Source organism: Streptomyces sp. NPDC021096 (assembly GCF_040641275.1).
GTDB lineage: Bacteria > Actinomycetota > Actinomycetes > Streptomycetales > Streptomycetaceae > Streptomyces.
Genome location: NZ_JBFADG010000002.1, coordinates 555,574 through 613,244 on the forward strand (window position 1 = coordinate 555,574; position 57,671 = coordinate 613,244).

Here is a 57,671-nt window from a genome sequence, read left to right on the forward strand (position 1 = left end):
CCTCGCCCTCGCCCTGGCCCTATCCCTCGTCGTCGACCGCGCCGGGTGCCAGGGCGGGGGAGGGGAAGGCGTGACGTGCCTCGCCGCCGGACCACCACACACCGATGGCGAGGACCGCAGCCGCCTCCAGCAGCGCCGCGCGGGACAGTCCGCCGCACGGCAGGGGGGAGCAGCCCATCGACGTGATCAACTCTGCCGCGAGGGCGGCCGCGACGGGGGTACCGGCACAGAAGGGCACCGCCAGGGGCGCGCCCTCGAAGGCGGGCCGCGGCAGGGTCCAGATGCTCTCGTGTCAGATGCCGAAGACCTTGGCGACACCGGCGTCCGGCGCGGCGGCCGCGATGCGCGCGGCGACGGAGTCCGTGCCGCCGGCGGTGGTCAGGGAGGGCCCGTCCGGGCCGGGCTCCATGGGCACCGTGCAGTCCAGCACCGTCCGTCCGGTCAGAACAGGGGCGAGCTCCTGGGCCAACTGCGGCGCGCTGTCCGCCGGTACGGCCATCAGGACCGCCTCACCGTAAGCAGCCGCCTCGGCCAGGCCGCCGTGCCCGGCGGCTTCGATCCTTGCTGCAACCGTCGCTGCGGCCGTCACGTTCCGCCCGCCCACCAGAACCTTGTGCCCGGCCCGTACCCAGGCACCGCCCAGGGCTGTGGCCATCGAGCCCGTGCCGAGAATGCCGATGCGCATGATGCTGCTCCCCTCTGCTCTTGTCCCGTGGGATGTCATGCCCGGACGTTAGGCGGGCTGATGCACACCGCGCGGTGTGCATCAGCCGGGCAGGATGGGCGCATGGGAGAGCGTGAGGAACTGGCGGGGGACAGGTTCGCGGCGGACTGCCGGGCCCGGGTCGCCTTCGAGGTGCTGGCGAACCGATGGGACAGCGTGGTGGTCTTCATCCTCGGGGAGGGTGGCCCGAAGCGCCCGCGCGACCTGCTGGACCGGATCGGTGGGATCAGCCCCAAAGTGCTCAACGACGCGCTGCGGCGGCTGGAGTACAACGGCCTGGTGGAGCGCCGCCGTTACGCCGAGGCGCCCCCGCGCGTCGACTACGCCCTCACCGAGGCCGGCACGGCCCTGCTGGTCCCCATCCGCGCGATGGGCACCTGGGCCGCCCGCTACGCGGACACCGTCCTGGCCTCCCAGGATCGCTTCGACACCCGCTGATACCGGAGGGCAGGCGCCCCCTATCGGGTCGCCGGAGGGTGCTGGTCCTCTTCGGCTGCGCAGTCCCGGCGCCGGGCGCGTGGCAGGACACGGCTGAGGGCCACTCGCCTCTGCCGACCGCGCCGACGCGTGCGATCAGCGGCAGCGGCGGGTGTAGTACTGCCAGGTCAGGGCTGCCAGCAGCGGGCCCCACAGAATGAACAGGCCGCTGGTCACGGCAGCCAGCAGTGCCCACCATCCGTTCGCGAAGTGCGGTGCGGGCACGCCCGCGAGGCCGAATGTGCCGAGGACCCAGTCGGCGAGCAGGGCGAGTGCACCCAAGGATGCGAGTGCCGCCGGGACGAGCACCACGGCCGGACGGATCGGGCGGCCGCCGATCAGAGGGATCCGGTCCGGCACCACTTCGCCCCAGCCGCGCACCAGGGCGAAGCAGGACAGCGCGGCGAGCTCCGACAGAATGCTGAGCCCGAAGATGTACGGAACGCTCAGCCAGAGGGAGTCCGGGAAGGGGCCGTCGTCCCGCAGCCCCATCGGGAAGTGGAAGGCGAACGGCAGCCGCCACAGGCACACGGGCAGCATCAGCAGCGGGATCGCGCGGGCGACCATCTCGGCCCAGCGGGGCACCGGGCGGGCGGTGGCCCGCATGCCCGCGACAGCCTCGGCCTCGGCCCGGCCGTACGGTCCCGCCCCGGCCTGTGGCTCCGTCTGCGTCTGCGTGTGCGTGTGCGTCTTCGTCTCGCTCATGGAACTAGCTTCCGCGTCCAGTTGTCCCGGATCGTCAGTCCGGGGTATGCACCGGCTCCCCCGTGCGGGGGAGCTGGGCCCGCTCCGAGGCCTGGTGCCGCCGCCGTGGGAAGTGGCTCAGTCGGCCTGGCTGTTTGCGCGCTTGGGCCCTGGCCGCCAGGATCGCCCTCGGTAGGGCGTCATGTGGCCCGGCAGCGTTGCGTTCAGCCGACGGTCGGGGCGGCGGTTCTGGTCAGGCGCAGGGCGGCGATGGCGAGCAGGGCTGAGGCGGTCATGCCGGTGAACATGGGGACGGCGGTGTGCTCGCCGCCGATGCCGACCAGGGGAGCGGCCACCGCGCTCAGGAGGCTCTGGGCGGTGCCGAGGACGGCGGAGCCGGTGCCGGCGGCCTCGGGAACGCGTTCCAGGGCGAGCGCGGCCGTGTTGATGCTGACCATGCTGATGCCGACGAAGGCGGCGTAGAGCAGGACCAGGACCGCGACGATGTTCAGCCGGCCGGTCAGGGACAGTGTGCACAGGGCGGCGGAGGAGGCCGTCATCAGGCCCAGGCCGGTACGCAGCAGGGATGTGGGCTTGAAGCGGCCGACGAGCTTGGTGACGGCGATACCGGCCAGGACGCTGACGATGCCGACGGAGGCGAAGGCGGCCGAGGTCTGGCCGACGCTGAGGCCGAGGAGGTTCTGGAAGAGGAAGGAGGCGCCGCCCAGGTAGCAGAAGAGCACGGCCAGGGACATGCCGAAGCAGAACGTGTAGCCGACGTAGGCGCGGTTGCCCAGGACGTCGCGCACGGCGCGTGCGGTGGCCGCGATGCCACCGCGGTGGCGCCGCTCGGGCGGCAGGCTCTCGGGTATGGCGAAGGCCGCGGCCACCAAGGCCAGGAGCGAGGCGGCCGACAGGACCCAGAAGACGCCGCGCCAGTCGCCGGCCTCGATGACGGCGCCGCCCACGACGGGCGCGATGACCGGGGCGATGCCCATGAGGGTCATCAGGACGCCGAGCAGTTTGGCGGCCTTGTCTCCCTTGGCGACGTCGGAAATGACGGCACGCCCGATGACCACGCCGGCGGCACCGCTGAAGCCCTGCAGGAAGCGCAGGACGACCAGCCAGGCCAGGGAGGGCGCGAGCGCGCAGAAGGCGGTGGCGATGACACAGGCGATGCCGCCGGTCAGGATGGGGGTGCGGCGTCCGAAGCGGTCGGAGAGCGGACCCAGGATCAACTGTCCCAGGCCCATGCCGACCAGGAAGGCCGTGAGTGTGAGCTGGACGCCCGAGGCGTCGGTGTGCAGGTCGCCCGTCATCTGCGGGAAGGCGGGCAGGTACATGTCCGTGGCCAGCGGCATCACGAACGCGAGCAGCACCAGGGCCGCCGTCATCAAAGGCATCGAAGAACTCCGTGGGAAACAGGCGTACGGGCGGCAGCCGCTTCGTCCGTCCCGCCCGTGGGCGGAGACGGAGACGGATCCGGACGCCTCGGAGCAGGATCTGCTGTCCCGGCTCGAAGCTTCTTGCTGTCGCCGGTGACGACCGTAGGGGGCTTCTTCTGCCGCCGCGTCGGCCTTGGGACTGGAGGAACACCCTCCGTTTGACCTAGGGAAAATAGTGCAGAGCAGCCCAGCGGTCAGCGGACCGGAACGCGCTTACCGCCGGGGAAACGATCGGCGCAAAGGCGCGGGGGAGTCGATGGTTGCCTCGCGTAAGAGGTCGCGCAGATAGGCGTGCCCTCATGGGTGGCGGGGTCGGCCGCTACCGTACGTTGTTCCCGTCACCGACTTGCCGAGGGCCGCGGCGGAAAAGTATGTGCGTTCGGGTGGACTGGGACGTAATGATGTGGGTATGTCGCGTCCTTTTGAAGAGCTTGTCGTTGAGGCTGAGTCAGTGTCCGTGGAGGGTTGGGATTTCTCCTGGCTGGATGGTCGGGCGACCGAGGAACGCCCGTCATGGGGCTATCAGCAGGCGATGAGTCGGCGGCTGGCGGTGGTGTCGGCGGCGCTCGATATTCAGACCGGTGGTGGTGAGGTCCTGGCCGGGGCGGAGAAGCTGCCTCCCACGATGGCCGCGACGGAGTCCTGGCCACCGAACGTGGCCAAGGCGACCAGGCTGCTGCACCCGCGCGGGGTGGTGGTCGTCGCCGACCCGGACGAGCCGCCGCTACCGTTCGCCGACGAGGCGTTCGACCTGGTGACCAGCCGGCATCCCGCGACGGTGTGGTGGTCGGAGATCGCACGCGTGCTGCGACCGGGTGGAACGTACTTCGCCCAGCACGTCGGGCCCGCCAGCGTGTGGGAGCTGGTGGAGTACTTCCTGGGGCCGCAGCCCGAGGCACGCAGGAAGCGGCACCCCGACGACGAGAGCGCGGCGGCGAAGGCCGCCGGTCTGGAGATCGTCAACGTGCGCACGGAACGGCTGGGGATGGAGTTCTTCGACGTCGGCGCCGTGATCTACTTCCTCCGCAAGGTGATCTGGACGGTGCCCGGCTTCACCGTCGAGCAGTACCGCGGCCGCCTGCGCGAGCTGCACGAGAAGATCGAGGCCGAGGGACCGTTCATCGCCCACTCCTCCAGGACCCTCATCGAGGCGCGCAAGCCCGAGCGCGCGTAAGAGCTCGCGGAGACAGGTGTGCCCTCATGGGCGGCGGTTCGGCCGGTTGTCCCAGCGGTGGGTGGTCCATGCCCGGCGCTCCGAGTCGTAGCCCCGGCGTCCAGGCGCACAGTGTCGACCCAGACGTCGATCTCGGCCTTTTCCATGCCGGCTTTGCCGGTCTGCAGGAGGTACCGGTCGCGGTAGTCCTTCGTCATGGCCGGGACCTCGTAGTTCTTCAGGTCGGCGAGGACGACCGTGCCCCGGTAGTGGTCGGTGGCCCGTCCACCCACCGTTTCGCCGCCGACACGCCTCAGGTCCTTGGAGGCGGCCAGCAGGGCGCCGACCCACTTCTTCATGAAGCCCCCGACGCGCCGGCCGGCGTTCTCCTTGGGCGGCGTCGACGGCGAGGCCGCCGGTTTCGTCGCTCCGGAGCCGGGCTCCTCAGCAGATCCGAACTTATTGCCGAATGCTCGTCCCGTCACACGCAGGCCAAACGAAAAGCGGGCCGGCCCACCCCGGTGGCTTCGAGACCGTCATCGGCGCGAGCAACACGCTGAACGAGACGGCCGACCGCATCCTGCGCGACTCCGGCCTGGCCTGCCTTCGCACGATCGAGCACTGAACAGCCGGACGGCACCGATGTGCCTGGTCGGACGCGGGCGCGCTCATGGATCGCCAAGCTCCCCCTGCTCGAGGGCTGGCACATCAACTTCCTGGGTCTCTACCTGTTCAACATCAAGGCCTGCGGCCTCGGCCGGGGCCTGCGCCCTTCCGGGGGACCCGGATGCCGCCTAGGGCTGGCGGCCGGCGCACCGGCTGACGTGCGCACACCGCACGTGGCGCATCGCTGTGCACGCCGCTGGACCCGATGCCCCACGCTCCGAGAGTGCCCGTATCGCGGGTTCCGGAGTTCTCGCGAGGGTCCCTGCGCATGCACCAGGTGTGGGGTCGTTGTCGGGGAGCCGGATATCGGCTGTGATCTTGAAGCCGCGGCGCAAGGGCGAACCCCCGCGTATGCGGACGTGCAGCCGACGGCTTCGCCGATGTCACGGGTGCCGTCGAGGGTGCGCCCTCAGGACCGCCACGACCTGCGGGCCGGTCCTCCCGGTTCCATCTGTCGCTGAGAGCTTCACGGTCATGCCTCCCCAGCCGTCCGTGCCGCAGCGACCATGGCCTCGTACACCTCCAGCGCCGGCCGGGGCTCGCGGCCCAGGAGCGTGCGCAGGGCGTTGTCCTTGATCCCGCTGCCGTCCAGGAAGCCCCCGGCGATCACCGAGTACGTGCCCACCAGCATCGGCACCTGGTAGGGCAGCGCCTGGCCGGCCTCGGTGATCGCCTCGCGGGCCGTGCCGAGCGAGGAGGGTTCGTACGAGCCGCCGATCGCGGCAGCCAGCTCGGCGCCGCCCAGGGCCCGCTCGCCGACGAGCTCGTACACCCGTCCCGCGTGCTGCTCCGGCTCGGCCGCCACCCGGGCCGCCACCGCCGCGAGGTCTGCGCGGGCCACCGCGGCCAGGCGGCACTCGCCCAGCGGCGCCGCGATCGTCCCGTCGGGGCCCGGAGCCGCGATACCGGCGAGGAACTCGGCGTAGAGCCCGTTGCGCAGAATCGTCCACGCCAGCGGGCTGCGCCCGAGGCGGCGTTCGGTCCAGCGGTGGGCGAGCGCGTAGGCCAGGTGGTCGCCGTCGCCGCTGAGGCTGGTGTAGACGATGTGCCGCACGCCCGCTCTCTCGGCCGCCGATATCGCCGCGTCGTGGCGGGCGATGACGACGTCGTCCTCGCCGTACCCGGCGGAGATGAGCAGCAGGGTGTCCACCCCGGTGAAGTCGAGCGAGGACGGGTCGTCGAAGTCGACGCGGCGCTCCGCGGTGGAGCGGGGGGTGCGGGTGCCGAGGACGACGTCGTCCCGCCCGGCCAGTTCGCCGGCGACGAGCTGTCCGAGCGCGCCGCCTGCACCGGTTACCAGAATCATTGAGATCTCCCTCCTGAGCTGTGTGTTTCCATCATGGGGAGTGAGTTTCGATCGCATAAGGAGGCACTTTGATGTCAGTAGGGCACACCGCGGTAACCACCCCGGTGCCGGACGAGCCCGTGATCGTCTGCGAGACGCCGCAGGACGAGTGCGGTGTGAGGGACGTGCTCGACCGGCTCGGCGACAAGTGGTCCGTTTACGTGGTGGTCGAGCTCGCCTCCGGCATACGGCGGTTCAAGGAGCTGCAGCGCGCCATCCCGGGCAATATCTCGCAGCGTATGCTCACGCTCACCGTCCGGCGTCTGGAGCGCGACGGGGTGGTGAAGCGGACCGTGTATCCCACCGTGCCGCCCCAGGTCGAGTACGAGCTGACGGAAATGGGTCACAGTCTCACCCACCTCGTCAAGGCCCTCGCGGACTGGTCGATCGCCCACCGGCCGTTCATCGCCGCCTCACGGGCGGCCTGGGACGCCGCTCACTCGGAGCCGACTGCCGGCGAATGAACGGCCCGCCCCGGGCTCGCTGCGGCGCAGGATGCTCCGCACCACCGCCACGGTGTCTGGCGGGGCGCCGGAGACGATCGTCGTCGGAGGGCTGGCGGGGGGTTGGGCGGTCGGGGTGTACATGGCTGTCGGCAGAGCAACAGCGTGCGGGGTCATGCCAGGGAGCGTGGGGGTGAAGGTGCGGCATGCCACGCGTCAGTGCGCCGGCTGCCGGGCGTTCGTTTGATCACGATACGGATAGATACCTCCCGGATCTCTGATGTGCGCCCTGGCCGTCCGGGATCCCGTCACCGGGCGCCCGCCGTGGTGGCGCTCTTCCACTGGGGAGGCTCAGCCATGAACCGTTTCCACCGTGCCTTAGGCACGCTCGCAGCGACCATCCTGCTCAGCGGGGCAGCCACCGTGCTCGCCTCGCCTGCCCATGCCGACAGCGCCGACGACAGTCCGCAGGTGATGGTCAGCGCGCAGCAGTGCGTCGACAGCGGCGGCCGCATCCGGCAGATCTTCTGGATTCCCCCGATGTACATGTGCGTCGGCGGCCCGCACAACGGAGAGGCCGTCACCAGCTGGTGACCGTCGGCCCGCCACCAGCCGACACTGCGCGCCCCCGTGCCTTCTTCACGAGGCTGTTGCCGAACCGGTCCGGCACCGCCGGAGGCGGCCGCTGGGACAACGCCGGGCCTTGGGTGAGGACCGGATCCAGGAAGCGACGCGGTCGGTATGCCCGCGGTCCCCGCGGGGTGCCGTAGGTGCTGTGTGCCTGGCCGATGCCGGGCTTACGGTCCTGGTCGATGCCGTGCTGCTCCTGGCCGTGCCCGCGTCTGTGCCCGCGTCTGTGGTTTCTGTCGGGGCGTCGGAGGCGATCGTCTCCGACGCTCTGCCGGCGGGTGCTGTGCCCGTCCCGCAGGCCGTGGGCCTGGCCGGAGCCGACGCCACTGCCCGGGAAGCGGACGGCTCGTGGGCGGTCAGCGCGGGGGCGGCCCGATGTTCATCCCGCTGATGCAGGCTTTGAACGTGCCCCGGTGCCGGACATGCCGCCCACACCCAGCCCACAGGCAACGGAGAGGGCTCCGTCAATCACAGCCGCCGCGTAGCGCCGCCCCAGGCTCGCCGGCCGGACGCCGTACGCCGCCGTGCTCACGTGCTCCCCCTCACCTGAACGATCAGTCGCCCAACGACCGTATCGCACGACAAGTTGCCGACTCTCGCCACGGTGTCCTGTTCGGCCGGGGCCCGGCCGGGTCGAAACCTGCCCGGTAGTACACGGCCAGGCCCCAGTCGCTGTCGGTGGTGCGGGTGCCGTGGGTGCCGTGGGTGCCGTGGGTGCCTTGGATGCGCGAGTCGCCGAGGGCGACGGCGCGTACGGCGGGCAGGGCCGTGAGCTGGTCAGCGACATGGTCGAGGAAGTCGTCGTCACGATGTCCGCGACCGCGCCGTTCGCGCTCGCCCGAGGGCCGTCGGACGGGCGATGGTGCCCGCGAGGCGGAGCGGTGTCGCCGGAATCCGGGCGGGTCGGTTAGGGGAGGGCGATAGGTCGTTGATCGACATATGTAGATCAACGACCTATGGTGTCCTCATGGCTGACCGACCAATGCAGGAGCCCACTCTGTTGCTCCTGACCGCGTTGAGTGATGAACCGCGCCACGGCTACGCGATCGTGCAAGAGGTGCTGGCGATCTCCGGGGGACGGGTGCGATTGCGGACGGGGACGCTGTACGCGGCTCTCGACCGGCTGGTGCAGGAGGAACTGATCGAGGTGTACTGCGAGGAGGTCGTCGACGGGCGGCTGCGGCGGAGTTACACGCTCACCGGCGGCGGGCGGGTGCGGCTCGCAGCGGAGGCCGACCGGTTGCGGGCGGTGGCGAGCGAGGCGCAGCGGCGGCTCGGGCTCGCAGGCGGCTTCGGGACCGCCGGCCCGTCCGTGCCGAAGGGGGTCACCGCATGAGCCGGCCGCCCCTGGCGCTGATGCTCTACCCGCGCGCGTACCGCCGGGCGTACGGCGACGAGATCGCCGCCCACTTCGCCGAGTCCACCGCGGGCGCCTCCCGGGCCTGGCGGTGGTGTGAGGGAGCGGACTTGGCCGGGCACGCGGTGCGCATGCGGCTGCGGCTGACCTCGGCCGGCCCCGCCGGCCGGGTGCTGGCCGCTGCCGCGCCGTACGCGGCGGTGGGCTCGGCCGTGTACGCGGCGCTGTCCTTCGCGCAGTTGGTGATGAGGGTGGTGGTCCATGTCCTGCCGGACGGTCCGGACGGTTTCTCCCTCGGGATGCTGGTGACGGCGGACTTGGTGCTGGCCGCGGCCGGCGGGGCGACCCTGGCAGGGCGCTGGCGCGCCGCGCGTGTGCTGGCCCTGCTCGGCATGGTCGCTCTGGCCGTGCAACAGGTGTTCGGGGACATGTACGTCCTCGACGGGACGGGCAGGATGCTGTCGGCCGTCCTCGCCCTCGTCATGGTGCTGGGCTGTCCGCCCGACACTCCGCCGGTCGGGCGGACGGTGCGCAGAGGCGCGGCGGTGTACGCCGCGGCTGCCTTCCTGCCGCTGTTCGGGCTGCTGGTCACGGGATCGGCGCTGCTGTTCCTCAGTCTCCACTGGTCGGTACTGCCTGTGCTGGCCCTGGCCGCCGCCCTCGTGATCACGGGCCCCCGCGCCGAGTGGCCCGGCTCCCACGCGGCGGGGACGGCTCTCGCGGCGCTGCCCTGGCTCACCTACAACTTCCAGGTCCTCCACTGGGAGTTGGATGCCGTGGGCCTGTGCCTCGCCGTGCTGGCCGGGGGAGCCTTCCTCGCCTGGGCGCGGGGGTGGCTCGGCCGCCAGAAGGCGGCCGCCCGCGGCCGGTGAAGCCGCTATCGCCCTCTGTATGGGTACGCGATGATCTGCCCATGGGGAGTCGTGGGAAGAGGTGCAAGCGCTGCGGGCAAGCCAGCCGTTCGTGGCGGCGTACCTGCAAGTCGTGTCGGGCGCGGATCGATCGGGGTGATCTGGCGGGTGATCGGTGAAGTGCGGAAGCACCATCAGGGAGAGAGCGGGGATGCCGGTGGTCTCCGTCGCGAACCGTCCAGGCCGGGGCGCAGCCTGCGGGTGTAGACGAACTCCGGCATCGGCACCCACTGCGGCCTGTACCGACGACGAACGTCAGGGTGCGCATGCGGTCATTCCCCTCCGACGACGGACCTGTGCTGATCGCGAACAGCTTCCCCCGACGCCGCCACCGTACGCGCGCCCTGGGCCGTGCTCGGGGGTTCGGGGCACTTTGGTGCATGCGGCCGTCCTGTCCGCCAATCTGGCGTTCGAGTGAAAGTCGTCGCGTAACCGGTTTCGGGCCGCGCTCTCGCGGGTGAATCGTGCGGACAGTGACAAAAGAGACTCTCCGCTCCTGCTGTCCTAGTCGTATCCCGTGATGGAGCGGGGGCGCATCCGCGGTAGGAGGGGCTATGCGGCTCACACGATGCTCGTCAGGGGAAAGTGCGTCTACAGGACGAAGAGCTGCACGGCAGCTGGCGGCGCTCGCCGCAGCAGTGGTGTTCGGCCTTGCCGGGGTCGGCGGCGCCATCGCCGCCGACCGGGTGCAGGGGGCGGTGCTGTTCTGCTTCGGCGATATCACCGTGAACGTCAACGAGTTGTCCGGGGGAGTCTCCGGCAGCGGCAGCCTCACATGCGACGAGCCCGGCGGCCCCCGGCACAGTGCCACTATCCGTATGTCGGGCTCTGTGCTCAGCACCAGCGGGCTGATCACCGAGACTGTCACCAGTGACACCATCACCTACGACGACGGCCAGGTGTCGGACCTAGGCGTGAACAGGCGGCTGGAGAAGCTCTCCAGCAGCACCCACGGCAACGCTCGCGGCGCCGGTAGCGGAAGGGTCAGCAACGGCCGCTTCGTCAACGCGGTCGAGAACGAGCAGGCGAGCGGCACATTCGCCACTGGAATCGCTGGCACAACGACCTACCGATTCGGCGACTTCAGCCTGGGCCTGTCCCGGTGAGCACTCCCGCACGTCCCCCGTCCATGACGTCACCTCCCAGCGAGAACTCAGTGGCGAGCCCGGGCCTCCGCAGACGAACATGGAACGCATGAGCGATCAACCCGCGCGATGGACCCAGGCGACCGTCTACCCCGACATGTGGGCCGATCCGGACGACGACCCCCGCAACAGCGAAGGTCCTAGCCCGGACGGCGAGCTTGCGACACTGCAGGACTTCCTGACGAACTACCGGATGACCCTGCGGATGAAGTGCGAGGGCCTGGACGCGGAGCAACTGGCCCGTCGGTCGGTTCCGCCGTCGACGATGTCGCTGCTCGGCCTGGTTCGGCACCTCGCCGAGGTGGAACGGGACTGGCGCAACTGGATCAGTGACGGTGACCCGCTGCCGAAGCTGTACGGCGAGCGTGACGCGGACTTCGACGGAGCCGTCGGCGACCAGGCCGTGGTGGACGCCGCGTACCTCGATCTGGAGCGCGAGCAGGCCGCGACCGACGCCGCGCTGGCCGAGCACCCGGACCTGGGGGAGCGCGTGGGGAAGGACGGGATCGCGGTGCGGGAGCTGATGGTGCACAGGATCGAGGAGTATGCCCGTCACTGCGGGCAGGCCGACCTGTTGCGCGAGTGCATCGACGGAAGGGTGGGCCAGTAACGAGGGCCGGGGTTCACGCCCGCCCCCACCAGCGCGTCACCTGAAGTGAAGCTGCGGTCCAGCCGGGCGTTGGGGTGCGGCGGTGTTTGTATGTCTATAGGGCGCCGGCGGCATGCGCCTTCTCTGCGCTTGGTACAGGGCTCAACTATGAGCGGAAGGTGATGGTCCTGTTCCGGACTGCCTTCCGCTGTGCCGATCCAACACCTGCGGCCTGTCCGTGGTGTTGCCCGGCATGAGTGTGCGCGTGTCCCAGGTCCCGTCGCATGAGCAGCGGTAGCCCCCTTCTGCGGCTGTGACCGTTCGGGCGCCCGCGTATCACGAGCAAGGGGATGAGTGCCGTGATCACTGCCCCAGGCGGCCAGGCTGCCGACCGGGGATGTGTCCGGCCCGCCCGGTCGGGCCGGTGCTGTCCTGCCGCGCTCGGCGACCTCGACCCCGTGACCGTCCGCGCACCCACCACCGTGCCCGGGACGGTGCCCTCCGGGCTGCCTGCGGCGGTGAGGGCCCGATGAGCACCCGACCCGTGCCCACGCCCCGCCCGTCTTCCAAGCCCCGTACCGGATCCGGGAACCGGGCACCCGCCGGGGGCACCGCCCCTCTTGCCGGCGAGGGGATCTCTCCCGGGTGCTTCCCTCTCCTGTCCGCGCTCGCAGCGCCGGAGGACCTGCGTGGTCTCGCACAGGAGGAACTGTCGGCGCTGGCGGGGGAGATCCGGGCGTTCCTGATCGGCAAGGTCTGCGCGACGGGCGGGCACCTGGGTCCGAACCTCGGCGTGGTGGAACTGTCCATCGCACTCCACCGGGTGTTCGACTCCCCACGCGACACGGTGCTGTTCGACATCGGCCACCAGGGATACGTCCACAAGCTCCTCACCGACCGTGCCAGGGGTTTCGACCGGCTGCGGCAAGCGGGCGGTCCGTCCGGATACCTCTCCCGCGAGGAGTCGCCGCACGACGTCATCGAGAACTCCCACGCCTCGACAGTCCTGTCCTACGCCGACGGCCTGGCCAAAGCCCGTCATCTGTCCGGCGAAGCCGACCGGAACGTGGTCGCCGTCATCGGCGACGGGGCCCTGACGGGCGGAATGTCCTGGGAAGCGCTCAACAACCTCGGCGGCAGCCCGGACCGGCCGTTGGTGATCGTGCTGAACGACAACACACGCTCCTACGCTCCCACCGTCGGCGCCCTCGCCGACCACCTCCAGCACCTGCGCTCCACCACCCCCGACAGGGACCAGGGCAGCCCGGGGCTCCACAGCCCGCACGCTGCGGGTGGCAGCGTGCCACCGGGGCCGATGACGGCGGCCCGCAACCTCTTCCGCCTGCTGGGCTTCGCCTACCTCGGCCCCGTCGACGGCCATCACCTGCCGTCCCTGGAAGAGGCCCTGACCAGGGCGCGGGATCTGCACCGCCCGGTGGTCGTCCACGCGGTCACCGTCAAAGGGCGCGGCTACGCCCCGGCCGAGGCGGACACAGAGGACTGCATGCACGCGGTCGGTGTCCTGGACCCTGCCACCGGACAGCCGGCCCGGGCGGGCGGCGGACGGTCGTGGACGAGCGTGTTCGCCGGTGAACTGTGCGAGCTGGGGGAGCGGCACGAGCAGATCGTGGCGATCACTGCGGCGATGCCGGGCCCCACGGGCCTCGCCCGCTTCGCCGAACGCTTCCCGCGCCGGTTCTTCGATGTCGGGATCGCCGAGCAGCATGCGATGACCTCCGCCGCCGGCCTCGCACTGGGCGGCTTCCACCCGGTCGTCGCGGTGTACGCCACGTTCCTCGGCCGCGCCTTCGACCAGGTCCTCATGGACGTCGCCCTGCACCGGCTGCCGGTCACCGTCGTCCTCGACCGCGCGGGCGTCACCGGCCCCGACGGGCCGTCGCACCACGGAATGTGGGACCTGACCCTCCTGGGTGCGGTGCCCGGGATGCGGGTGGGGGTGCCACGGGACGCCGCACGGCTGCGCGAGCTCCTCGGTGAGGCCGTAGCGCACACCGCCGGCCCGACCGCGTTGCGCTTTCCCAAGGCCGCGGTCGCCGACGACATCCACGCCGTGAAGCGCGAGGGCCCGGTCGATGTCCTCCACTGTTCCGGAATCCGGGATGTGCTGGTGGTGGCGGTGGGCCCGCTGGCCCAGCCGGCGGTGGAGGCCGCCCGTTCCCTGGACGGGCAGGGCACAGGCGTGACCGTCGCCGATCCCCGCTGGGTGCTGCCCGTACCGGCGGAACTCATCGAGCTCGCCGCCACGCACCGGCTGGTGGTGACGGTGGAGGACAACACCCGTGCCGGGGGCATGGGCACCGCGGTGGCCCGTGCTGTGGCCGATGCCGGCTCCCGCACCCCGGTACGGGTGCTGGGTCTGCCGGGGCGCTTCCTCGCCCACGGCACCCGTGCCGACATCCTTGCCGCTGCCGGCCTCACCGCCCAAGGCATCGCCTACTCCGTCCTGCGCGCCCGCGCCGACCTCCCCGCTCATGAAGGGAGGCCGTGATGTCCACCCGGCGGGCCTTCCGGCAGATTCCCGACGGTTCCCTCCGGCCGCCCGGCCGCCGTACCCCTTCCACCCCCGCCCACCACGTCAGGAAGGGAGCCTGAGATGCCCGCCATCGACCTCGGCCTCCCCACCCCGCCCCCCATCACTCCGGTGCGCCGCCGCACCCGGCGGATCCAAGTCGGCGATGTCCCCGTCGGCGGTGGCGCACCCGTCTCGGTCCAGACCATGACCACCACCAACACCACTGACATCGACGCGACCTTGCGGCAGATCGCCGAGATCACCGCCGCGGGCTGTGACATCGTCCGCGTCGCCGTCCCCTCCCAGGACGACGCCGATGCCTTGCCCGCCATCGTCGCCAAGTCCCCGATCCCCGTCATCGCGGACATCCACTTCCAGCCCCGCTACGTCTTCGCCGCCATCGACGCCGGCTGCGCCGCCGTCCGCGTCAACCCCGGCAACATCAAGAAATTCGACGACAAGGTCGAAGAGATCGCCCGGGCCGCCTCCGCGGCCGGGGTGCCGATCCGGGTCGGCGTGAACGCGGGCTCCCTCGACCCGCGCCTGCTGACCAAGCACGGCAAGGCCACCCCCGAAGCACTGGCGGAGTCCGCGCTGTGGGAGTGCGCGCTCTTCGAGGAGCACGGTTTCACCGACCTCAAGGTCGCGGCCAAGCACCACGACCCGCTCACGATGATCGCCGCCTATCGCATCCTCGCCGAAGCCTGCGACTACCCCTTGCACCTGGGGGTGACGGAGGCAGGCCCGGCGTTCCAGGGGGCGATCAAGTCGGCGGTCGCCCTCGGGGTGCTGCTCGCGGAGGGGATCGGCGACACCATCCGTGTCTCGATCTCCGACGGACCTGTCGAACAGGTCAAGGCCGGCTGCCAGATCCTCGCCTCCCTCGGACTGCGGCCGCGCAAGCTGGAAATCGTCTCCTGTCCCGGCTGCGGACGGCTGCAGGTCGACATCCACAAGCTGGCCGCCCGGGTGGAGGCCGCCTTCACGGACTTTCCCCATCCGCTGCGTGTGGCCGTGATGGGGTGCGTGGTCAACGGCCCCGGCGAAGCCCGCGAAGCCGACCTGGGGGTCTCCTGCGGGAACGGCAAAGGCCAGATCTTCCGCAAGGGAGAGGTCATCGCCACCGTTCCGGAGCACCGCATCGTCGAAAGGCTCCTGGACGAGGCCCTCCGCCTCACGGAGCCGGACGGCGCCCCACCGCAGGCAGCCCCGCGATGACCACCGAACTGCCGGCCGGGGTGCCCGCCGAACTGCCCACCGAACCGCCCGCCGCTGTGCCCGACCCGGCGACCGTACGGGCGCACGTGGCCAGGATCCTGGCCGACTTCCTGGACGGCAAGGCCCGCACCGCCGACGAGCGCCGCATGCCCGGCGAAGTGCCCCGCACCCTGGGTGAATTCGTCCTCGCCGGGGGAAAACGGCTGCGCCCCGTGCTCTGCGTCGCGGGCTGGCAGGCCGCCGGGGGCGCCGGGGACCCCTCGGCCGTACTCAAGGCCGCGGCATCACTGGAACTGTTCCACGCCTTCGCGCTGATCCACGACGACATCATGGACGGCTCGGACACCCGTCGCGGTCACCCCAGCGTCCACCGCGCGCTGGCCGCCCGCCACGCACCGGGCCGCACCGGCGCGGCCGCCGCCCACCTGGGCGCCTCGGCCGCCATCCTCATCGGTGACTTCGCCCTGGCCTGGTCGGACGAACTCCTGCACGGCGCGGGTCTCACCACCACCCAGCTCGCACGCGTCCTCCCGCTGCTCGACACGATGCGCACCGAGGTCCTGTACGGCCAGTACCTCGACCTGACCTCGACCGGGAAACCCACCGACGACGTCGAACAGGCCCTGACCACGATCCGCTACAAGACGGCCAAGTACACCGTTGAACGGCCGTTGCACATCGGTGCCGCCCTGGCCGGCGCCGGCCCCGAGGTCTTCGCCGCCCTGAGCGACTTCGCCCTCCCCCTCGGCGAAGCCTTCCAGCTGCGCGACGACCTCCTCGGTGTCTTCGGCCGGCCCCGGGCCACCGGGAAGCCCCGGCTCGACGACCTGCGCGGCGGCAAGCACACCGTACTGATCGCCCTCGCCCTGCGGCGCGCCCGGCGGACCGAGCGCGTCCTCCTGCACACCCTGCTCGGCAACCCGGAGCTGAACGAGGGCGGCGCGAGCCGCATCCGCGACCTGCTCACCACCACCGGTGCCCGGGACACGGTCGAGCGCATGATCCAGGTCCGCTACGAGAAGGCGCTACGAGCTCTGGACCGGGCCCCCTTCCCCCGCACGACCGTCGACGTCCTGCGGGCGACGGCCCGCGCCGCCACCGTGAGGACCGCGTGAGCCCGCCCCCTCCGCTCCCTTCCTCCTCCTCTTCCTCCCCCCCCAGGAACCCCATGATGACGAGCCTCCCCACGACCCTCACCGTGCCGCCCGTCTACTCTCCCTTCCCGCCCCGGATCCACGCGGGGCACGTACTGGTGCAGGAGAACAGCACCTCCTGGGCGCAGCAGTGGCACATCGGCTCCGATGCCCTGCGCGCCCACCTGGTTCAGCAGGACATCGGCGTCTTCGCCGCCCGGGTGCTGCCTGAAGGCCCGCAGGAGGTCGTCGAACTGCTGGCCGAGTTCATCCTGTGGCTGTTCGGCGTCGACGACGACATCTGCGAGCACGGCGAGCTGGGCCGTCACCCCGGCGAACTCGCCGCCCAGCTGTCGCGCCTGCTGAGAGTCGCCCAGGAGCCGCGGTCGCCCATGCTGGACGGCGACCCGCTGGCCGTGGGCGTCCGTGAGCTGCGAGGCCGTCTGGCCGGGTACGCCACACCCGGACAGCTGGCCCGCTGGACCGACGGGATCCGGGAGTACTTCTTCTCCCTGGTCTGGGAGGCCCACCACCGCAGCATGGGCAGCGTTCCGGGCCTGAACGACTACACCCTGATCCGGCTGTACAACGGGGCCGCCACCGCTGCCGAGCCCTTCCTGGAGATCGCCGGCGGCTATGAACTGACCCCGCGCGAACACCATCACCCGCTCGTGCGCGCACTGGCCGAGATGGCGTACTTCATCATCGGCTGGGACAACGACATCTTCTCCTTCCACAAGGAGAACCGCGGCCCGTACTACTTCATGAACGCTGTCCAGGTCGTACGGGCCGCTGACGGCGGCAGCCTGCGCGACGCCCTGGACCGCGTCATCGCCCAGCGCGACCGCGTCACGGCCCACTTCCTGCGCCTGCGTGACCGCCACGAAGCCGAGCTGACTCGCCGTCAGCTGCGCTATGTCGGCGACCTGGGCTGCTTCATCCGCGGCAACCAGGACTGGGCGATCACCTCCGACCGCTACACCAACCCGACGGACCCCGCGGACCTTCCCACCGCCTTCACCGCCGTCCCCACCGACGAGCGGGACGAACCGTTGCCGATCGCCGTGGTGCACGCTTGGTGGCAGCTGTGACGCGCCCCCGCGCCGCCACGCAGCGATCGCTGCCGGAGCGCGCCCGGGAGGCCCGCGGCACCGTCCGGGCCTGGGCGGCGCTGGGAGCGGTCTGCGTACTGGCCCAGCTCCTGGTCCTGATCCGCTGGATCGACGACGACGGCTACCGCCTCACCGGCGGCGAACGCGGCCCCGCCCCGGCCCTCGCCCTGGCCCTGCAGTCCCTGTTCACTGCGGCGGTCGTGTTCACCCTGGCCCTCCTGACGGTGCGGGCCTACCGGGAGAGCCGAGCCCGGCGGCAGCTGTCGTTCGACGCCGCGGGCATCATCGGGTTCCTGCTCGCCGCCTGGCTCGATCCCGTACAGAACTACCTGCACCCCGTCTTCGTCCAGAACGTCCATGCACTGACCCCGGCCGGGTCCTGGGGGCCCTACCTGCCCGGCTGGGCCGGCCCGCCCGCCCACACCGGCACCTGGCTCTGGCTTCCCCTGCTGCCGATGTACGGCGCCTTCTACGCGGCGGTCATCCTGATCAGCAACGCCATGGGGCGCCTTCGCGCCACCCGTCCCGCATGGTCCCCACGGCGGCTGTACACGGCGAGCTACCTGGTGTCGTACCTGTCGGTCGCGCTGCTCACCCAGATCTACCCGCTGCTCGCCGTCGGCGTATGGGGCCACGCCATCCCTCAGCTCACCCTCTTCGACGGCCGCTGGTACCAATGGCCGCTCTACGAGGCACCGGTGACGGCGCTGGTCGTCCTGCTCCCCGCCATCCTGCGATTCCAGCACCGGACCACCGGCACCAGTGCCGTGGAGCGCGGCATGGACAGGCTCCCCGCACGGTGGCACGGCGCGGCGAGGCTGCTGGCGGTCACCGCCGCGATGAACGCCACCGTCCTGCTCTACATGGCGGCGCAGATCGCGTTGTCGCTGCTGCCCGGCACCGGACCGGACGCGCTGCCCGCACACATCCGCACCACGCCCTGATCCGGGCCCTGATCCGGGCCCGTACGTACGACGAGGAGGAAGCACATGGCCCAACCGACCGCGAGCGCGCGGCGCGCCGTGGTACTCGGCGGCGGATTCGCCGGCCTGCTCGCCGCCCGGGTCCTGGCCGGCCACTTCGGCGAGGTGGTGGTACTGGAAAGCGACGCGTTGCCCGGCGACGGACACCGCCGCGGCGTCCCTCAGGCACACCACCCGCACGCACTGCTCGCCCGGGGCGCTCAGCTGCTCGAGCTGCTCTTCCCGGGGCTGAGGGACGAACTGCGCGCACGAGGCTGTCCGGTGGCCGACTTCACCCAGGCGACGCGGCTCTGCTTCCCGGCCGGCTGGGCGCCCCGCGCGCCCTGTGGATTCGACGTCCAACTGGTGGGCCGCACCACCCTGGACCACGCTCTGCTGCGCCGGGTCACCGCCGCGGGAACCGTCGTCGTGCGCGCTCGCCACAGGGTTGACGGGCTGTTCCTCGACCGAGCCGGAGGACCGGTCACCGTCGCCGTTAACGCAACGTCGGTCCACCGGAAGGAGCTGATCACCGCCGACTTCGTGGTGGACGCCACCGGTCGCGGCACCCGGCTCCCGCACTGGCTGAACCAGGCCGGCCTGCACTGTCCTTCCCCCCTGGTCGTGGACGGGCACGTCACCTACACCTCCCGGACGTACGCCCTGGCCGCGTCCCCGGGCCGGGACTGGCTGGCGTCCTACCAGCCGACGCTGGCCCCGCACTCCCCTCGGGGCGGGGTCGCCGCACGCATCGGCCCCGACCGGTGGCTGCTGGGCCTGATCGGTGCCGCGGGCCGCACCCCGCCCACCGACGAACAGGGCTTCCTCGCCTACGCGGCGGGGCTGCCCAACCCGGACTTCGCCGCGATCATCTCCGAGGCCGTCCCGCTCACCCCCCTGCACCGCACCCGTGCCACCGCGAACCGCTGGCACCGCTACCACCGGGTATCTCACTGGCCCGGACGGCTGGTGGCACTGGGCGACTCCGTATGCGCCTTCAACCCCGTCTACGGACAGGGTCTGACCATCGCCGCGCTGCAGAGCGAGCTCCTCGACTCGCTGCTGTCCGCGTACGCGCACGACGGCCGACCGGACCGGCTGGGCCCGAGGTTCCAGCGCGAGGCGGCTCGCCTCGTACGCGGACCGTGGCTGCTGAACACCTCCGCGGACCGCGGCTGGCAGGGACCGGGCACACCGCTGCCGAGCCGGCTCGCCTGCGCCTACCTCAATGCGCTGGCCGGCCGGTTCCCGTACGACGAAGACCTCGTGACGCGGTACGCGCGCACCATGCACATGCTGGACAGCCCAAGGCGGCTGTTCTCCCCGCCCCTGGCCGCACGGCTGCTGCTCGCCTCCCTCGACGGGCGTTCGCGTTCCCCCGGCGCACCGGCCGCCCCGGCTCCCGCCCCGCCCCGGCACCCACCTTCCAGGAGCCCGTCATGACGCCCAGGCACCCCGCCGCCGACACGCCCCTTCCCCCGCCCGTCACCGCCCGGGGCGCCCTGCCCCTGCTGGGGCACGCGCCGGCGCTGCTGACCCGCCGGATGGACTTCCTCCAGGCCGTGCGCGCCGAAGGCGATCTCGTCCGTATCCGCCTCGGCTCCCGGACGGCGTACGTCGTCAATTCCCCCGACCTGATCCACCGCGTCCTCGTCACCGACGCCCGCCGGTTCGACAAAGGCATGATCTTCGACAGGATGCGGCCGTTCATGGGGGACGGCCTGGTCACCTCGGAGCACCATCACCACCGCCGACAACGCCGCCTGATCCAGCCCGCGTTCCACCGGGAGCAGGTCAGGCAATACGGCGAACACATGCTGCGGTGCGTCGACGAGCGCACCGCCGACTGGCGATCCGGCCAGGTCCGGTACCTGGACCAGGACGTGCAGCGGCTGGTCGTCGACATCCTGGCCACCACCCTGTTCGCCACGCGGCGGGCACGGCAGGCCGCCGTCGAACTGAACCGCTCGCTGCCCGCCTTCAACCACGGGCTCACCGCCCGCACCCTTCTGCCCGCCTGGGTGTCCCGGCTTCCCCTGCCCGTCCTGCGACGGTTCGACGAAGCGGCGACGCGACTGCGGGCCATGACGGACGAACTCGTCACCGACTACCGCGCTCTCGGGCAGAGCCACGGCGATCTGCTGTCCCTCCTGCTGTCCGCGCGCGACGCGGACACCGGCGAAGGCATGACGGACGAAGAGATCCGCGACGAGGTGATCAACCTCCTGATCGCCGGCATGGAGACCACCAACAGCACCCTGGCCTGGATCGTCCATGTCCTGGGCCGGGACCCGGAGCTGGAGCGGCGCGTATACGAAGAGGTCCACGCCGTGACCGGTGGCCGGCCCCTCCGGGCCGACGACTTCTCCAGGCTCGTCCACACCCGCCACCTCGTATGCGAGGTCCTGCGACTGCACCACCCACTATGGCTGATCATGCGCCGGGCATCCGTTCCCGTGCGTCTGGGCGGCGCACGGATCCCCGCCGGGACCAACGTCATCTTCAGCCCCGCCACGCTGCACCGCGACCCGCACCTCTACCCCGACCCCCTCGCCCTGCGCCCCGAACGCTGGGCGGGTGCGAGCGCCTCGCAGCGCTCCTTCATCCCCTTCGGGGCAGGCACCCGCCAGTGCATCGGGGACGGGTTCTCCTGGATGGAACTCACCCTCGTCACGGCCGGCCTGGTCCAGCGGTGGCAGTGGCGCCCGACCCCTGGCCACCGGCTGCGGCCAGGCCGGTCCGTGGTCATCCACCCGGGCCGGTTGCCGATGAGCCTCACCCTCCGCCTGCCCGTCCCCGGGGAAGGAGCCCCCCAGTGAACAGCCACGAATCCCTCCTGAGCAGTACCGAGTCCCCGCGCACCGCGCTGGTCACCGGTGGCGGATCCGGCATCGGCGCGGCCTGCGCCGAACGCCTGGCCCGCGGGGGAGCATCGGTCGTCGTCGCCGACATCGACGAGGCGTCCGCCCGGCAGGTCACCGAGAAGATCCGTGCGGGCGGCGGCGCCGCCCGCGCCGCACGGGTCGACACCACCGATCACGACGCCGTCTCCGCGCTCGTCGAAGGCATCGTGGCCGCCTCACGCCGTCTCGACCTCGCCGTCAACGCGGCCGGAATCCTCGGCCCGTTCGCCCCGCTCACGGAACTGCCGCCCGCCGACTTCCGCCGGATCATCGAGGTGAACCTGACCGGCCTCTTCCACTGCCTGCGTGCCGAACTCGCGGCCATGGCCACCGGACGCGGCGGGGTCATCGTGAACCTGGCATCCACCGCCAGCCACGTCGCCTTCCCCACCATGGCCGCCTACACGGCCAGCAAGCACGCGGTCATCGGCCTCACCAAGGCAGCCGCCGTCGAGTACGCCGGCGCCGGGATCCGGGTGCTCGCACTCGCCCCCACCGCCGTCGACACACCCTTGCTGGACGCGGCTCCGGCCGCACTGGTCCAGGCCGCGCTGGACAGCCAGGCCGTCCGACGCCTCGCCCGTCCCGACGAGGTCGCCGCGATGGTGGAGTTCCTCGCCTCGGACAACGCGGCCTTCGTCACCGGCAGCGTCCACCTCTTCGACGGTGGCTACCTCGCGAGCTGAGCCCGGCGCAGAGCACCCCCCATGCCCCTGACAGTACGGAGGCGACATGGACATCGGCATCATCCTGCTGTTCGACGGCCGGCCCGGCAACACTCTCGCCGAGGTCCCTGACATCGCCCGCCGCATCGAAGACCTCGGGTTCACCCACCTGTGGCTGCCCGACCACGTCGCGCTCTTCGAACGCTACGCGCCCAACTACCCCTACAGCCCCGACCGGCAGCCGCCCCTCGCGCCCACCCAGGGCTGGTACGACCCGCTGACCACCCTCGCGGCCGCCGCCTGCGCCACCAGCCGCCTGCGCCTGGGCACCAACATCCTGATCCTGCCCGAGCGCAATCCCGTGATCCTGGCCCAGCAGATCACCTCCCTGGACCACCTGTGCTCCGGCCGCTTCGACCTCGGCATCGGCCTGGGATGGTCGCCGGAGGAATACGCCGCACTCAACATCCCCTTCGCCCGCCGCGGCGCGCGGGCCGACGACTACCTCACGGCCATGAAGCGGCTGTGGCAGGACCTCCCGGCCGGTCACCAGGGAGAGTTCATCTCCTTCAAGAACGTCATCGCCCTGCCCAAGCCCCAACAACGCCCCCACCCACCCGTACTCATCGGCGGCAACAGCGCCGCGGCCCTGCGCCGGGCCGCCCGGTACGGCGACGGCTGGATCAGCTGGATGCTCCCGGAAGAGGAGCTTCCCAGGGCCGCCGCCCGCCTTGCGAAGGAATGCGCGGCGCTCGGCCGGGACGCCGCCCGGCTGCGGCGTGTCCACGGCCTGTGCTACACCACGGCAGAGTCCCTCGTCCGTTATACGGAGACGGCCCGGGAGTGCGGTGCCGACGAGATCGCCGTACTGCCCTGGGTGGCGGAGAGGGATCCTCGGGACGTCATCGACGAGATTGCCGCACTCGCGGGTGATCTGTAGGTGCGGCAAGCACCGTGCGGCAGTCGAGCCAGGCGTCGTCGCTGAGCCAGTCGCGGAAGCGGGTGAACAGAGCGAGGAGCTCGGGGCCCCACTTCTCGCGGAAGGCGGGGTCGGTGCGAGCGAGATCGAGTTCATTGGCGGCGGACAACTCGGCGAAGTCCCGGCGCGGCTGCGGTTCCACCGGGTGCGTGCGGCCGGTGAATCGGTCGTGGAAGACGGCGTCGGCCCGGGCGAAGGCCGGATAGGTGGCTTTCCGGTCGCACGAGGCGTAGAGGTAGACGACGGCTTCGGCCTCGGGGCCGATCACCGCTGCAAGGTCCGTGCGGCGGTCGAGCGGCAGCAATGCCGTGGGGAAGCCGTCAGTGCCGTACAAGGCGTGGCACAGACCGGCGAGTTGGAGGGCGGGGCGGGCTTTCCACGTGGCGAGCTGCGCCTGGACGCGCTGGAGGTGGGCGAGGAGAGTGCCGCCGGGGTGGGCGATGCCTTCGGCGCCGAGTCGGCGCAGGAGCGTCATGGCCCGGGCGGCCGCAACAGGGGGAGCCGGCACAGGCCTGTCTCCCTTCGGCGATCGGGGATTGGTGATTGGTGTTCGCGGTCGGCACCCGTACGGTGCCTTCGCCTGGTCCGGATCCTTGCGAAGGCACCGTACGGGTTGCCGCCTGGGGCCCTGTGAGGATCCTCGCCGCCCTCGAGCACCCCAGTCAATCCTGGGGATCTCTAGCCATCCCCAAGCTGTAGCTTGGGACTTATGACTCTGGATGACCTTCGCGTGTTCGTCGCCGTGTGCCGGGCCGGGAGCCTCAGCGCCGTGGCCCGCGAGCTGACCTGTACACAGTCGGCAGTGAGCCAGCACGTGAAGCGGCTGGAACGGGAGACCGGCGTGAGCCTGCTGGAGCGCCAGCCGCGCGGAGTCGTGCCCACCGCGGCCGGGCGCATCCTCTACGACGCCGCCGCCGACGGCATCGCCGGACTCGATCTCGCGCTCCGCCGTCTCGGGGATCTCGTGAACGGGGAAAGCGGCTCCGTGCGGATCGCCACCGGCGGAACGACCGTACGGCACTTCATGGCCGAGGCGATCGTCTCCTTCCGCAGGCAGTACCCCAAGGTGAGCCTGGAGTTCCAGACCGAGACCTCCGGCCGCCGCTGCTTCGACGCCCTCCTCTCCAGCAACCTGGACCTGGCGTGGATCACCATCGGAGAGCCCGTACGCGGCATAGAACAACGGCCTGCCGTCGCCCTGCCCTGGGTGCTCGCCGTACGGGCCGACGACCCGCTCGCGAGCCGCCCCCGCATCGACGCCTCCGACCTCGCGGGCATCCGTCTCGTCCGGCTGCCGCCGAACTCCGCCTCCGGCGGCCGGCTCGACGCCGCCTTCGCCGAGCTGGGCATCCGGGTCGGCTCCGACACGAGCGTCGCCGACTGGGACACCGCCCTGCTGCTCGCCGAACTCGGCCTGGGGCACGCCGTCGTACCCGCCGTACCCGGCCTGCACGAGTCGGGTGAGGACGGGCCACTGCGGCTCGTACCCCTACCCGCACTGCCGCCACTGTCGGTCGGCTGGGCCGTACGCCGCTGGGACGCCCTTCCTCCGCTCGCCCGCGCCTTCGCCGACACCGTCACCCGTAGCTGCGCGCAGAGGTCCACCGGTGCGTGCAGCGGCGGCAGCGTACCGGCCGGGCAGGCCGCACTTTCCGACCTCAGCTGCCGGGCGACTCCTGGCAGTGCTTGACCGAGCCCGCGCGGGGCCGGCCGCCGATGAGCGTGACCGCCTCGGCGCCGGCGCGGCAGCCCTGGCGTGCGGCTGCGGCCGGGTCGTGGCCGGACAGGCGGGCGGCGAGGAAGGCTCCCGTGAAGGCGTCGCCCGCGCCCGTGGTGTCGACAGGGGTGGCGGGCTCGGCCGGGACCTTGGCGACGACCGCGCCGGAAGCGGCCACCACCGCGCCCCCGGAGCCTTGGGTGGAGACCACGAGGGGAAAGCGACGGCTCAGCGCGGCCGCCGCGTCGGCCGGCTCGGCCAGGCCGGACAGGAGCGCGGCCTCGTCGTGGCTGGGCAGGAGGACGTCCGCCCCCGCGACGGCCGCGAGGAAGCGGTCCACCCCGAAGCGAGCGATGAAGCCCGCGGAGGCCGGGTCGACGCTCACGGGGACGGAGCGCGCCCGGGCCGCCTCCATCGCCAGCCGGGCGAGCGCGCGGCTCGCATCGGCGAAGAGGAGATAGCCGGAGACGTGCAGATGGCCGACCCCGGCCAGGAGGTCGTCACTCCAGTCGGCGGTCGACAGCCGCAGCACCGCCCCGCTGTCGGTCAGGAACGTCCGTTCGCCGTCCGCGCCCACCAGGCAGACCACCGTGCCGGTGGGAACCTCGGGGTCGACCACCAGGTACGGGCGGACACCGGCCGCGCGGAGAGCACGCTCGTGTCCCTCTGCCGCGTCCGCGCCCACCCGGGCCAGGATGCGCACGTCCCGGGCACCAGAATGGGCGGCCCAGCAGGCCGCATTGGCACCGGCGCCGCCCGGAAGAGTGCTGATGCGGGCCGCCGTGTCGGTCATCGGGGCGAGTGGCGTGCGGTGGCGGGCGACGACATCCGTCACCACGTCACCGACGACGAGCAGCGCACCACTCCCGACGCCGGTCACGAGGCGTACTCCGTGGCGATCTCGGCCGCCAGCCGCACATTGCCCCGCACCGCGGCCACGTTGGCCTCCAAGGACGCGCCGTCCGTGTGCCGGACGAGGTAGTCGAGGAGAAAGGGAGTGACCGCCTGCCCGCTCACCCCGTCCCGCTCACACGCCGCCAGCGCCCCGGCCAGCACCCGGTCGTGCAGGGCCGGGTCGAGCTGCTGCGCTTCGGGTACGGGGTTCGCGACGATCAAAGCCGACGGCGGACCGCCGAGCACGTCCTGAGCGCGCAGCACGTCGGCCACCTCCGCCGCCGACCCGGCCGTCCAGTCGACCGGCTCGCCCGAACTGCTGAGATAGAAGCCCGGAAACCGCGACGTCCGGAAACCCAGCACACCGACGCCCAACGTCTCCAGGCGCTGGAGCGTCGCCGGCACGTCCAGAACCGACTTCACCCCCGCGCAGACCAGCGCGATCCGCTCCTTCGCCAGCAGACGCAGGTCGGCCGACTCGTCCTGGGTCTGCGTCCACTCGCGATGGACCCCACCCAGGCCACCCGTCGCGAAGACGCGGATCCCGGCCCGTGCCGCGAGGAACGCGGTCCCGGACACCGTCGTCGCCCCGCTCGCCCCGGCCGCCACCGCCGGCGCCAGATCCCGGTGCCCCAGCTTACGGAGCCCTTCCTCGCCCGCCACCCGCGCCAATTGCGCCTTGTCCAGCCCGATACGGGGCTTCCCGTCCAGCACCGCGACCGTCGCGGGCACGGCGCCGCAGGCCCGTACGAGCCCCTCCAACTCCTCCGCCACCAGCAGATTCCGCGGCCGGGGCAGGCCGTGAGCGATGATCGTCGACTCCAGAGCGACCACCGGCCGACCGCGGTCCAGCGCCTCCCGCACCTCGTCCGCCACGACCAGCAGCCGCTTGCCCGACACCTCTGACATCGCAGGTCCCTTCCGTCGCACCACGCATGACGCTGCTCACTGGATCCCTGATGCACAGAGCCGTTCCCCACCCCGTGACGTCGGAAGCCTCCGGCAGGACGTAAGGTCGGTCGAACTCACGGAGGGGTGACGCAGTGCGAACTCGGATGCTGGTCTTCGGTCTCTACGCCGACGAGGCCGGTCTGGAATGGGTCCGAAGCATCGTGAGGACCGCGGCCGCCTCGCGCCGTGCCCGCGTGGTGCTGTGGGAGGAACGCGGATTCCCGGAGCGCGACGCGTCGGTGGAGGACCTGTACGACCACCTGGCGGAGCAATGGTCGTACGAGCACCCGGGACAGGAACCGGCGGACCGGCAACTGGTCGAGCTGCGCGTGGGCCTGACCTGCTCCCTGCGGATGTGGCGGCCATTGCGCCGGATGGTGATCTCAGGAATGTGTCCGGAGGAGCTGGAGCCCCACGTGTGCAGAGTTCCCTGGGCCGCCATGTGACCGTTCGGCCACGTGCGATGAACGTTGTGACGGAACGTTGTGACGGAACGTAAAGAAGTTGTCACATCTGACGGGGTGACGCGGGAAAACAGCCGTGGTTGGCTCACCGCAGAGCAAGATCCACTCGATTCCCCGCCGGAGGAACAGCGTGTCCACCGTCTGTCGCCCCGTTCTCTGCCTGCCCGACCACACCGCGACGCTCGACGAAGTCGTCGCACACATGGGACGGCGGCACGCCGGCCATCCCCGGATCGGCTCCGCACTGCAGTTGATGCGCAATACCTCGGTCCGGACGAGATCGCTCGTCGACCCCTTCGAGGAGGTGACGCGATTCCGTACCTTCGGCGAGCGGATGCGACGCTACGCCGAAGCCGGCACGGCATTAGGGACCCGCGCCGCGGAAGGCGCGCTGGACAACGCCGAGACCTCTCCCGACGACGTCGACCACCTCGTGCTGGTCTCGTGCACCGGCTACCTCCTGCCGGGACTCGACGCCTCCATAGCCAACCGGCTGGGCCTGCGAAGAAACGTCCGCCGCTTCGCCTTCACCCAGGTCGGATGCGCCGGCGGCGCGTACGCACTGGCACGGGCCCGGGAACTGTCCCTCGCCCGTCCCGGGTCGGTGACCCTCGTCGTCGCGGTCGAGCTGTGCTCACTGTCCTACCAACCCGACGACGACAGCATCGCCTCCTTCGTGTCGACCGCCCTCTTCGGCGACGCGGCGGCGGCCTGCGTGGTCCGGGAGGACCGACCCGGCCTGCGCCTCGACGCCTCGTACGAGGACCTTGCGCCGGGGACCCTGGGCCACATCTCCTACGAGGTCGACGAACTCGGCTTCCATTTCGACACCAACCCCCGGATATCCCGCGTGGTGGCGGAGGCGATGCCGGGCCTCGAACAGTGGCTGCAGGCGGAGACGCCCGTCCTGTCGCCCGGCCCGGACTTCCTCGTCAGCCACACGGGCGGGCCCCGCATCATGTACGAGGTCAGCAAAGGGCTCGGCGTCCCACCGGCCCTGTTCGAGCTCAGCGAGAACTCCCTCACCCGGCGCGGCAACACCGCGAGCGTCGTGGTCCTCGACGTCCTCGAGCAGACCTTCGCCAGGCCTCCGCACCACGGCGCCCAGGGCCTGGTGATCGCCTTCGGCCCGGGCGTCACGACGGTGGCCGTCACCGGCACGTGGAGGTCATGATTGCGTTGGCGGGACGGCCGGTTGCCCGGTCGCGTCCGGCTACGTTCAGCCAGGTTGGAAGAATGCGAGCAATTTCCGGCTGGCGTCCGGTGACGTCAGGATTTCGTGAACGTGCGCGGACTGCCGACCGGCGGCGCTGGTGCGTTCGAACATTTCGCGTTCGTATTCTTTGACGGCGGCGGGAAAGTCGCCCGGGTGCGCGGCCAGCGCGAGACCGAGCAGTGCGCCGTCGAGCAGCGCCATGTTGGCACCCTCTCCCACCGGCGGCATCAGGTGCGCGGCATCGCCCAGCAGCGTGACGCCCGGCCTCGACGGCCAGGTCAGGCCGATCGGGAGGGTGGTGATCGACCGTGGCACGATCGTGTCGTCGCAGGCGGCGATCAGTGCGGTGAACCGTGGGTCCCAGCCGGCGAACAGGTCGATCAGCCGCACCCGGGCGGCGGCCGGGTCGTCGAACGGGATCCCGCTGGTGGCGAACCAGTCCTCGGCGGTGTTGTAGAAGTTGAGACCGATGCGTACGCGGCCGTCGCCGTTGCGCTGCGCCGCCAGGGACTGTCCGTCGCCGAACACCCAGAAGTTGCCGCGCCCGACCATCGCCGCGAGGTCGGGGTAGGTGCGGTCGATGTCGGTAATGCAGAGCTCGACGATGTTGTGGCCGATGTGCGCCGGGCGGGCGTCGGTGAGCAATGGGCGGACCCGGGAGTTCGCGCCGTCAGCGCCGACCAGCAGGTCGTACGTCGCGCTGCTGCCGTCGGTGAAGTGCAGCAGGTCGTGGTCGGCGTAGGCGAACGAGTGCCCCCAGCGCACCACGTCTTCGGGGAGGGAATCCAGCAGCAGGTTGCGCAGATCGGCGCGGTCGACCTCGGGTCGCTCAAGTGGGGCGTCCTCGGGTGTGTCCTCCTGGAGCAGCGGGGTGCCGTCCGGCTCGAGAAGCCGCATGTCCTGGCCTTCACCACGGGCTATTGCGTAGAACTGGTCGATCAGACCGGCCTCGCGCAGCGCCCGCTGCCCCGAGTGGATGTCGAGCATGCCGCCCTGCCCGCGCGCGCCGCGTGACGGTTCGCGTTCGTACACGACGGCGTCGATGCCGTGCACGTGCAGCACACGGGCGAGAGCCAGGCCGCCGAGGCCGGCTCCGACGATGGCGATGGTCATGGTTGCCTCCCCTTCGATACACCGTACTTGCCGATACGCCGTATCGCCTGATGCTGTGTACTGTTAGCGGCATGTTGGTGTGGGAGAGGCCGGAGCCGCCGAATCGACCTGTGCCGGCCCCGCTGAACCGAGAGCGGATCGTGCGGGCGGCGATCCAGTTGGCCGACGCGGACGGTCTGGAGGCGGTGTCGCTGCGCAAGGTCGCCGCCGCGCTGGGCGTCGGGCCGATGCGGCTGTACGGCTACATCGCCGGCAAGGAGGAGTTGCTCGACCTGATCGTCGACGCGGTCCACGCTGAGATCCGGCCGGTCGGAGACGGTTGGCGGGAGGTGCTGCGGTCTCTTGCCGAAACCACCCGGCAGGCCGCTCACGAGCACGAATGGCTCGCCGATCTGCTCGGTGGGCGACCGCGGCTCGGGCCGCACGCGCTGGCCAGGGGGGAGGCCGTGGTGGCCGCGCTGGACGGCGTCGATGTGGACGCCATCATGCCGGTGGTCACCGCGGTCGACGCGTACGTGATCGGCGCGGTGCGTCGGGAGATCGCCGAGCGACGTGCCGAGCGGGCCACCGGGATGGACGAGAAGCGTTGGCAGGCCTCACTCGGGCCCTATCTGGAACGGACCTTCGCCACCGGCCGATTCCCCGCGCTCGCCACGGTGGTGCGCGACGCCGCCCACCTGGACGCCGACCACACCTTCCGGATCGGCCTCGACTTCCTGCTCGACGGCATCGAGGCCCGCATCTCGAGGTGACGCGCGGCCGAAGCGGGACCCCGGCGCGCGGAGACCGCGCGCCGGGCACCGCGCCGCGCGCGGTCTATTCGGCGATCGGCTCGATGATCGCCTCGGTGACCGCGTAGAAGATCGTGTAGTGCGCGTCGTCCTGCGTGAATGCCTGGACGCGCGTCCCAAGCCCCCTTTCCGACTCGGTGATGACGATGCCGCCGAGCCAGTCGTCCGCATCCGGGGAGTCCTCGTCGAAGAGGTCCACGGTGCACTGACCGGTGAAGTTCCTGGCGAAGTCGATACGACGCTCTTGGCCGTCATTGATGTCGACGGGGCCCCAGATCCTTCCGCCGTTGAAGTTGAGGTAGGCCTCGTCGGCACCAGTTCCGTCTTCTGTCGTCTGGCACGCGAGCTTGAAGAGATTCGCCCTGGCAGCCATAGTGGTCTCCTTCGATCCAACTGCCTTCGGGTTCCGACCGGACTGGGCACGCGGGAATTCTCCATGAAATCCGGATACTTACCGGTCCTCTCGACCCGTAGCGTCAGACTAGGCGTACAAGCAAACTCTGGCGATCAGAGATACGGGGCGTACGGCAGCATTACCGGGGGCGCATAATCTGCTCTTAGCGCCTCACAATTGACGTATGGAAATATATTCACATCTCGACTGTCCGGAGGTGTCGAGAGGAGTGAAGTCCGACCGGCTACGCCGCGTGGCCGCCGTCGACGGCGAATTCCGCCCCGGTGACGTATTCCGCACCGGCCCCCGCGAGGAACCCCACCATCGACGCCACTTCGTCCGGTGCCCCGAACCGGCCCAGCGCCGTCATGGCCGCCTGGCCCTCGGCGTAGGGGCCGTCCGCCGGGTTCATGTCCGTGTCGACCGGGCCCGGATGAACGATGTTCGCCGTGATCCCGCGCCCGCCGAGCTCCCGCGCCAGCGCCTTGGTGAGGCCGATCAGCGCGGACTTGCTCATCGCGTACAGCGTGCCGCCCGGGCCCGGCACGCGCTGCGTCATGCACGTGCCGATGGTGACGATCCGGGCTCCGCGCTCCATCCGCGCGGCCGCCGCCTGCGACGTCACGAACACCCCGCGCACGTTCACCGCGAGCACCCGGTCCACATCGGCGAGCGTCAGGCTCTCCAGTGGCCCGAGCAGCCCGACGCCCACGTTGTTGACCAGGACGTCCAACCGCCCGAAGGCCTCCGCCGTGCGCTCCACCGCCGCCACGGCCCCGGCCGCGTCCGCCGAGTCCGCCCGCAGGGCCAGCCCGCGACGGCCCGTCGCCTCGATCTTCCCTACGACCTCCCGGGCCGCCTCCTCGCCCTGGACGTAGGTGATCGCCACGTCGGCGCCCTGCTGGGCCAGCCGCAGGGCGGTGGCCGCGCCTATGCCACGGCTGCCACCGGTCACCAGGGCCACCTTGCCGGTCAGGTCGCCGTTCACGCCGTTCATCGGGAACTCCCTCATCGTGTTGCTCAGCAGTGGTTACGGGCTCCATCAAATCCCCGTACGCCACTGGGCGCTGGCGGCTATCGGACGCCAAGCTTTCCTGGCTGCTACTTCCCCAGTTGCCGTAACCGATTCGATCAGTTGACACTGGTATTTACGCCGAATCACTCCTGAGAACAGTGGTCCGCCCCTACTCGTTCCGCACTGCAGGCGGGCCCAGGCACAACGAGTGGAGAGATCATGGCAAAGTCTCGCCGAGCCCTTAAATACGTACTGTGTGGAATCGTCGCGTCGCTGTTCGCAGTGATCTGGAATCAACCTGCATACGCGTGGACCTGGGTCCGTAACGCCACCGTGTACAACGGCGCGAGCCTGTGCGTGCAAGGCAACGCAGGAATCGACCACGTCCGTCCCGGAGTGTTTTCCGGCAACCTCGCGTACGGGGACGTCTTCGCGCGGAGCGGCGGTTGTGGTGGCGGATTGACCAATTCGTCGCCTACGGCCGCGGCGGTGAAGGTCGAGGTGTGGAAGTGGAACGGGTCCGCCTGGACGATGTGCCGGAGCACCGACTGGAAGTACGGCCCCACCGGGGTCAGCGGTGGGGACCTCGGCGGCCCCTATGGACCCAGCTGGGTCTTCGACTACGGCGGGTCGTCATCTTGCGGGCCGGGCTCGTACGAGACGAGGGCCCATGTGTATGTCTGGGACGGGTCCGACTGGCGCGGGGGCGCCGTCCGGTCCGGTGCCGAGAACGTGCCGTGACCACTGTGGGAAGCGGGTCCGTGCACGGCGCACAGACCCGCTTCCGTCGATCCTGCTGCCCGCGGGACCTACCAGGTCACAGGGATCCCCGCCGGCATGATGGCCATGCGGTTGGGGTGCCAGGGAACCTCCGCCGGCGGCACGGCGAGGCGGATGCCGGGGAGGCGGTCGAGGAGGACGCGGAAGGCCACGTCCGACTGGCGGCGGACCAGGTGGGCGCCGGGGCAGTGGTGGCGGCCGTAGCCGAAGCGCAGGTGCGGGTTGGGGGAGCGGGTGGGGTCGAAGTTCTCCGGGTCGGAGAACGCCGCGGGGTCGAAGTTGACCGCGTCCAGGGAGAGCAGGATCATCTCGCCCTCCTTCACCTGAGCCGATCCGAGCTCCGCGTCCCTGGTGACGAAGCGGGGGATCGCGTTGCCCAGGACGACGCTGCAGCGCAGGAGCTCTTCGACGCACTGCGGCATCGTCTCCGGACGGGCCCGCACCGCGTCCATCACGTCGGGCTTCTGGAGGAGGTTGAACGCCGCCACTCCGAGGAAGCTCGCGAAGTCCTCGTAGCCGCTGACGAAGAGGACGGACACGATGTTCGACAGCTGCTCGTCCGTCAGCCCCTGGTGCTCGGCGTTGAGGTCGGCGAGGCGGTCCGCCAGGCCGCGCGGCTCGCCGGGGCGGCGAGCCGACATGTGCTCGTGCATGTACACGCGGATCTCCTCCCAGTTGCGGGCGAGTTCCTCGTGCGATGGCGTGACCATGGTCAGGTCCAGGTCGGCCCGTACGGCGAGCCAGGTGTGGTCCTCGAAGGGCAGGCCGAGCAGCCGGCACATGCACTGCCCGGCGACCCACTCCGCGAAGTGGCGCTGCAGGTCGCCGGTGCCGCCTTCCCGGACCATCGCGTCCAGGCCCTCGCGGGTGACGGTCTCGACCCAGTCGGCGGGCAGTTCGGGCTGGTTGCGGCCGAGGGCCTTGAGCACCTCGTCGCGCAGGCCGGCCTTCTGCAGGTGGTTCATGGCGTCGAGCAGTTCGGGCGCCAGGATCGGGGCGTCCTGGCCCGGGCTGTCCGCCTCGGCCAGCACGGAGCGGGCGAAGGCACGGTCCCGCATCACGCGCTGCGTCAGCTCGTAGCCGGTGACCAGCCACGCCTCGTCGCCGGAGTTGGTGCTCACCCGGGCCACGGGGCAGCGGCCGCGCAGCTCGGTGAGTTCGGGGGCGAGCCGGTCGCCCCGGGTACTGAAGGGGTAGTGCGGGAGGGGCTGTTCGTTCGGGGCTTCCTCGGAGGGCGCCGGTGCTTGGGGTGCGGTCACGGGGTACGGGCCTCTTTCATAGGTGCGTGTGCGGTCTTGCTGGGGTCGCTGGGGTTGCGCAGAGGTGCGTCGTCGGCGCCGGGTCTCACCAGCGCACGGGCAGCCGGGCCGGTGCGCGCAGCGGGGTCGACTCGTCCCAGGGGATGGTCTCCGCCGGCACGGCGAGCTCGATGTCGGGCAGGCGCTCGAGCAGCACCTCGATCGTGATGGCGAGTTGCATACGGGTCAGGTGCCCGCCCGTGCACGCGTGCGGACCGTGCCCGAACGCGATGTGCGCGTTGGGGGTCCGGGTCAGATCGAGGCGGTCGGGATCGGCGAACGCCTGCGGGTCGCGGTTGGCGGACGCCGGCACCGGGATCACCGCGTCACCGGCACGGATGTGCTGCCCGTGCAGGGTGAGGTCTTCCGTCGCGACGAGGATGTTGATGGCGTTCATCAGCGGGACGTAGCGCAGCAGCTCATCGACCGCCGTGCCGATTCCCTCGGGCTCCTCGCGCAGCCTCCGCAGCTGCTCGGGGTGGGTGAGCAGCACCAGCAGCGCGTTGCTCGTGTGCTGGATGTTGGTCTTGTAGCCGGCCATGAGCATGGTGACGACGAAGCTGACGACGTCGTCCCGGACCAGCTCGCTGCCCGGGCGGCGGGTCTCGGCCAGCAGCAGCCGGATGTAGTCCTCGCCCTCGCTGTCCTTCTCCCTGAGGGAGATGAGCCCGTCGGCGTAGTCCTGCAGGGCGTACAGCGCCGCGAGCACCTCCTCCATCGTCAGCCCGGCGGCGCCGAGGAGCGCGAGGGTGTGCGGCAGGTAGATCTCACGGTCCTCGTACGGCAGCCCGGTCGTCTCGCACAGCACGCGCAGCGGCAGCGGGTCGGTGTAGGCGGCGACGAGGTCCGCCGTGCCGTCCCCGGCTTCGGCCCCGGCCACCATCGCGTCGATGAGCTCCCCGGCCATCGCCCGGATCCGGGGCTCCATGAACTTCAGCCGGCTCCGGCCGAACATCGGCAGCACGGTGCGGCGTACGCGCTCGTGGTGCGCGCCCGTCATCTCCAGGAAGGTCGGCAGGGCCGGCGGCGGGGCGTCGTCCCCTTCGCGGGGCGGCCAGGCCGACAGCAGCGGCCGGATGAGCCGGGGGTCGGCGAACGCGGCGCGCGCGTCCTCGTAGCGGCTGATCAACCAGCCCGTCTCGCCGTTGGGGAGCAGCGCCTTGACGACGGGCTGCTCGGCGCGCAGGCGGGCGTAGGCGCACGGCGGTCCGGCGGTACCGGGCTCGACGTCCGGGACCGGGATGATGTCCTCGGGGTGGTTCATGCGGCGTGCTCCGATTCCGCCGCCGCGGCGTGCGGCGCGCTGTGACCCGGGGTGTGCGTGGGGCGTGTGAGGTAGCCGGAGGCGAAGAAGTAGTCCAGGTAGCGGTCCAGCAGCGCGGAGTCGACCGGCGGGCAGTGCAGTCCGCTGTCGGCCAGCGCTTCCTCGGCGTTGCGCCGGCCCAGGACCGGGAAGATGTCCTTGAGGTACATCTCCTTGACGGACATGTCGGCGTTGCGGCTGCGGTCGACGCACAGGGACACGAACGGCGCCGTGGCGCTCGTCGGGTTCTCGGCGACGTAACGCACCAGCTCGCCGACCCAACGGTCGTACGGCAACGTGCGCAGGGTGAAGCCCGCCGCACGCATCCGGTCCAGGACGTCCGAGAACATCGCCGGGCGGGGGTTGGTGACGTGGTAGACCCGGCCGTCGGCAGGCTGGTGCGTGGCGATGTGGACCAGGGACTCGGCGAGGTGGTCGACGGGGACGAAGTCCATCGGCAGCTCGATGTCGGGGGCCAGTCCCGTTTCGGCGACCGTCTTGAACAGCGAGCAGATGGCCGTCTCGGTGTTGCACGCGCCGGTCGCCCGGTCGCCCGTCACCTCGTACGGCCGGTACACGGCCACCGGCAGGCCCTGTGCGGCGGCTTGCTGCAGCACGCCCTCGGCGACCCACTTGCTCTCGGCGTAGCCCATGGTGAGCCCGTCCGCGTGGGCCAGAGGCAGGTCCTCGTCCACCTCGCGCACTCCGGCGGTGCCGAACCCGGCGACGACGGCGACGGTCGAGACGAAGTGCACCGGGACCCGGCGGGGTGCCGCGATCCGGATGACCTCCCGGGTTCCGTCGACGTTGGCCGGCCGCAGCTGCTCGTACGGGTAGAGGAAGTTGACCCGGGCGCCGTTGTGCACGATCAGGTCCATCCGGCGGGCCAGTTCGGCGGCGTGCTCGGCCGACAGCCCCAGCCCCGGCTCGGTGAGGTCCCCGGGGAAGCACTCCACGCGCCGCCACTCGGCCTCGTCGAGGTGCAGCCCGTAGCGGGCGAGCGCGGTACGCACCCGCTGCTCGGCGTGCGCCGGGCTCGTCGCCCGTACGGGGCAGTGGACGCGGGCGGCCGTCGAGCGCATCAGCCGGTGCAGCAGGAACACCCCGACGAACCCGGAAGCGCCCGTGAGCAGGACGTCCTTCGGGTCGTGCGGGTGCGGTGCCGGGCCTTCGGCGGGCGGGAGGTCGAAGCCGAGCTCGGTCTCGGCGGCGAAGTCGACGGCCGGTTCCGCGTCGTCCGCCCGGCCGAAGCCGCCCCGGGCCTCGCGCACGGCGGCGGTGAAGCCCTCGAGGGTGGGCGCTGCCAGCAGGGCCCGGATGAGGGTGGAGCCCAGGGCGGCGTCGAGGCTCAGCACGGCGAGGGTGCGGGTGACGGCCTCCGACGCGAGCAGGGAGTCGCCGCCGAGGAGGAAGAAGTCGTCCTGGGGCGTGGGGCGTACGCGCAGCACCCGCTGCCACACCTCGGTGAGGACGTCGAGCAGGCCCTCGACCTTCGGCTCTTCCGTCTCCGCCACGTCCATGTCGTCGTCGCGGCCGGTCAGTGGCGCGGCGGACTTCAGGCGGGCCCGGTCGACCTTGCCGCCGCTGGTCACCGGGAAGTGCTCCATCGGCACCAGGACCGGGACGGCCTGCGGGGGCAGCCACTGCGCGCAGTACGCGCGCAGGTCGGGCAGCGGCAGGGGGCGGCCGGGTACGGCGGCGGTGACGTAGGCGGTCAGGGCACCCGACTCGACCTCGACGACGGCCTCGCCGACCTCGGGGTAAGCGCGTAATCGGGTCTCCACCTCGTCGAGCTCGACGCGCGCGCCGCGCAGCTTGACCTGGCGGTCCAGGCGCCCGCGGTACTCCAGCAGGCCGTCGGCGGTCCGTGCGACCCGGTCGCCGGTCCGGTAGAGCAGCCCGTCCGGTTCCACGGCGGGCAGCGGGACGAAGCGGTCGGCGGTCAGCCGGGGGTCGCCGAGGTAGCCCAGGGCCAGTCCGTCGCCGCCGACGTACAGCTCCCCCTCCTCGCCCGGCCCCGCGACCGAGCCGTCGGCCCGCAGGACATGGCACGTGGAGGCGCCGAAGGGGCGGCCCAGGGGAACGTGCGTGGCGTCCTCGGCCAGGGGGCTCAGCACATGGGCGGTGGAGACCACGGAGTTCTCGGTCGGGCCGTAGAAGTTGACCACCGTGGTGCCGGGGCAGGCCGCGAGGACCGCGTTCGCGAGGTGCGGGTCCATGGCCTCCCCGCCGGCGGAGACGAAGCGCAGGGTGGACAGCGCCTCGGGGCGGGTGCGGGCGACGAGGTGGAAGACGCTCGTCGTCAGGTACGCCACGGTGACGTCCTGCGTGCGGAAGAGCTGTTCCAGGGCGAGGGGCGAGAGCAGCTCCTCGCGGTCGGCGATGACCAGGCAGGCGCCGGTGAGCAGCGCGCCCCAGATCTCGATCGTCGAGGCGTCCGAGGACAGCCCGTAGGCGTGCAGCACCCCGTCGCCCGGGGCGGGCGGGGACAGCTCGGAGTCGGACAGCACGAGGCGCACCACGCCCCGGTGGGGTATCGCGACGGGCTTCGGGCGGCCGGTCGTACCGGAGGTGAAGACCACGTAGGCGCAGTCGGCCGCGGAGCCGGTACGGGGGTGGTCGGCGCCGGTGGCAACGTTGTCGGCGGGAGGCGTGGAGCCGACGCCGGCGGGGTGGTCGAGGGAGCCGACCTCGACTGACGCGCGTAGACCACGCACGGGGCGCGTGCTGCCCGGCAGAGTGACGGCGGCGCTCAGCCCCGCGTCCTCGGCCATGGCCCGCAGCCGGGCCGGCGGAAGGTCGTCGTCGAGCGGTACGTACGCGCAGCCGGCCTTGAGGATGCCCAGCAGCGCCACCAGCGCTTCCAGCGAGCGGCTGCCGCACACGCCGATGAGGTCACCGGGCCGGACGCCGCGTGCGAGCAGGCGCGCCGCCAGGGCGTCGGCATGGGCGTCGAGTTGCCCGTACGTCACGGTGCGCTCCCCGTGCCGGGCCGCCGGCGCGTCCGGCCGCGCCGCGGCCTGCGCCTCGAACAGCTCGGGGATGAGGCTGTCCCGGGGATATCCGGTCGCGGTCGCGGTCGCGCCGGACGCCGCCGGCGACGGGGTGGGGGCCGGGGCCGGCGAACGGGGTAACAGCAGGCGTGACGAAACGTCGGTGTCGGTCATCAGGTCCTTCTTGCTTGAGCGGTTTGGTGCGGTGCGCACGGGGTGTGCGGGTCATGCGGTGCGCGCCGTGTGCGCGGTACGGCGATGGGGATGATGTGCCGGCGCTCAGCCGGCGCTGCCGTCCTGGCCGGCGCCCGCTTCGGCGAAGTCCGCCGCGAAGGCGGCGAAGTCGGCGGTGCGCCAGTGCTGCGGGCGCATGCGGAAGACGACGTCCTCCTCGAGCTGGCCGGAGGTCGCCGCCAGGTAGGCGTCCGCCTCCTCGGGGTCCAGGTACCGCCGGGTCAGCGCCTCGCGCACCGCCGGGTCGACCGGGTCCTCGATCGCCGTGACGGGCCCCTCGACGCTGACGTAGCGGTACGGCCGGCCCTCGTCCTGTGCGCAGAGGCTGAACCGGCCGGCGGCGCGCAGGAGTCGCGCCTTGATCGTCTCCCGGCCCATCTGGACGATGACGTCGCCGCCGGGCTCGTAGCCGTACCACACCGGCACGATCAGGGGGGCGCGGTCGCCGCCCCGGGAGTCGGTGACCCCGAGGACGCCGACGCGCGGTTCGGCGAGGAAGCGTTCACGGTCGGGGCGGGGCATGGAGGGCAGCATGTGTTTCGGGCTCCTGTCCTGGTGGCTGGGACGTCGCGGCTTGAATGGTGTTGTTGCGGCGCCGTCGTCTGTTGAGCAATCTTGAGAGCGAATGATCAATCCCCGACCGAATAGCTGATAAACACGGGATTTAGACGGTTTTGAGCCTCTTCTTGTCGGAGCGTGGCGGGAAGTGTGCGGTGGGTGATCATCGCAGGCGGGAGCGGTCGCGAGGCCGGAGACGGCGGGGGATGCGCGGCGTGCCGCGCGACTGTTCGCCCTTCGGCCGCAGGGGCCCTTCGATGTGCCGTCATGTCCGGATCACGCCGCTGGAGTCGGGCCGTCACGCCGACCCGGTCCCGGGGGGGCCTTGCCCCGGCGTCTGTGCCACCGCTGCGACGTGGCAGGCTGAGGGAGCGGTGAGCAGGCACGACACAGGAGCAAGAGGCATGGACGCGGTGCCGGTCGAGGAGGCGGTCTGGACCTGGGAGCGCGCGCTTCCGCTCAAGTACGTACTGGTCAGCGAGGAGTGGGACGGCGAACAGATCGTGTGGGCGCGCTGCGCCGACGCCGACGGCCTCTTCGTCGACCCGACCCCGCGCCGGGAACGGCTGACCTTCGTGGGCTGCGCCCCGACCGGGCGGCTGCGCAAGGCGGTTGAGCGCGCCGGCAGCCAGGCGGTTGGAATGGACGGACCGGTTGAGCCCGTCGAGGTCGCGGACCTCTCCCTCATCGTGGACTTTCCCGTGCCCGGGGCCGACCCCGAGGCCGCCTCCCACCACGCCTACGACTCGCACCACTGGGAACTGCTCGCCCCCGTCCTGCTCGACTGCCGCCCCTCCGCCCACGACGCGTCGCTGGTCGACGTGATCGTCGAGGCCGAGATCGACGGCCCGGCGTGGCGGCCCGCCGAGCCCGCGGACGCCCGTTGGCTGCTGTTCAACGGCGCGGGCGGCGCCGGTCTGGGGGAGTGCCGTCGGATCGAGGGCCTGTACGCCGAGCGCCCCTTCCCCTCCGCGCCGCCGATGCGGCTGATCGGCTGCGAGCCCGGTGAGCAGCTGCTGCGACGGCTGGTGCGCCCGCGCGCCGACGGCGATCGCGTCATGCTGCTCGCCGTGGACCGGTCAGGTCGTGTGATGCGCATCGAGGAACACATGCCCCTGGAGGTCGTCGCCTCCCGCCCGTCCGCGCTCGGCGCACCCCTCGTGGACCTCTGGCTGCGCAACGGCCCGGCCGCCCGGCCGGTGCCGGCGGCTCGACCGGTGTGGGACGCCTGGTTCGAGGGCCCGCCGGCCGAGCCCGGCTCGTGGGCCGCGTTCCCGCCCGAGGGCCGGGCCGAGTGGGCCGCCTTCGCCGCCGCCCGTCAGGGCGCCGGCCGGCCGCTGCCCGACCCCGTGCGGCACCTCGACGGCCGGCACGTCACCGACGTGCCGGCGCTGATGTGCGCGCTCGGCGAGGCGATCGCGGGCCCCGGCGGCCACTACCACCAGTGCTGGGTCACCTTGCGCGGCTGCCCGTGCGGAGGGGAGTGGCCGCCCGCGCCGTTCACGCTGGTCTGGCACGACGCCGAAGTGGCCAGGCGCGCGCTCGCCTCGGTGAGCGTGGATACGGCGGGCGAGACGCCGTACGTCGACGACGTCCTGCGATTGCTCGCACGGGTCGGCATCACCGTGGAACTCCGCTGATCCTCGGAAAGCCCGGGTGGTAGGGGCCGGGGCCGACCGTCCCGTATCGTTGTTGATCATGTACACGTACAGACGTGCCGCGCGTGCCAGGGCGCCGCGCGCCAAGGCCGTGACCGCCACCCTGGCCCTGGTTCTCGCGGCAGCGACCCTGTCCACCGGCTGCGGTACGGACAACGGATCCGGTCCTGCCAAGTCCAGCGAGTCCAGCAAGTCCGGCAGGCCTGGCGAACTGCCCAAGCCGGTCGAGTTGATCCTCGACACCCCGCGGCTCGAGCGGGCGCTGCCGGATCAGTTCAGCGTCCCCGCTGACGTCGCGCAGCCCCGCAACCGGAAGGCGTGGGACTCGTACGACCTCACCATCTGCCAGTCCGAGGAGTGGCAGGCCAAGTGGTGTGCCCAGGCCCTCTCGTTCGGTATCGCCGCGTTCACGAACATGCAGGACCAGGAACTTTCCGTCCGGCTGATCTCCTTCACCACGCCTGAGAAGGCCGCCGGACTGTTCGCCGGCGAGGGGACGGAGGACGAGGTCGGGAAGAATCCGCCCGGCGACCAGATCGACGGCTTCGAGATCTCCCCGGGCCAAGGCTGGGAGGGCCGCGGGATCAATGTCCGGCAGGGTTCGGTGATCGCGAGCATCAAGTACACATGGAAGCAGGGGACGGCCATTCCGTCCGACCGGCTCATGTCCGTCACCAGGATGACCGTCGAGCGGATCCAGCAGGCACTGCGCGGCGAGGCGCCCGTCGCGTCGGTCCGCCCTTAAAGTTAGAACAACCTTCTACCCGGCGCGGACAAGACGCCGACGGCCTGTTGTCAGTGGTCCCGTGCATGATCGGTCCTATGACTGAGAGCACCACCGACGCGCTGCACGCGCTCGCCCGTCAGCACCTGCCCGCCGAGATCGCCGAGCGGTGGATCGGACTGCTGCGGCCGGCCCTGGGTCTGGAGAAGGCCACGGACGCGGCGGCGGGTGCGGTCGTCGGCCGACTCGGCGGTCTGCCGGAGCTTCCTGAGCACGAGGAGTGGCCGGTATGGGAGGGGCACGGCCCGCTCTCCTTCATCGCCTCCTCGACTGTGCGGCGCTTCCTTCCGCCTCCCTCGACATCGCCGTGCCGGCAGACGGCACACTGGCTTTCTTCTTCTTCGACGGGCAGCTGGACGACGGCCGGGCGGCGGTCTCGCCCTACGATCCCGACAGCTGGGCGGCGGCGCGCGTGCTGTACGTACCGGCGGGCGTCCACCTCGTCGAACGGCCGGCGCCGGAGGGCATCCGCCCCTACCCCGAGGTACGGCTGACGGCACGCGTGGAGACGACGGCCCCCTACCTCTGGCATCCGGTGGTCTACCGGGAGTTCGCACCGATGCCCGATGACCACCCCTTGTGGGACGAGGACTTCCGGGAGGCCCTCTGGGACCTCCCGGGTGCCGGGCACTGCATAGGAGGCCACGCCGACCCGGCGCAGGACGACGTCGAATCCGAGGTCGCCTGCGGCGCCCTGGGCAACCCACCCTTCAATGACCCCCGCATCAATGAGGAGGCGCTGCGCTGGGTGCTGCTCGCCCAGTTCGGCTCGGATGACGACGCCGGCATGATGTGGGGCGACTGCGGCTCCCTGTACTGGCTCATACGCCCCGAAGACCTGGCGGCGCGCCGATTCGACCGTGCCATGTTCACCTGGCAGTGCAGCTGAAGGAACCCTGTGGTTCGTCCGGCCTTCGTACTCCCAGTGCGGGGAAGGCGTGGTCCTGCCAGATGAGGCGGGAGGTCTCCTCCGGGTAGGCGGTGACGACCGGCCGGGTGTCGAAGAGTTGCGTGAGGCGTTGGTCGGTGTCGTACGCGGGCCAGCCCGGGTCGCCGTGGGTGGCGAACGCCGTCCATGCGGTGCGGATGTGGGCGGACAGTGCTTCTGCCTCGGGGGAGGGGCTTTCGCCGATCAGCGTAGCGGGCTGGCCACGGTCCAGGTTGCCGAAGACGAGCGGTACGTCCAGGCCGTGGCAGGCGCCGAGGGCGCCTCCCATGCCGGGGGCGGGCCAGGTCAGTTCGTAGACGTGGGCGCGGCCGCCGGCGGCGGTCTGGGCGTGGGCGAGATGGAGGGTCGGCATGCGGAACAGCCAGTCGGAGTGAACCAGTTCGTACAGCTCGTCCGGGTTCGCGGCCGGAAAGCCGTCGAGGTAACGGCGTGCGCCGTCCTGACCTGGGCCGAAGAGGTGCAGGGCGGTCGCGGCCTGTTCCTGTGTCACCTGGCCGAGCAGGCCGTCGAGCGCGGTGAACAGCCGCTGTTCGTGGCGGGTGTGGCCGACGAGGAGTTCGATGTCCCGGCCTGCGCCGTCGGCCAGCGCCTGCCAAGGAGTGACCGGCAGGACATCACCGTCGACGACCGGCGAGAACGGGATCCGCCTGTGCGCGGCCCGACCCCAGCGTTCGGCCCATCGGTCCATCGTGGCGCCGACCGCATCACCGGCGGCCGACAGCCGGGCCGGGGCCACCGCGGACAGGTCGGCCATCGTCGGCCTCAGTCCCCGTTCGGCGGCGCAGGCGGTGGCGATGTCGGTGGCGAGCTCCGGCGAGAAGAACGTGCCCTGCACACTCTGCGCGACGGCCCGGCCGAAGAGACCGGCCGCACGAGGCATCGCCAGCAGTGCGGCCACCGATCCGCCGCCCGCCGACTGGCCGAAGACCGTGACGCGGTCCGGGTCGCCGCCGAAGGCCCGGATGTTGTCACGCACCCACTCCAAGGCGGCGACCTGGTCGAGTAGGCCCCGGTTGGCGGGTGCCCCCTCGATCTGTCCGAAGCCTTCGAGGCCCACGCGGTAGTTGAACGTCACCACGACGACGCCGCCATCAAGTGCCAGACGGCCGCCGTCGTACTCGGGAAGACCGGACATGCCGATCGTGTAGGCGCCACCCTGGATCCACACCATCACCGGCAACCCTGCGCCCGGGCCCGGCTCGGGCGACCAGACGTTGACTGTCAGCCAGTCGTCGCCCACCGCATCCCGCGCCAGCGCGTCCATGCCGAAATGGCCGCCCTGAGGGGGCGGCGGTCCGTACGACACCGCCGGCCGCATTCCGTCCCACCCTCGTACGGGCCGCGGCGCGGCGAAACGCAGCGGGCCGACCGGCGGCTCGGCGAACGGGATGCCACGGAAGACCGCCATACCCGCTTCCTGGCTGCCGCGCAGTGCTCCGGCCGCTGTGCGGACTTCGGGCCGGGGCCCGGATGGCTGGGACACGGCAGCGGTCATCACGACTACCTCTCTGGGCAGGGGGGCGCGACCACAGGGGTCTCTTCGTGTCGGCCCGGACGCTCTGGAGGATCCCGCTGCATCGCGACGCGCGCCAGCGATTTTCCGGAGGCCGACTGCTGGTCGGCACGCAGCTCCTCGTAGGCGGTCGTGCAACGCACGGGGCGCCCTCCTCGTGCGGATGAGGAGGGCGCCCCGCTCTTGTCCCCGGTGTCGGGGCGGTGGATCAGATCACCGTCACAGCCACTTGGCGGACAGCCCCTGGAGCAGGCCGGCGATCCGTATGCGTGCCGCGCTCGCCGGGTCGAGTCCGAGGATCGAATCGTCGAGCTTGTTGAGCTCCTCGAGGACGAGGATGGCCGCCGCGGCGTCGTCGGGCAGCATCTCCTCCCGCAGGTGACCGGCGAGGGCCAGTGCCGTGGGGTGCTCGAAGACCAGGCTGGCGGACAGGCTGAGCTGGGTCTCCTGAGCCAGCTGGTTGCGCAGTCGCACCGCCGCCACCGAGTCGAAGCCCATGTCCAGGAGCCCGCGGTCCGGGTCGACGAGCGTGCCGTCGGCGTGGCCGAGGACGATCGCGATCTGGTCGCGGACCAGCTCCAGCAGGACCTCTTCCTGCTCCTCCTCCGAGCAACCCGCCAGTCGCTGGACCAGGGAGACGGCGGCGTCCTGAGCCTCCGGTTCGGCGGCCCGGCGGATCTGCGCCGGCTGTGCCGGCCCGGTCGCGGGAGCGTCCTGCGAGCCGGCGACCGCGGTGGCGTCGTCGGCCAGCTCCGCACCGGCGTCGCCGGACGCGGTCACGGCCGCCCGGTCCAGCAGTTCCTCCGGTGCCGCCCGCAGTTCCAGCGAGGCCACCGACAGCACCGGCGCACCCGTGCCGTCCGCCGCCCGCAGCGAGACCGCGTCGGGACCGGCGGGGGACAGGGCGACCCGCAGCCTGGAGGCGCCGACCGCGTGCAGGCCGACCCCCGTCCAGGCGGACGGAAGGTACGTCGCCCGCGCGTCGCCGACGAATCCCGCCAGTACCTCCTGGGCCAACGCCGCTTCCAGCAGGGCCGGATGAACGGCCCAGCGCCCGGCGTCCGGAACCGCCGTCCCCGGCACCGCGGCCGACAGCGCGATGTCGAGGAAGACCTCGTCACCGCGGCGCCATGCCGGGACCCCGGCATCCTCCAGCGGCCACGCGCCGGCGGGCGGCCACGCCTCCGCGGCCTCCGGCTCCTGAGGAGCGCCCACGCACAGCACGGCCGTGGCATGACGCACCCAGTTCCGGTCGAGCCCGTCACGGCCGTGACGGCCCGCGTCACGACGGCAGAACACCGTCACCTCACGACGACCCGACCCGTCCGCACCGCCGACCGAGACCTGCACCTGGACACCGCCCCTTTCGGGGAGGACCAGCGGCTCGTGCGCGGTGAGTTCCTCCACCACGTGGCAGCCGAACTGGAGCCCGGCCTGGAGCACCAGCTCCACGAAGCCGGTCGCCGGGAACAGGGCCGCCCCCGAATCCGGCTGCCCGGCCGGCCAGGAGCCCGAGTCCGCGGCGATGACTCCGGTGAGGAGCCCGCCGTCGGAACCGGGCAGCGGCACCATCGCGGAGACCAGCGGGTGGTCCAGCGCGCCCAAGCCGAAGTCGGCCGCCTCACCCGCCGTACGCGACGGCTCCAGCCAGAAGCGGGTCCGCTGGAAGGCGTAGGTCGGCAGCTCCACCCGACGGGCGCCGGGGAGGAGGGACGGCCAGTCCAGCGGCACGCCACGGACGTGCAGCTGGCCGAGCGCCGTGGTGACCGTGACCGTCTCGGACCGGTCGGCCCGCAGAGCGGGTACGAAGGCGGTGTCGGGGCCCGGGGCGCCCGCCTGCGCCAGCGCGGTCAGCGTCCCGTCCGGCCCGAGCTCCAGGAACGTCGCCGTGCCGAGCTCCCGCAGCCGCGCCAGCCCGTCCGAGAAACGCACGGCCTCGCGGACGTGGCGCACCCAGTACTCGGGCGTGCACAGCTCCTGGCCCGCCACCGTGCCGGTCACGTTCGACACCACCGGGATCCGCGGCGCACGGAAGGCGACGCCGCGGAGGGTCTCGCCGAACTCCGCCAGCATGTCGTCCATACGCGGCGAGTGGAACGCGTGGCTGACCCGCAGCCGTCGCGTCTTCGCGCCACGTCCGGCCAGCACACCGACGACGGCCTGGACGGCGTCCTCGTCACCGGAGACCACCACCGACTGCGGACCGTTCACGGCGGCGATCGCCACACGGTCGGTCAGCAGCGGCACCACGTCCTCCTCGGACGCGCCCACCGCCACCATCGCCCCGCCCTCGGGCAGGGCCCGCATCAGCCGGCCACGCGCCGCGACGATCTTCGCCGCGTCCGGCAGCGACCACACACCGGCCACGTACGCGGCGGCGAGCTCGCCGATCGAGTGCCCCAGCAGATAGTCGGGCTCGACGCCCCACGAGGACACCAGCCGGAACAGCGACACCTCGAGCGCGAACAACGCCGCCTGGGTGTAGGAGGTTTCGTGCAGGCTGTCCGTACCGTCGGTCACCACCTGGGTGAGCGGACGGTCCAGGTACGGGTCCAGCGCGGCACAGACCTCGTCCCACGCCCGGGCGAACACCGGGTACGCGGCGTACAACTCGCGCCCCATCCCCGCCCGCTGGGAACCCTGCCCCGTGAAGAGCACCGCCAGCCGGCCGGGCGCCGAGGAGTCCACGACCACACCCGGCGCGGGCTCGCCGGCGGCCAGCGCCGCCAGCCCGCGCAGCAGCTCGTCGCGGTCGGAACCGACCACGGCCGCACGGTGCGAGAGCACCGAGCGCGTGGCCGCGAGCGACCAGCCCACGTCGGACGGCCGCAGCTCCGCGCCCTCGTCCCCCGCCAGGAAGGACCGCAGCTGCTCGGCCTGGGCGCGCAGACCGCGCTCGCCCTGGCCGGAGAGCACCCACGGCACCACCGCCGGTTCGGCCCGCTCAGGCTCCGCCCCGGACCCGGACTCCGCCGGGAACGCCGGCCGCTGCTCGAGGATCACATGCGCGTTGGTGCCGCTCACGCCGAACGACGAGACACCGGCCCGCCGGGCACGCATGACCTCCGGCCACACGGTCTGCTCGGTCAGCAGTTCCACCGCACCGGCCGACCAGTCCACGAAGGACGACGGCTCGTCCACGTGCAGCGTCTGCGGCAGCACACCGTGCCGCATCGCCATCACCATCTTGATCACACCAGCCACACCGGCCGCGGCCTGGGTGTGCCCGAGGTTGGACTTCACCGAACCCAGCAGCAGAGGGTGTTCCCGGTCCCGGCCGTACGTCGCCAGAATCGCCTGCGCCTCGATCGGGTCACCCAGCTTCGTGCCCGTACCGTGCGCCTCGACCGCGTCGACGTCCGACGCGGACAGACCCGCGTCCGCGAGGGCGGCCCGGATCACCCGCTGCTGGGACGGCCCGTTCGGGGCGGTCAGGCCGTTCGAGGCACCGTCCTGGTTGACGGCGGAGCCACGTACGACCGCCAGCACCCGGTGCCCGTTGCGCTCGGCCTCCGACAGCCGCTCCACGAGCAGCATGCCGACGCCCTCACTCCACCCGGTGCCGTCCGCCGCGTCGGCGAACGCCTTGCACCGGCCGTCCGTGGCAAGCCCGCGCTGGCGGGAGAACTCGACGAAGATGCCGGGCGTGGCCATCACCGTCACACCGCCGGCCAGGGCCAGCGAGCACTCGCCCGACCGCAGCGCCTGCACCGCCAGGTGCAGGGCCACCAGCGACGACGAACACGCCGTGTCCACCGTCACCGCCGGCCCCTCGAGCCCGAAGCTGTACGAGAGCCGGCCGGAGAGCACGCTCCCCGCGCCACCGGTCAGGAAGTACCCCTCGGAGCCCTCCGCCGCCGCCTGGTCGGCGCCCATGCCGTAACCCAGCGAAGCACCGCCGACGAAGACACCCGTCCGGCTCCCCTTCAACGACGCGGCCGGAATGCCCGCCCGCTCGAACGCCTCCCAGGCCGTCTCCAGCAACAACCGCTGCTGGGGATCCATCGCCAGCGCCTCACGGGGGGAGATCCCGAAGAAGTCGGCGTCGAACTCGTCCGCGTCGTAGACGAAGCCACCCTCACGGACGTACGACGTGCCGGACTCGTCGGCATCGTCGCTGAACAGGCCGTCCAGATCCCAGCCGCGGTCCGACGGCAGGCCGGACACCGCGTCCCGGCCCGCGCCGAGCAGCTCCCACAGCTCCTCCGGCGAGGTCACCCCGCCCGGGAAGCGGCAGCTCATGCCCACGATCACGATCGGATCGTCATCGGCCCCCGCCACAGCCGGAGCGGCGTCGAGCCGCTCCGGCACCGCCGCCCCGCCGACCAGCTCCGTGCGGAGATGGCCCGCCAGCACCAACGGCGTCGGGTAGTCGAAGATCGTGGTGGCCGGCAGCCGCACACCGGTCGCGGCGCCCAGCCTGTTGCGCAGCTCGACGGCGATCAGCGAATCGAAGCCGATCTCCCCGAACGTGCGCCCCGCGTCGACAGCCGCCGGCGAACTGTGCCCGAGAACCGTCGCGACCTGCGTACGCACCAGATCCAGGACGAACTGCTCCTGCTCGGCCACCGGCATGCCCGCCAACCGCGAGCGCAGGGACGACTCGCCCTCGGCCCCGCCACCGCTCGCACGGCGCAGCGGAGTACGGACCAGGCCGCGGAAGAGCGCCGGAAGCGCACCCGCGTCCGCCTGCTCCTGCAAGGCGGCGGTGTCCAGCGGCGTGGCGAGGACGACCGCCTCCGAGGCCGTCCGCGCGAGGTCGAGGAGCCGGAGCCCCTGCTCCGTGGAGAGGGCCGAAGCACCGGACCGCGCCATCCTGCCGAGGTCCTGCTCCGAGAGATGAGCGGTCATGCCGCTGCGCTCGGCCCACAGACCCCACGCCACCGACACACCGGGCAGCCCCGACGCCCTGCGGTGGGCCGCCAGCGCGTCCAGATAGCCGTTCGCCGCGGCGAAAGCCCCCTGACCCGGGCTGCCCAGCACACCCGCGGACGACGAGAACACCACGAATTCGGCCAGGTCACGGTCCCGCGTCAGCTCATGCAGATGCCACGCGGCATCCACCTTCGGCCGCAGCACCTTCCGCACCTGCTCCGGGCTCAGCGACTCGATCACCGCGTCATCGAGCACACCCGCGGTGTGGACGACCATCCGCAGCTCCGGAAGGCCGCCCAGCAGCCCCGCCAGCGCCTCACGATCGGCCACATCACAGGCCACCACCCGTACGGCGGCACCCAGCTCACGCAACCGCTCCGACACCTCACCGGCACCAGGAGCGGCCTCGCCGCGACGACCGGCCAGGACCACGTCCCGCACACCGTGCCGCTCGACCAGATGCCGGGCCACCAGAGAGCCCAGCGCCCCCGTGCCACCGGTGATCAGCACCGTGCCCCGCTCACCCAACGGCCCGGGAACGGCTGCCGCCTGCCCGACGACGCCGACCAACTGCGGGGCCAGGGCACGACCCTGCCGCAGCGCGAGCTGTACGTGCCCCGCGCCAGCCAGCACGGCGGGCAGCGCCGCCATGGAGTCCGGGTGCCCGTCGTGATCGACGAGCGCGAACCGGTCGGGGTGCTCGTTCTGCGCGCTGCGCAGCAGACCCCACACGGCAGCGGCGCCCAGGTCCGTCACATCCTCGCCCGGAACGGCCGACACCGCGCCGCGGGTGAGCACGACCAGGCGCGAAGCGGCGCACCGCTCGTCGGACAGCCACTGCTGCACCGCCGCCAGCACCCGGCACACCACCATGGAGACCGGCTCGCCCTCCGACGCGCACGACAGCACCACGACCTCGGGCACCGGCACGTCGTCCGGACCGACATCCTCGAACCCGGCGACGGGCGCGGACGTGTCCTCCGACACGGAGACCTCGCTCCAGTCCACCCGGAACAGCGCCTCCTGCGCCACCCCACGGGTGTCCTCGATCCGCTCCTCGGACAGCGCCCCGAGCGACAGCGACGCCACCGACAGCACCGGTGCGCCCGTCACATCGGCCACCTCGACCGACACCGCGTCCGTACCGGCGGGCGACAGCGCGACCCTGACGGCCGACGCACCCACCGCGTGCAGGGACACACCGGTCCACGACAGCGGCTGATGCCCCTGCCCGCTGTCGGACACGAACCGGCCGAGGCCCACCGCGTGCAGGGCGGCGTCGAGCAGGGCCGGATGCGCGCCGCACAGCGCCGCATCACCGTGCGCCTCCGGCGCCAGAGCCACCTCGGCGAACACCTCGTCGCCGCGGACCCAGGCCGCGCGCAGCCCCTGGAACACGGGGCCGTAGACCAGCCCGCGCTCCGCCAACGCCCCGTACGTCTCCGAGACGTCGAGCCGTCGTGCGCCCTCCGGCGGCCAGACCGCCAGGCGCTCCGCCACCGGCTCGCCCTCAGCGGCCGCCGCCAGAGTGCCGGAGGCGTGCAACAGCCACTCTCCGGCGCGGCAGGAATGGACCGTCACCGAGCGGCGCTGCCGCCCGTCCGCCGCACCGACCGCGACCTGGATCCGGACGCCGTCCCGATCCGGGACCACGAGCGGAGCGTGCTGGTCCAGCCCCTCCAGCACGGTCAGGCCGAACTGCCTGCCGGCTTGCAGGGCAAGGTCGACGAAGCCCGTGCCGGGGAAGACCACCGTGCCGAGCACCGCATGGTCCGCCAGCCAAGGCTGCCCGTCCAGGGAAAGCAGGCCGGTCAGCACACTGCCGTCGGAATCGGGCAGGGCCAGCACCGCGCCCAGGAGCGGGTGCTCCACGCCACCGAGCCCCAGCCCGGCCGCCTCCGCCACGGGCCGTGCCGGCTCCAGCCAGTAGCGCTCGTGCTCGAAGGCGTAGGTCGGCAGCACGACACGGCGTGCACCGGTCCCGGCGAACACCTGCTGCCAGTCCACCTCGACACCCCGGGCGTGGACCTCCCCGAGCGACGCGAAGAAGCGGTCGAGTCCGCCGTGGTCGCGGCGGAGGGAGCCAGTGACCACAGCGCTGATGTCCTTGGCATCGGCGGTGTCGTGGATGCCTACGGTCAGGACGGGGTGGGGGCTCGTTTCGATGAAGACGGTGTGGCCGAGGGTGAGCAGGTTGTCGATGGTGTTCTGGAATTCGACGGTGTGGCGGAGGTTGCGGTACCAGTAGGCCGCGTCGAGTTCGGCGGTGTCGGTGAGCTGGCTCGTGACGGTCGAGTAGAAGGGGATGTTGCCCGTGCGGGGTGCGACGGGTGCGAGTGCTTCCGCGAGTTCGGCTTCGATGCGTTCGACGTGGGTGGAGTGGGAGGCGTAGTCGACGGGGATGCGCTTGGCCTGCGGGAACTCGGCCAGGATGGCGTCGAGGATGTCGTTGTCGCCCGAGACGACCGTTGAGGCCGGTCCGTTGACGGCTGCGATGGACAGTCCGTCACGGTCGCGGAGCTGGTCGGCGGGAAGCGGTACGGAGACCATGCCGCCCTGACCCGACAGTGCGAGCAGGGCCTTGCTGCGGAGGGCGACGACCCGGGCGCCGTCCTCCAGGGACAGGCCGCCTGCGACACACGCCGCTGCGATTTCGCCCTGGCTGTGGCCGACGACCGCTGCCGGTGTGACGCCGTACGAGCGCCAGAGTTCGGCGAGGGAGACCATGACGGCCCACAGCACCGGCTGCACCACATCGACTCGACGCAGCGCCTCTTCATCGGCGAGGACGTCGAACAGCGACCAGTCGACAAAGGCGCCGAGCGCCTCGGCGCACTCCCGCATCTGCTCCGCGAACACCGGAGCCGAGTCGATGAGTTCCAGCGCCATCCCGGTCCACTGCGAACCCTGTCCGGGGAAGACGAACACGGTTTTGCGACCGGATTCGGCGGCGCCGCCGCTCTCCAGCATGTCGAGGCCGCGCAGGAGTTCGTCCCGGTCCGTGCCCACGACCACCGCGCGGTGCGAGAGCATCGCCCGTGTCGAGGTCAGCGACCAGCCGACGTCCACCGGGTCCAGCTCCGGGCTGCTCTCCACGAACGACTTCAAGCGGTCGGCCTGTGCCCGCAGGCTGTTCTCGCCGGCAGCGGACAGCACCCAGGGAACGACCGGCAGCTCAACCCGGTCCGCCTCGGGCTCCGTCACAGCCGACGGCTGCTCCAGAACCACGTGGGCATTGGTGCCGCTCACGCCGAACGAGGAGACACCGGCACGTCGCGGACGATCCGTCTCCGGCCACTCCGCCTGCTTCGTCAGCAGTTCGACCGCGCCTGCGGCCCAGTCGACGTGCGGGGTGGGCTCGTCGACGTGGAGGGTCTCGGGCAGTACGCCGTGCTGCATCGCCAGCACCATCTTGATGACGCCGGCGACGCCGGCTGCGGCCTGGGTGTGGCCGAGGTTCGACTTCACCGAGCCGAGCAGCAGGGGCTGTTCCCGGTCCTGGCCGTACGTGGCCAGGAGCGCCTGGGCCTCGATCGGGTCGCCCAGCGTCGTACCCGTGCCGTGCGCCTCCACGGCGTCGACATCAGCCGCCACCAGACCCGCGCTCGCCAATGCGGCACGGATGACTCGCTGCTGGGACGGACCGTTGGGGGCCGTCAGACCGTTCGACGCGCCGTCCTGATTGACGGCGGAACCCCGGACCACGGCCAGCACCCGGTGGCCGTTGCGTTCGGCGTCCGACAGGCGCTCGACGAGGAGCATGCCGACGCCTTCGGAGAATCCGGTGCCGTCAGCGGCTCCGGCGAAGGCCTTGCAACGGCCGTCGGTGGCCAGTCCCCGCTGACGGGAGAACTCCACGAAGAGCCCCGGCGTCGCCATGACCGTCACACCACCGGCGAGCGCCAGCGAGCACTCGCCCGTCCGCAGCGCCTGCACCGCCAGGTGCAGGGCGACGAGCGACGACGAACATGCCGTGTCCACCGTCAACGCCGGGCCCTCCAGGCCGAGCACGTAGGCGATGCGACCGGACATGACCGAAGCCGAGTTGCCCGTACCGACGTGGCCGCCGAGTTCCTGCGGCTGATCGCCGCTGAACAGGCTCACGTAGTCCTGGCCGTTCGTGCCGGCGAAGACGCCCGTCGCGCTGCCGCGCAGCGAGTGGGGGTCGATGCCCGCGTGTTCGAACGCCTCCCAGGACGCCTCCAGCAGCAGCCGCTGCTGGGGATCCATCGCCATCGCCTCGCGCGGGGAGATGCCGAAGAATCCCGCGTCGAATTCGGTGGCGTTGTCGAGGAAGCCGCCTACGCGGGTGTAGGAGGTGCCTTGGTGGTCGGCATCGTCGCTGAACAGGCCGTCCAGGTCCCAGCCGCGGTCCTCGGGGAATGCGGACATGGCGTCAGCGCCGTCGGCGAGGAAGCGCCACAGCTGTTCGGGGGAGTCGACTCCGCCGGGGAAGCGGCAGCTCATGCCGACGATCACGATCGGGTCGTCGTCCACCGGCTGCCCGGCCGGTTCGCTCCGTACGGGCTCCGCCGCCGCGGCGCCGAACAGCTCGGTCCGGACGTACCGGGCCAGCGCGATCGGGGTCGGGTAGTCGAACACGGTGGTCGCCGGCAGCCGGAGGCCGCTCGCGGCGCCCAGCCGGTTGCGGAACTCCACCGCCATGACCGAGTCGAAGCCGAGGTCCATGAACGCACGGTCGGTCGGTACGGCCTCCGGTGAGGAGTGTCCGAGGACCACGGCCATGTGCCGGCGGACGAGATCGAGGAGCGACTCCTCCTGCTCGGCCTTGTCGAGGCCCGCCAGACGGTCGGCCAGCGCGGACACGCCGCCGGCCTCCGCATCGCCGCCGACCGTCCCCGCTCCCGCCTCGGCCAGCTGCCGTACTTCGGGCAGGTCGGTGAGGAGGGGGCTGGGGCGGGTCGCGGTGAAGGCGACGTAGTGCCGTTCCCAGTCGATGTCGGCGACCGTGACGACCGCGTCGCCCTGCTCGATGGCGACGCGCAGGGACGCGACGGCCAGCTCCGGGTCGAGGGCCGGCACACCGTGCCGCCTGGCCACTTCGCCGGCTTCCGTTTCTCCCATGCCGCCGCCGGCCCACAGGCCCCAGGCCACCGAGGTGGCCACGAGCCCCTGCGCCCGGCGGTATTCCGCGAGCGCGTCCACGAACGCGTTGCCCGGCGCGTAATTGCCCTGACCCGGCGTACCGGCCGTTCCCGCCATGGACGAGAACAGCACGAAGGCGGACAGGTCCATGTCGCGCGTCAGCTCATGGAGATTGACGGCGCCGTCGGCCTTGACGCGCAGCACGCGGTGCAGCTGCTCGGTGGTGAGCGAGTCGACGGTGGCGTCGTCCAGCTGGGCAGCGGTGTGGACGACTGCTGTCAGCTGGCCGATCTCGCGGATGAGGGCGGCGAGCTGGTCGCGGTCGGCGACGTCGCAGACGGCGACGGTCACCTTGGTGCCGGCCGCCTCGAGCTCTGCGGCGAGCTCGGGCGCGCCCGGCGCGGCCATGCCCCGGCGGCTGGTCAGTACGAGGTGCTCGGCACCCTGATCCGCCAGCCATCGCGCGACGTGGCCACCGAGCGCTCCGGTGCCGCCGGTGACGAGCACGGTTCCGCCGGGCTGCCAGGCAGGCACCTCGGTGCTGAGCGCGGGTGCGTGGACGAGCCTGCGCCCGAACGCGCCCGCCGCCCGGATCGCGACCTGGTCCTCACCCGTCACACCCGACAGCACCCGGGCCAGGCAGTCCTGTGCCCGTGGGGTGACCCCCTCCGGCAGGTCGATCAAGCCGCCCCAGTGCAAGGGCTGTTCGAGGGCGATGACCCGGCCGAGACCCCACACCAGAGCCTGCGGCATCCCGCTGATGACGTCGTGGAGCCCGGTCGACATCGCCTGCCGGGTCACGCTCCACAGCGGAGCACCCACTCCGGCATCGCCCATGGCCTGCGACAGCAGCACTGTCCACGCGTAACCGACGGGCACGGACGCAAAGGCCGGATGCGGTCGCTGGTCAAGGGCGACCAGCGACACCACGCCGACGGCGTCCGCCGACTCCCGCAGGCGCTCGGCCAGCGCGGCGCGGTCCAGCTCGGGTTCGGCGAGGACGAGCAGCGACGGCTCGGCACCGTGGCCGGCCAGTGCCTCGGTCACACCCGTGACCCACGCGTGCTCGACGTCGGCCTCGGAGACCACGACCAGCCACGAACCCGACAGGGCTACGGGCTGGTTGCCGGTCAGCGGCTTCCACTCGGCGTGGTAGCGGAGCGACTCGAGCGCGGTCCGCTCCTGCCGCTGCCGGCGCCAGGCCGACAGGGCCGGCAGCAGGTCGCCCAGCTGCTCGCCGTCGAGCCCGAGGGCCGTCGCCAGTGACCCGACGTCCTCCCGCTCGACCGCCGCCCAGAACTCGCCGTCCGCTTCCGCCACCGGTGCGACGGCCGTCGCGGTCCGCTCGATCCAGAAACGTTCCCGCTGGAACGGATACGTCGGCAGATCGACGCGCTGCGCGCCGGCTCCGGCGAAGACGGCGTGCCAGTCCGCTTCGACGCCGAAAGCCGAGAGCTCGGCCAGCGAGGTCAGGAACCGCCGGGCACCCCCTTCACCGCGCCGCAGGGAGCCGGCCGCCAGGACGCCGATGCCGGCCGCGTCGGCGGTGTCCTGCACCCCGGCCGCCAGGACCGGATGCGGGCTCGCCTCGACGAACGCGGTGTGGCCGAGGGCGAGCAGGCTCTCGATGGTGCTCTGGAACTCGACGGTGTGGCGGAGGTTGCGGTACCAGTAGGCCGCGTTCAGCTCAGCTGTGTCGGTGAGTTGGCTCGTGACGGTTGAGTAGAAGGGGATGTTGCCCGTGCGGGGTGCGACGGGTGCGAGTGCTTGCGCTAGTTCGTCTTCGATGCGTTCCACGTGGGTGGAGTGGGAGGCGTAGTCGACGGGGATGCGCTTGGCCTGCGGGAACTCGGCCAGGATCGTGTCGAGGACGTCGTTGTCGCCCGATACGACGGTCGATGCGGGGCCGTTGACGGCTGCGATGGACAGTCCGTCCCGGCCGCGCAGCTGGTCGGCGGGCAGGGGTACGGAGACCATGCCGCCCTGACCCGACAGTGCCAGGAGGGCCTTGCTGCGGAGTGCGACGATCCTGGCGCCGTCCTCCAGCGACAGGCCGCCCGCGACACACGCCGCCGCGATCTCGCCCTGGCTGTGACCGACGACCGCTGCCGGTGTGATGCCGTACGAGCGCCAGAGCTCGGCGAGCGAGACCATGACGGCCCACAGCACCGGCTGCACCACGTCGACTCGACGCAGGGCGTCTTCATCCGACAGCACATCGAACAGCGACCAGTCGACGAACGCGCTCAGCGCGGCAGCGCACTCCCGCATCCGCTCGGCGAACACCGGAGCCGAGTCGATCAGCTCCAGCGCCATCCCGGTCCACTGCGAACCCTGCCCCGGGAAGACGAACACCGCTCCGGACGACGGACCGGCGATGCCGGTCACCACGCCCTGCGCCGCTTCCCCGAGCGCCACCGCGTCCAACGCGCGCAGCAACTCATCGCGGTCAGCGCCCATGACCACCGCGCGATGCGGCAGCAGCGTCCGGGTCGAGACCAGGGACCAGCCCACGTCCACGGGGTCGAGCTCCGGCAGCCGGTCCACCTGGGACCGCAGCCGCTCGGCCTGCGCACGCAGCGCGTCCTCGCCCTGACCGGACAGCACCCACGGAACCACGGGCAGGCCGACCTTGTCCGTTCCGGGTTCGGCCGCCGCCGACGCCTGCTCCAGGACCACGTGGGCGTTGGTGCCGCTCACGCCGAAGGACGACACACCCGCACGCCGCGGAGCACCCGTGTCGGGCCAGTCGGTCTGCTCGGTGAGCAGCTCCACAGCACCGATGGACCAGTCGACGTGCGGGGTGGGCTCGTCGACGTGGAGGGTCTGGGGCAGCACTCCGTGCTGCATCGCCATGACCATCTTGATGACGCCGGCGACGCCGGACGCCGCCTGGGTGTGTCCGATGTTGGACTTCACCGAGCCGAGCAGCAGGGGCCGTTCCCGGTCCTGGCCGTACGTGGCCAGCAGTGCCTGGGCCTCGATGGGGTCGCCCAGCTTCGTGCCCGTACCGTGCGCCTCCACCGCGTCGACATCCGCGGTCGACAGCCCCGCGTTCGCCAGCGCCTGGCGGATGACCCGCTGCTGGGACGGCCCGTTCGGGGCGGTCAGGCCGTTCGAGGCGCCGTCCTGGTTGACGGCGGAGCCGCGTACGACGGCCAGGACCCGGTGCCCGTTGCGCTCGGCGTCCGACAGGCGCTCGACGAGCACCATGCCGACGCCTTCGCCCCAGCCCGTGCCGTCCGCAGCCGCGGCGAACGGCTTGCAGCGGCCGTCGGCCGCGAGCCCACGCTGGCGGGAGAACTCCACGAACGTGGCCGGCGTCGCCATCACGGTGACGCCGCCGGCGAGGGCCAGCGAGCACTCGCCGTTCCGCAGCGCCTGCACCGCCCAGTGCAGGGCGACGAGCGACGACGAGCACGCCGTGTCCACCGTCACCGCCGGGCCCTCGAGCCCGAAGGTGTAGGACAGCCGGCCGGAGACGACGCTGCCCGCGTTGCCGGTCAGAAGGTATCCCTCCGCCCCTTCCGGCAGTTCACCGTCCCCGCCGCCGTAGCCCTGCGACGACGCACCGACGAACACGCCCGTCCGGCTGCCCTTGAGCTCGGCAGTGGAGATACCTGCCCGTTCGAACGTCTCCCAGGCCGTTTCCAGCAGCAGTCGCTGCTGCGGGTCCATGGCCGTCGCCTCGCGCGGCGAGATCCCGAAGAAGCCCGCGTCGAAGTCGGCGGCGTCGTAGAGGAAGCCGCCCGCCCGCACGTACGACCGGCCCGAGCGCTCGGGGTCGGAGTCGTACACGCCCGCGAGATCCCAGCCGCGGTCGGTGGGGAACGGCGAGATGGCGTCCGCGCTCGCGTTCACGAGCTCCCAGAAGGCCTCGGGGGAGTCGGCCCCGCCGGGGAAGCGGCAGCCCATGCCGACGATCACGATCGGGTCGTCGTCCACCGCACGGGTGGCCATGGGCGCGAGGACCACCTCGGCGACGCCCAGG

General features: G+C 71.7%; 43 protein-coding genes and 1 pseudogene (1 of these 44 running past the window's edge). 26 read left to right on the forward strand and 18 right to left on the reverse strand.

The window, feature by feature from the left end; genetic code table 11:
* Nucleotides 1-19 precede the first annotated feature (19 nt).
* Nucleotides 20-178 (reverse strand): hypothetical protein, encoded by a 159-nt coding sequence (locus tag AB0G59_RS06195; RefSeq protein ID WP_360908520.1) that lies wholly within the window; start codon nucleotides 176-178, stop codon nucleotides 20-22.
* A 114-nt stretch (nucleotides 179-292) separates the two neighbouring features.
* On the reverse strand, nucleotides 293-685 hold the full coding sequence (locus AB0G59_RS06200) for an NAD(P)-binding domain-containing protein (protein ID WP_360908522.1): 393 nt from the start codon (nucleotides 683-685) through the stop codon (nucleotides 293-295).
* A gap of 102 nt (nucleotides 686-787) precedes the next feature.
* On the opposite strand from AB0G59_RS06200, the gene AB0G59_RS06205 reads away from it, so the two are divergent.
* Nucleotides 788-1,162 (forward strand): helix-turn-helix domain-containing protein, encoded by a 375-nt coding sequence (locus tag AB0G59_RS06205; RefSeq protein ID WP_360908524.1) that lies wholly within the window; start codon nucleotides 788-790, stop codon nucleotides 1,160-1,162.
* A gap of 135 nt (nucleotides 1,163-1,297) precedes the next feature.
* Here AB0G59_RS06205 and AB0G59_RS06210 read toward each other — a convergent pair whose 3' ends face one another.
* Nucleotides 1,298-1,906 (reverse strand): hypothetical protein, encoded by a 609-nt coding sequence (locus AB0G59_RS06210; protein WP_360908526.1) that lies wholly within the window; start codon nucleotides 1,904-1,906, stop codon nucleotides 1,298-1,300.
* Between the two features lie 203 nt (nucleotides 1,907-2,109).
* Nucleotides 2,110-3,288 carry a multidrug effflux MFS transporter gene (locus AB0G59_RS06215; protein ID WP_360908528.1) on the reverse strand — a complete coding sequence of 393 codons (1,179 nt, stop codon included), beginning with the start codon at nucleotides 3,286-3,288 and terminating at the stop codon, nucleotides 2,110-2,112.
* Nucleotides 3,289-3,739: 451 nt separating this feature from the next.
* On the opposite strand from AB0G59_RS06215, the gene AB0G59_RS06220 reads away from it, so the two are divergent.
* A complete protein-coding gene (locus tag AB0G59_RS06220) occupies nucleotides 3,740-4,504 on the forward strand; it encodes a class I SAM-dependent methyltransferase (protein ID WP_360908530.1) in 765 nt (254 codons plus the stop codon).
* Nucleotides 4,505-5,621: 1,117 nt separating this feature from the next.
* On the opposite strand, the gene AB0G59_RS06225 is transcribed toward AB0G59_RS06220, so the two are convergent.
* Nucleotides 5,622-6,455 (reverse strand): NAD(P)H-binding protein, encoded by an 834-nt coding sequence (locus tag AB0G59_RS06225; protein WP_360908532.1) that lies wholly within the window; start codon nucleotides 6,453-6,455, stop codon nucleotides 5,622-5,624.
* A gap of 71 nt (nucleotides 6,456-6,526) precedes the next feature.
* Here AB0G59_RS06225 and AB0G59_RS06230 point away from each other — a divergent pair, with 71 nt between their 5' ends.
* From AB0G59_RS06230 to AB0G59_RS06305, 16 genes are all read left to right on the forward strand, one after another.
* Nucleotides 6,527-6,958, forward strand: a complete 432-nt coding sequence (locus tag AB0G59_RS06230) for a helix-turn-helix domain-containing protein (RefSeq protein ID WP_071967792.1) — start codon at nucleotides 6,527-6,529, stop codon at nucleotides 6,956-6,958.
* A gap of 336 nt (nucleotides 6,959-7,294) precedes the next feature.
* Nucleotides 7,295-7,531, forward strand: a complete 237-nt coding sequence (locus tag AB0G59_RS06235; protein WP_360908534.1) for a hypothetical protein — start codon at nucleotides 7,295-7,297, stop codon at nucleotides 7,529-7,531.
* Between the two features lie 755 nt (nucleotides 7,532-8,286).
* Complete coding sequence (locus tag AB0G59_RS06240; RefSeq protein ID WP_360908664.1) at nucleotides 8,287-8,478, forward strand: hypothetical protein; 192 nt, start codon at nucleotides 8,287-8,289, stop codon at nucleotides 8,476-8,478.
* A gap of 56 nt (nucleotides 8,479-8,534) precedes the next feature.
* Nucleotides 8,535-8,903 carry a PadR family transcriptional regulator gene (locus AB0G59_RS06245; protein ID WP_360908536.1) on the forward strand — a complete coding sequence of 123 codons (369 nt, stop codon included), beginning with the start codon at nucleotides 8,535-8,537 and terminating at the stop codon, nucleotides 8,901-8,903.
* Nucleotides 8,900-9,796, forward strand: coding sequence for a hypothetical protein (locus AB0G59_RS06250; protein WP_360908538.1), 897 nt, complete (start codon nucleotides 8,900-8,902; stop codon nucleotides 9,794-9,796). Before AB0G59_RS06245 ends, AB0G59_RS06250 begins: the two co-directional genes overlap by 4 nt.
* A 677-nt stretch (nucleotides 9,797-10,473) precedes the next feature.
* Nucleotides 10,474-10,941, forward strand: a complete 468-nt coding sequence (locus tag AB0G59_RS06255) for a hypothetical protein (protein ID WP_360908540.1) — start codon at nucleotides 10,474-10,476, stop codon at nucleotides 10,939-10,941.
* A gap of 79 nt (nucleotides 10,942-11,020) precedes the next feature.
* Nucleotides 11,021-11,590 carry a DinB family protein gene (locus AB0G59_RS06260; RefSeq protein WP_360908542.1) on the forward strand — a complete coding sequence of 190 codons (570 nt, stop codon included), beginning with the start codon at nucleotides 11,021-11,023 and terminating at the stop codon, nucleotides 11,588-11,590.
* A gap of 508 nt (nucleotides 11,591-12,098) precedes the next feature.
* Nucleotides 12,099-14,078 carry a 1-deoxy-D-xylulose-5-phosphate synthase gene (gene dxs / locus AB0G59_RS06265; RefSeq protein WP_360908543.1) on the forward strand — a complete coding sequence of 660 codons (1,980 nt, stop codon included), beginning with the start codon at nucleotides 12,099-12,101 and terminating at the stop codon, nucleotides 14,076-14,078.
* A gap of 105 nt (nucleotides 14,079-14,183) precedes the next feature.
* On the forward strand, nucleotides 14,184-15,320 hold the full coding sequence (ispG, locus tag AB0G59_RS06270) for a flavodoxin-dependent (E)-4-hydroxy-3-methylbut-2-enyl-diphosphate synthase (RefSeq protein WP_360908545.1): 1,137 nt from the start codon (nucleotides 14,184-14,186) through the stop codon (nucleotides 15,318-15,320).
* Complete coding sequence (locus AB0G59_RS06275; protein WP_360908547.1) at nucleotides 15,317-16,435, forward strand: polyprenyl synthetase family protein; 1,119 nt, start codon at nucleotides 15,317-15,319, stop codon at nucleotides 16,433-16,435. The genes ispG and AB0G59_RS06275 overlap by 4 nt, the downstream gene beginning before the upstream one ends.
* 53 nt (nucleotides 16,436-16,488) lie before the next feature.
* Nucleotides 16,489-17,544 carry a selina-4(15),7(11)-diene synthase gene (locus tag AB0G59_RS06280; RefSeq protein ID WP_360908549.1) on the forward strand — a complete coding sequence of 352 codons (1,056 nt, stop codon included), beginning with the start codon at nucleotides 16,489-16,491 and terminating at the stop codon, nucleotides 17,542-17,544.
* Complete coding sequence (locus tag AB0G59_RS06285) at nucleotides 17,532-18,509, forward strand: spirocyclase AveC family protein (RefSeq protein WP_360908551.1); 978 nt, start codon at nucleotides 17,532-17,534, stop codon at nucleotides 18,507-18,509. The genes AB0G59_RS06280 and AB0G59_RS06285 overlap by 13 nt, the downstream gene beginning before the upstream one ends.
* A gap of 45 nt (nucleotides 18,510-18,554) precedes the next feature.
* Entirely contained in the window at nucleotides 18,555-19,970 is a 1,416-nt protein-coding gene (locus tag AB0G59_RS06290) for a monooxygenase (protein WP_360908553.1), read from the forward strand.
* Nucleotides 19,967-21,346 carry a cytochrome P450 gene (locus AB0G59_RS06295; protein ID WP_360908555.1) on the forward strand — a complete coding sequence of 460 codons (1,380 nt, stop codon included), beginning with the start codon at nucleotides 19,967-19,969 and terminating at the stop codon, nucleotides 21,344-21,346. Before AB0G59_RS06290 ends, AB0G59_RS06295 begins: the two co-directional genes overlap by 4 nt.
* Nucleotides 21,343-22,116: an SDR family oxidoreductase gene (locus tag AB0G59_RS06300; protein ID WP_360908557.1), complete on the forward strand. Its 774-nt coding sequence runs from the start codon at nucleotides 21,343-21,345 to the stop codon at nucleotides 22,114-22,116. The genes AB0G59_RS06295 and AB0G59_RS06300 overlap by 4 nt, the downstream gene beginning before the upstream one ends.
* A gap of 46 nt (nucleotides 22,117-22,162) precedes the next feature.
* Nucleotides 22,163-23,035, forward strand: a complete 873-nt coding sequence (locus AB0G59_RS06305; protein WP_360908559.1) for a TIGR03619 family F420-dependent LLM class oxidoreductase — start codon at nucleotides 22,163-22,165, stop codon at nucleotides 23,033-23,035.
* Here the strand turns inward: AB0G59_RS06305 and AB0G59_RS06310 are convergent.
* A complete protein-coding gene (locus tag AB0G59_RS06310; RefSeq protein WP_360908656.1) occupies nucleotides 22,998-23,549 on the reverse strand; it encodes a DUF6817 domain-containing protein in 552 nt (183 codons plus the stop codon). The two genes, AB0G59_RS06305 and AB0G59_RS06310, sit on opposite strands and share 38 nt — an antisense overlap.
* Before the next feature lie 234 nt (nucleotides 23,550-23,783).
* Between AB0G59_RS06310 and AB0G59_RS06315 the strand changes: the two genes are divergently transcribed.
* Entirely contained in the window at nucleotides 23,784-24,764 is a 981-nt protein-coding gene (locus AB0G59_RS06315; protein ID WP_360908561.1) for a LysR family transcriptional regulator, read from the forward strand.
* On the opposite strand, the gene AB0G59_RS06320 is transcribed toward AB0G59_RS06315, so the two are convergent.
* Both AB0G59_RS06320 and AB0G59_RS06325 read right to left on the reverse strand, forming a co-directional pair.
* Entirely contained in the window at nucleotides 24,733-25,671 is a 939-nt protein-coding gene (locus tag AB0G59_RS06320; RefSeq protein WP_360908563.1) for a PfkB family carbohydrate kinase, read from the reverse strand. The two genes, AB0G59_RS06315 and AB0G59_RS06320, sit on opposite strands and share 32 nt — an antisense overlap.
* Nucleotides 25,668-26,594: a pseudouridine-5'-phosphate glycosidase gene (locus AB0G59_RS06325; protein ID WP_360908565.1), complete on the reverse strand. Its 927-nt coding sequence runs from the start codon at nucleotides 26,592-26,594 to the stop codon at nucleotides 25,668-25,670. The genes AB0G59_RS06320 and AB0G59_RS06325 overlap by 4 nt, the downstream gene beginning before the upstream one ends.
* Nucleotides 26,595-26,728: 134 nt before the next feature.
* On the opposite strand from AB0G59_RS06325, the gene AB0G59_RS06330 reads away from it, so the two are divergent.
* On the forward strand, nucleotides 26,729-27,082 hold the full coding sequence (locus tag AB0G59_RS06330) for a hypothetical protein (RefSeq protein ID WP_360908567.1): 354 nt from the start codon (nucleotides 26,729-26,731) through the stop codon (nucleotides 27,080-27,082).
* Nucleotides 27,083-27,230: 148 nt separating this feature from the next.
* Complete coding sequence (locus tag AB0G59_RS06335; RefSeq protein ID WP_360908569.1) at nucleotides 27,231-28,274, forward strand: type III polyketide synthase; 1,044 nt, start codon at nucleotides 27,231-27,233, stop codon at nucleotides 28,272-28,274.
* A 45-nt stretch (nucleotides 28,275-28,319) separates the two neighbouring features.
* Here the strand turns inward: AB0G59_RS06335 and AB0G59_RS06340 are convergent, their stop codons facing one another.
* On the reverse strand, nucleotides 28,320-29,429 hold the full coding sequence (locus tag AB0G59_RS06340) for an FAD-dependent monooxygenase (protein ID WP_360908571.1): 1,110 nt from the start codon (nucleotides 29,427-29,429) through the stop codon (nucleotides 28,320-28,322).
* 71 nt (nucleotides 29,430-29,500) lie between these two features.
* Here AB0G59_RS06340 and AB0G59_RS06345 point away from each other — a divergent pair, with 71 nt between their 5' ends.
* Nucleotides 29,501-30,181, forward strand: a complete 681-nt coding sequence (locus AB0G59_RS06345; protein WP_360908573.1) for a TetR/AcrR family transcriptional regulator — start codon at nucleotides 29,501-29,503, stop codon at nucleotides 30,179-30,181.
* Between the two features lie 64 nt (nucleotides 30,182-30,245).
* On the opposite strand, the gene AB0G59_RS06350 is transcribed toward AB0G59_RS06345, so the two are convergent.
* Both AB0G59_RS06350 and AB0G59_RS06355 read right to left on the reverse strand, forming a co-directional pair.
* Nucleotides 30,246-30,593 carry a hypothetical protein gene (locus tag AB0G59_RS06350; RefSeq protein ID WP_360908575.1) on the reverse strand — a complete coding sequence of 116 codons (348 nt, stop codon included), beginning with the start codon at nucleotides 30,591-30,593 and terminating at the stop codon, nucleotides 30,246-30,248.
* Between the two features lie 265 nt (nucleotides 30,594-30,858).
* Nucleotides 30,859-31,611, reverse strand: coding sequence for an SDR family oxidoreductase (locus AB0G59_RS06355; protein WP_360908577.1), 753 nt, complete (start codon nucleotides 31,609-31,611; stop codon nucleotides 30,859-30,861).
* Between the two features lie 237 nt (nucleotides 31,612-31,848).
* Between AB0G59_RS06355 and AB0G59_RS06360 the strand changes: the two genes are divergently transcribed.
* Nucleotides 31,849-32,370 (forward strand): hypothetical protein, encoded by a 522-nt coding sequence (locus AB0G59_RS06360; protein WP_360908579.1) that lies wholly within the window; start codon nucleotides 31,849-31,851, stop codon nucleotides 32,368-32,370.
* Nucleotides 32,371-32,438: 68 nt separating this feature from the next.
* Here the strand turns inward: AB0G59_RS06360 and AB0G59_RS06365 are convergent, their stop codons facing one another.
* The 4 genes from AB0G59_RS06365 to AB0G59_RS06380 form a co-directional block, all read right to left on the reverse strand.
* The gene (locus tag AB0G59_RS06365) at nucleotides 32,439-33,668 is read right to left on the reverse strand and encodes a cytochrome P450 (protein ID WP_360908581.1); all 1,230 of its coding nucleotides are present in this window, start codon (nucleotides 33,666-33,668) and stop codon (nucleotides 32,439-32,441) included.
* Between the two features lie 85 nt (nucleotides 33,669-33,753).
* A complete protein-coding gene (locus AB0G59_RS06370; protein ID WP_360908583.1) occupies nucleotides 33,754-34,971 on the reverse strand; it encodes a cytochrome P450 in 1,218 nt (405 codons plus the stop codon).
* Entirely contained in the window at nucleotides 34,968-38,177 is a 3,210-nt protein-coding gene (locus AB0G59_RS06375; protein ID WP_360908585.1) for an amino acid adenylation domain-containing protein, read from the reverse strand. Before AB0G59_RS06375 ends, AB0G59_RS06370 begins: the two co-directional genes overlap by 4 nt.
* Nucleotides 38,178-38,282: 105 nt before the next feature.
* On the reverse strand, nucleotides 38,283-38,771 hold the full coding sequence (locus tag AB0G59_RS06380) for a pyridoxamine 5'-phosphate oxidase family protein (protein WP_071967813.1): 489 nt from the start codon (nucleotides 38,769-38,771) through the stop codon (nucleotides 38,283-38,285).
* Between the two features lie 428 nt (nucleotides 38,772-39,199).
* Between AB0G59_RS06380 and AB0G59_RS06385 the strand changes: the two genes are divergently transcribed.
* Together AB0G59_RS06385 and AB0G59_RS06390 are read left to right on the forward strand one after the other, a co-directional pair.
* The gene (locus AB0G59_RS06385) at nucleotides 39,200-40,435 is read left to right on the forward strand and encodes a hypothetical protein (RefSeq protein WP_360908588.1); all 1,236 of its coding nucleotides are present in this window, start codon (nucleotides 39,200-39,202) and stop codon (nucleotides 40,433-40,435) included.
* A 58-nt stretch (nucleotides 40,436-40,493) separates the two neighbouring features.
* A complete protein-coding gene (locus AB0G59_RS06390) occupies nucleotides 40,494-41,198 on the forward strand; it encodes a hypothetical protein (RefSeq protein WP_360908590.1) in 705 nt (234 codons plus the stop codon).
* Between the two features lie 50 nt (nucleotides 41,199-41,248).
* On the opposite strand, the gene AB0G59_RS06395 is transcribed toward AB0G59_RS06390, so the two are convergent.
* Nucleotides 41,249-41,479, reverse strand: a complete 231-nt coding sequence (locus AB0G59_RS06395) for a hypothetical protein (RefSeq protein ID WP_360908666.1) — start codon at nucleotides 41,477-41,479, stop codon at nucleotides 41,249-41,251.
* On the opposite strand from AB0G59_RS06395, the pseudogene AB0G59_RS06400 reads away from it, so the two are divergent.
* Nucleotides 41,432-42,126 (forward strand): annotated as a pseudogene (locus AB0G59_RS06400) (YwqG family protein). The gene AB0G59_RS06395 and the pseudogene AB0G59_RS06400 sit on opposite strands and share 48 nt — an antisense overlap.
* Here the strand turns inward: AB0G59_RS06400 and AB0G59_RS06405 are convergent.
* Complete coding sequence (locus AB0G59_RS06405; protein ID WP_360908593.1) at nucleotides 42,107-43,681, reverse strand: carboxylesterase family protein; 1,575 nt, start codon at nucleotides 43,679-43,681, stop codon at nucleotides 42,107-42,109. The pseudogene AB0G59_RS06400 and the gene AB0G59_RS06405 sit on opposite strands and share 20 nt — an antisense overlap.
* Before the next feature lie 237 nt (nucleotides 43,682-43,918).
* Nucleotides 43,919-57,671: the 3' end of a type I polyketide synthase gene (locus AB0G59_RS06410; protein WP_360908596.1), read on the reverse strand. Its footprint extends 14,987 nt past the window's final position; the window shows 13,753 of its 28,740 coding nt (coding positions 14,988-28,740); the start codon falls outside the window, past its right edge; it ends in the stop codon at nucleotides 43,919-43,921.

What these genes read in the sequence shown, in the direction of transcription:
- AB0G59_RS06245 (WP_360908536.1), top strand. Translation starts at nt 8,535, where the DNA reads ATGGCTGACCGACCAATGCAGGAGCCCACTCTGTTGCTCCTGACCGCG.
- AB0G59_RS06260 (WP_360908542.1), top strand. Translation starts at nt 11,021, where the DNA reads ATGGAACGCATGAGCGATCAACCCGCGCGATGGACCCAGGCGACCGTC.
- AB0G59_RS06310 (WP_360908656.1), bottom strand. Translation starts at nt 23,549, where the DNA reads ATGACGCTCCTGCGCCGACTCGGCGCCGAAGGCATCGCCCACCCCGGC.
- AB0G59_RS06355 (WP_360908577.1), bottom strand. Translation starts at nt 31,611, where the DNA reads ATGAACGGCGTGAACGGCGACCTGACCGGCAAGGTGGCCCTGGTGACC.
- AB0G59_RS06200 (WP_360908522.1), bottom strand. Translation starts at nt 685, where the DNA reads ATGCGCATCGGCATTCTCGGCACGGGCTCGATGGCCACAGCCCTGGGC.
- AB0G59_RS06220 (WP_360908530.1), top strand. Translation starts at nt 3,740, where the DNA reads ATGTCGCGTCCTTTTGAAGAGCTTGTCGTTGAGGCTGAGTCAGTGTCC.
- AB0G59_RS06385 (WP_360908588.1), top strand. Translation starts at nt 39,200, where the DNA reads ATGGACGCGGTGCCGGTCGAGGAGGCGGTCTGGACCTGGGAGCGCGCG.
- AB0G59_RS06380 (WP_071967813.1), bottom strand. Translation starts at nt 38,771, where the DNA reads ATGCTGCCCTCCATGCCCCGCCCCGACCGTGAACGCTTCCTCGCCGAA.
- AB0G59_RS06345 (WP_360908573.1), top strand. Translation starts at nt 29,501, where the DNA reads ATGTTGGTGTGGGAGAGGCCGGAGCCGCCGAATCGACCTGTGCCGGCC.
- AB0G59_RS06295 (WP_360908555.1), top strand. Translation starts at nt 19,967, where the DNA reads ATGACGCCCAGGCACCCCGCCGCCGACACGCCCCTTCCCCCGCCCGTC.
- AB0G59_RS06215 (WP_360908528.1), bottom strand. Translation starts at nt 3,288, where the DNA reads ATGCCTTTGATGACGGCGGCCCTGGTGCTGCTCGCGTTCGTGATGCCG.
- AB0G59_RS06280 (WP_360908549.1), top strand. Translation starts at nt 16,489, where the DNA reads ATGATGACGAGCCTCCCCACGACCCTCACCGTGCCGCCCGTCTACTCT.
- AB0G59_RS06375 (WP_360908585.1), bottom strand. Translation starts at nt 38,177, where the DNA reads ATGACCGACACCGACGTTTCGTCACGCCTGCTGTTACCCCGTTCGCCG.
- ispG (WP_360908545.1), top strand. Translation starts at nt 14,184, where the DNA reads ATGCCCGCCATCGACCTCGGCCTCCCCACCCCGCCCCCCATCACTCCG.
- AB0G59_RS06235 (WP_360908534.1), top strand. Translation starts at nt 7,295, where the DNA reads ATGAACCGTTTCCACCGTGCCTTAGGCACGCTCGCAGCGACCATCCTG.
- AB0G59_RS06275 (WP_360908547.1), top strand. Translation starts at nt 15,317, where the DNA reads ATGACCACCGAACTGCCGGCCGGGGTGCCCGCCGAACTGCCCACCGAA.
- AB0G59_RS06205 (WP_360908524.1), top strand. Translation starts at nt 788, where the DNA reads ATGGGAGAGCGTGAGGAACTGGCGGGGGACAGGTTCGCGGCGGACTGC.
- AB0G59_RS06210 (WP_360908526.1), bottom strand. Translation starts at nt 1,906, where the DNA reads ATGAGCGAGACGAAGACGCACACGCACACGCAGACGCAGACGGAGCCA.
- AB0G59_RS06340 (WP_360908571.1), bottom strand. Translation starts at nt 29,429, where the DNA reads ATGACCATCGCCATCGTCGGAGCCGGCCTCGGCGGCCTGGCTCTCGCC.
- AB0G59_RS06325 (WP_360908565.1), bottom strand. Translation starts at nt 26,594, where the DNA reads ATGTCAGAGGTGTCGGGCAAGCGGCTGCTGGTCGTGGCGGACGAGGTG.
- AB0G59_RS06250 (WP_360908538.1), top strand. Translation starts at nt 8,900, where the DNA reads ATGAGCCGGCCGCCCCTGGCGCTGATGCTCTACCCGCGCGCGTACCGC.
- dxs (WP_360908543.1), top strand. Translation starts at nt 12,099, where the DNA reads ATGAGCACCCGACCCGTGCCCACGCCCCGCCCGTCTTCCAAGCCCCGT.
- AB0G59_RS06405 (WP_360908593.1), bottom strand. Translation starts at nt 43,681, where the DNA reads ATGACCGCTGCCGTGTCCCAGCCATCCGGGCCCCGGCCCGAAGTCCGC.
- AB0G59_RS06195 (WP_360908520.1), bottom strand. Translation starts at nt 178, where the DNA reads ATGGGCTGCTCCCCCCTGCCGTGCGGCGGACTGTCCCGCGCGGCGCTG.
- AB0G59_RS06370 (WP_360908583.1), bottom strand. Translation starts at nt 34,971, where the DNA reads ATGAACCACCCCGAGGACATCATCCCGGTCCCGGACGTCGAGCCCGGT.
- AB0G59_RS06290 (WP_360908553.1), top strand. Translation starts at nt 18,555, where the DNA reads ATGGCCCAACCGACCGCGAGCGCGCGGCGCGCCGTGGTACTCGGCGGC.
- AB0G59_RS06305 (WP_360908559.1), top strand. Translation starts at nt 22,163, where the DNA reads ATGGACATCGGCATCATCCTGCTGTTCGACGGCCGGCCCGGCAACACT.
- AB0G59_RS06360 (WP_360908579.1), top strand. Translation starts at nt 31,849, where the DNA reads ATGGCAAAGTCTCGCCGAGCCCTTAAATACGTACTGTGTGGAATCGTC.
- AB0G59_RS06230 (WP_071967792.1), top strand. Translation starts at nt 6,527, where the DNA reads ATGTCAGTAGGGCACACCGCGGTAACCACCCCGGTGCCGGACGAGCCC.
- AB0G59_RS06350 (WP_360908575.1), bottom strand. Translation starts at nt 30,593, where the DNA reads ATGGCTGCCAGGGCGAATCTCTTCAAGCTCGCGTGCCAGACGACAGAA.
- AB0G59_RS06315 (WP_360908561.1), top strand. Translation starts at nt 23,784, where the DNA reads ATGACTCTGGATGACCTTCGCGTGTTCGTCGCCGTGTGCCGGGCCGGG.
- AB0G59_RS06225 (WP_360908532.1), bottom strand. Translation starts at nt 6,455, where the DNA reads ATGATTCTGGTAACCGGTGCAGGCGGCGCGCTCGGACAGCTCGTCGCC.
- AB0G59_RS06390 (WP_360908590.1), top strand. Translation starts at nt 40,494, where the DNA reads ATGTACACGTACAGACGTGCCGCGCGTGCCAGGGCGCCGCGCGCCAAG.